This window comes from Citroniella saccharovorans, from assembly GCF_035481615.1.
Classification (GTDB): Bacteria; Bacillota; Clostridia; order Tissierellales; family Peptoniphilaceae; genus Citroniella; species Citroniella saccharovorans.
On sequence record NZ_JAYKOT010000003.1, the window covers coordinates 1 to 57671 of the forward strand.

The 57671-nt window shown below is 31.3% G+C and carries 61 protein-coding genes (1 of these 61 running past the window's edge); 56 read left to right on the forward strand and 5 right to left on the reverse strand.

Features of this window, described 5'->3' with window-relative positions; all coding sequences use genetic code 11:
* Positions 1-9: 9 nt before the first annotated feature.
* The 35 genes from VLK81_RS02495 (at position 10) to VLK81_RS02665 (ending at position 26946) form a co-directional block, all read left to right on the forward strand.
* Entirely contained in the window at positions 10-555 is a 546-nt protein-coding gene (locus VLK81_RS02495) for a hypothetical protein (RefSeq protein WP_324618915.1), read from the forward strand.
* Complete coding sequence (locus VLK81_RS02500) at positions 545-958, forward strand: hypothetical protein (RefSeq protein WP_324618916.1); 414 nt, start codon at positions 545-547, stop codon at positions 956-958. Before VLK81_RS02495 ends, VLK81_RS02500 begins: the two co-directional genes overlap by 11 nt.
* Before the next feature lie 391 nt (positions 959-1349).
* Positions 1350-1649, forward strand: coding sequence for an HNH endonuclease (locus VLK81_RS02505; RefSeq protein WP_324618917.1), 300 nt, complete (start codon positions 1350-1352; stop codon positions 1647-1649).
* A gap of 93 nt (positions 1650-1742) precedes the next feature.
* Positions 1743-2084 (forward strand): hypothetical protein, encoded by a 342-nt coding sequence (locus tag VLK81_RS02510; protein WP_324618918.1) that lies wholly within the window; start codon positions 1743-1745, stop codon positions 2082-2084.
* Complete coding sequence (locus VLK81_RS02515) at positions 2084-2233, forward strand: hypothetical protein (RefSeq protein ID WP_324618982.1); 150 nt, start codon at positions 2084-2086, stop codon at positions 2231-2233. The genes VLK81_RS02510 and VLK81_RS02515 overlap by 1 nt, the downstream gene beginning before the upstream one ends.
* A 38-nt stretch (positions 2234-2271) precedes the next feature.
* Positions 2272-3735, forward strand: a complete 1464-nt coding sequence (locus VLK81_RS02520; RefSeq protein ID WP_324620437.1) for a terminase large subunit — start codon at positions 2272-2274, stop codon at positions 3733-3735.
* A gap of 10 nt (positions 3736-3745) precedes the next feature.
* The gene (locus tag VLK81_RS02525; protein ID WP_324618920.1) at positions 3746-3919 is read left to right on the forward strand and encodes a hypothetical protein; all 174 of its coding nucleotides are present in this window, start codon (positions 3746-3748) and stop codon (positions 3917-3919) included.
* Positions 3920-3926: 7 nt separating this feature from the next.
* Positions 3927-5108 (forward strand): phage portal protein, encoded by a 1182-nt coding sequence (locus tag VLK81_RS02530; RefSeq protein WP_324618921.1) that lies wholly within the window; start codon positions 3927-3929, stop codon positions 5106-5108.
* Positions 5108-6145, forward strand: coding sequence for an HK97 family phage prohead protease (locus VLK81_RS02535; RefSeq protein WP_324618922.1), 1038 nt, complete (start codon positions 5108-5110; stop codon positions 6143-6145). The genes VLK81_RS02530 and VLK81_RS02535 overlap by 1 nt, the downstream gene beginning before the upstream one ends.
* 1 nt (position 6146) lies before the next feature.
* Positions 6147-7262 carry a phage major capsid protein gene (locus VLK81_RS02540; RefSeq protein WP_324618924.1) on the forward strand — a complete coding sequence of 372 codons (1116 nt, stop codon included), beginning with the start codon at positions 6147-6149 and terminating at the stop codon, positions 7260-7262.
* Positions 7262-7459, forward strand: coding sequence for a hypothetical protein (locus VLK81_RS02545; protein ID WP_324618926.1), 198 nt, complete (start codon positions 7262-7264; stop codon positions 7457-7459). The genes VLK81_RS02540 and VLK81_RS02545 overlap by 1 nt, the downstream gene beginning before the upstream one ends.
* Before the next feature lie 32 nt (positions 7460-7491).
* Complete coding sequence (locus VLK81_RS02550) at positions 7492-7755, forward strand: head-tail connector protein (RefSeq protein ID WP_324618927.1); 264 nt, start codon at positions 7492-7494, stop codon at positions 7753-7755.
* Positions 7745-8056 carry a phage head closure protein gene (locus VLK81_RS02555; protein WP_324618928.1) on the forward strand — a complete coding sequence of 104 codons (312 nt, stop codon included), beginning with the start codon at positions 7745-7747 and terminating at the stop codon, positions 8054-8056. The genes VLK81_RS02550 and VLK81_RS02555 overlap by 11 nt, the downstream gene beginning before the upstream one ends.
* Complete coding sequence (locus VLK81_RS02560) at positions 8049-8492, forward strand: hypothetical protein (protein ID WP_324618929.1); 444 nt, start codon at positions 8049-8051, stop codon at positions 8490-8492. Before VLK81_RS02555 ends, VLK81_RS02560 begins: the two co-directional genes overlap by 8 nt.
* A complete protein-coding gene (gp17, locus tag VLK81_RS02565) occupies positions 8492-8854 on the forward strand; it encodes a tail completion protein gp17 (protein WP_324618931.1) in 363 nt (120 codons plus the stop codon). Before VLK81_RS02560 ends, gp17 begins: the two co-directional genes overlap by 1 nt.
* Before the next feature lie 3 nt (positions 8855-8857).
* Positions 8858-9457 (forward strand): hypothetical protein, encoded by a 600-nt coding sequence (locus tag VLK81_RS02570; RefSeq protein ID WP_324618933.1) that lies wholly within the window; start codon positions 8858-8860, stop codon positions 9455-9457.
* Between the two features lies 1 nt (position 9458).
* Complete coding sequence (locus VLK81_RS02575; RefSeq protein WP_324618935.1) at positions 9459-9773, forward strand: hypothetical protein; 315 nt, start codon at positions 9459-9461, stop codon at positions 9771-9773.
* Between the two features lie 35 nt (positions 9774-9808).
* Positions 9809-10054: a hypothetical protein gene (locus VLK81_RS02580; RefSeq protein ID WP_324618937.1), complete on the forward strand. Its 246-nt coding sequence runs from the start codon at positions 9809-9811 to the stop codon at positions 10052-10054.
* A gap of 14 nt (positions 10055-10068) precedes the next feature.
* Positions 10069-12063: a phage tail tape measure protein gene (locus VLK81_RS02585; protein ID WP_324618939.1), complete on the forward strand. Its 1995-nt coding sequence runs from the start codon at positions 10069-10071 to the stop codon at positions 12061-12063.
* Positions 12060-12743 carry a hypothetical protein gene (locus VLK81_RS02590; RefSeq protein WP_324618940.1) on the forward strand — a complete coding sequence of 228 codons (684 nt, stop codon included), beginning with the start codon at positions 12060-12062 and terminating at the stop codon, positions 12741-12743. The genes VLK81_RS02585 and VLK81_RS02590 overlap by 4 nt, the downstream gene beginning before the upstream one ends.
* Positions 12740-14839 carry a phage tail spike protein gene (locus tag VLK81_RS02595; protein WP_324618941.1) on the forward strand — a complete coding sequence of 700 codons (2100 nt, stop codon included), beginning with the start codon at positions 12740-12742 and terminating at the stop codon, positions 14837-14839. The genes VLK81_RS02590 and VLK81_RS02595 overlap by 4 nt, the downstream gene beginning before the upstream one ends.
* 12 nt (positions 14840-14851) lie before the next feature.
* A complete protein-coding gene (locus VLK81_RS02600; RefSeq protein ID WP_324618943.1) occupies positions 14852-15217 on the forward strand; it encodes a hypothetical protein in 366 nt (121 codons plus the stop codon).
* On the forward strand, positions 15201-15332 hold the full coding sequence (locus VLK81_RS02605) for a hypothetical protein (protein ID WP_324618944.1): 132 nt from the start codon (positions 15201-15203) through the stop codon (positions 15330-15332). The genes VLK81_RS02600 and VLK81_RS02605 overlap by 17 nt, the downstream gene beginning before the upstream one ends.
* A 3-nt stretch (positions 15333-15335) precedes the next feature.
* Positions 15336-16793 carry a hypothetical protein gene (locus tag VLK81_RS02610; RefSeq protein ID WP_324618945.1) on the forward strand — a complete coding sequence of 486 codons (1458 nt, stop codon included), beginning with the start codon at positions 15336-15338 and terminating at the stop codon, positions 16791-16793.
* A 3-nt stretch (positions 16794-16796) separates the two neighbouring features.
* Positions 16797-17195 (forward strand): hypothetical protein, encoded by a 399-nt coding sequence (locus tag VLK81_RS02615; RefSeq protein WP_324618946.1) that lies wholly within the window; start codon positions 16797-16799, stop codon positions 17193-17195.
* A 24-nt stretch (positions 17196-17219) separates the two neighbouring features.
* Positions 17220-17501, forward strand: a complete 282-nt coding sequence (locus VLK81_RS02620; RefSeq protein WP_324618947.1) for a hypothetical protein — start codon at positions 17220-17222, stop codon at positions 17499-17501.
* Between the two features lie 16 nt (positions 17502-17517).
* The gene (locus VLK81_RS02625) at positions 17518-18783 is read left to right on the forward strand and encodes a glucosaminidase domain-containing protein (RefSeq protein ID WP_324618984.1); all 1266 of its coding nucleotides are present in this window, start codon (positions 17518-17520) and stop codon (positions 18781-18783) included.
* A complete protein-coding gene (locus VLK81_RS02630) occupies positions 18783-19013 on the forward strand; it encodes a hypothetical protein (RefSeq protein ID WP_324618986.1) in 231 nt (76 codons plus the stop codon). The genes VLK81_RS02625 and VLK81_RS02630 overlap by 1 nt, the downstream gene beginning before the upstream one ends.
* Before the next feature lie 382 nt (positions 19014-19395).
* Positions 19396-19575, forward strand: coding sequence for a hypothetical protein (locus tag VLK81_RS02635; protein WP_324618987.1), 180 nt, complete (start codon positions 19396-19398; stop codon positions 19573-19575).
* Positions 19572-20255 carry a hypothetical protein gene (locus VLK81_RS02640; protein ID WP_324618989.1) on the forward strand — a complete coding sequence of 228 codons (684 nt, stop codon included), beginning with the start codon at positions 19572-19574 and terminating at the stop codon, positions 20253-20255. Before VLK81_RS02635 ends, VLK81_RS02640 begins: the two co-directional genes overlap by 4 nt.
* 11 nt (positions 20256-20266) lie before the next feature.
* The gene (locus VLK81_RS02645) at positions 20267-21682 is read left to right on the forward strand and encodes an alanine/glycine:cation symporter family protein (RefSeq protein ID WP_324618991.1); all 1416 of its coding nucleotides are present in this window, start codon (positions 20267-20269) and stop codon (positions 21680-21682) included.
* 237 nt (positions 21683-21919) lie between these two features.
* Positions 21920-22834, forward strand: coding sequence for an ABC transporter ATP-binding protein (locus VLK81_RS02650; protein ID WP_324618993.1), 915 nt, complete (start codon positions 21920-21922; stop codon positions 22832-22834).
* 341 nt (positions 22835-23175) lie between these two features.
* Complete coding sequence (locus tag VLK81_RS02655) at positions 23176-23478, forward strand: hypothetical protein (protein WP_324618995.1); 303 nt, start codon at positions 23176-23178, stop codon at positions 23476-23478.
* A gap of 40 nt (positions 23479-23518) precedes the next feature.
* Positions 23519-25981 carry an ABC transporter permease subunit gene (locus VLK81_RS02660; RefSeq protein ID WP_324618997.1) on the forward strand — a complete coding sequence of 821 codons (2463 nt, stop codon included), beginning with the start codon at positions 23519-23521 and terminating at the stop codon, positions 25979-25981.
* Positions 25982-26349: 368 nt separating this feature from the next.
* Complete coding sequence (locus tag VLK81_RS02665; protein WP_324618999.1) at positions 26350-26946, forward strand: ABC transporter ATP-binding protein; 597 nt, start codon at positions 26350-26352, stop codon at positions 26944-26946.
* 101 nt (positions 26947-27047) lie between these two features.
* On the opposite strand, the gene VLK81_RS02670 is transcribed toward VLK81_RS02665, so the two are convergent.
* On the reverse strand, positions 27048-28220 hold the full coding sequence (locus VLK81_RS02670) for an O-antigen ligase family protein (protein ID WP_324619001.1): 1173 nt from the start codon (positions 28218-28220) through the stop codon (positions 27048-27050).
* 499 nt (positions 28221-28719) lie between these two features.
* On the opposite strand from VLK81_RS02670, the gene VLK81_RS02675 reads away from it, so the two are divergent.
* The 4 genes from VLK81_RS02675 to VLK81_RS02690 all read left to right on the forward strand — a co-directional run bounded on the left by VLK81_RS02675 (position 28720) and on the right by VLK81_RS02690 (position 33129).
* On the forward strand, positions 28720-29655 hold the full coding sequence (locus VLK81_RS02675; protein WP_324619003.1) for a hypothetical protein: 936 nt from the start codon (positions 28720-28722) through the stop codon (positions 29653-29655).
* Positions 29648-30679 (forward strand): hypothetical protein, encoded by a 1032-nt coding sequence (locus VLK81_RS02680; protein ID WP_324619005.1) that lies wholly within the window; start codon positions 29648-29650, stop codon positions 30677-30679. Before VLK81_RS02675 ends, VLK81_RS02680 begins: the two co-directional genes overlap by 8 nt.
* Before the next feature lie 427 nt (positions 30680-31106).
* Positions 31107-32045 carry a hypothetical protein gene (locus tag VLK81_RS02685; RefSeq protein WP_324619008.1) on the forward strand — a complete coding sequence of 313 codons (939 nt, stop codon included), beginning with the start codon at positions 31107-31109 and terminating at the stop codon, positions 32043-32045.
* A complete protein-coding gene (locus tag VLK81_RS02690; RefSeq protein ID WP_324619010.1) occupies positions 32038-33129 on the forward strand; it encodes a hypothetical protein in 1092 nt (363 codons plus the stop codon). The genes VLK81_RS02685 and VLK81_RS02690 overlap by 8 nt, the downstream gene beginning before the upstream one ends.
* A gap of 101 nt (positions 33130-33230) precedes the next feature.
* Here VLK81_RS02690 and VLK81_RS02695 read toward each other — a convergent pair whose 3' ends face one another.
* Positions 33231-34268, reverse strand: a complete 1038-nt coding sequence (locus VLK81_RS02695; protein WP_324619011.1) for a ribonucleotide-diphosphate reductase subunit beta — start codon at positions 34266-34268, stop codon at positions 33231-33233.
* A gap of 11 nt (positions 34269-34279) precedes the next feature.
* Positions 34280-36805, reverse strand: a complete 2526-nt coding sequence (locus VLK81_RS02700) for a ribonucleoside-diphosphate reductase subunit alpha (protein ID WP_324619013.1) — start codon at positions 36803-36805, stop codon at positions 34280-34282.
* Positions 36806-37002: 197 nt separating this feature from the next.
* Here VLK81_RS02700 and VLK81_RS02705 point away from each other — a divergent pair, with 197 nt between their 5' ends.
* The 10 genes from VLK81_RS02705 (at position 37003) to VLK81_RS02750 (ending at position 47310) form a co-directional block, all read left to right on the forward strand.
* The gene (locus VLK81_RS02705; RefSeq protein ID WP_324619015.1) at positions 37003-37308 is read left to right on the forward strand and encodes a hypothetical protein; all 306 of its coding nucleotides are present in this window, start codon (positions 37003-37005) and stop codon (positions 37306-37308) included.
* Between the two features lie 234 nt (positions 37309-37542).
* A complete protein-coding gene (locus tag VLK81_RS02710) occupies positions 37543-38391 on the forward strand; it encodes a uroporphyrinogen decarboxylase family protein (protein WP_324619017.1) in 849 nt (282 codons plus the stop codon).
* A 23-nt stretch (positions 38392-38414) separates the two neighbouring features.
* The gene (locus VLK81_RS02715; protein WP_324619018.1) at positions 38415-39065 is read left to right on the forward strand and encodes a corrinoid protein; all 651 of its coding nucleotides are present in this window, start codon (positions 38415-38417) and stop codon (positions 39063-39065) included.
* Positions 39055-40074 carry a uroporphyrinogen decarboxylase family protein gene (locus tag VLK81_RS02720; RefSeq protein ID WP_324619020.1) on the forward strand — a complete coding sequence of 340 codons (1020 nt, stop codon included), beginning with the start codon at positions 39055-39057 and terminating at the stop codon, positions 40072-40074. The genes VLK81_RS02715 and VLK81_RS02720 overlap by 11 nt, the downstream gene beginning before the upstream one ends.
* Positions 40067-41635: an ASKHA domain-containing protein gene (locus VLK81_RS02725; RefSeq protein WP_324619021.1), complete on the forward strand. Its 1569-nt coding sequence runs from the start codon at positions 40067-40069 to the stop codon at positions 41633-41635. The genes VLK81_RS02720 and VLK81_RS02725 overlap by 8 nt, the downstream gene beginning before the upstream one ends.
* Positions 41628-42695: a uroporphyrinogen decarboxylase family protein gene (locus VLK81_RS02730; RefSeq protein WP_324619023.1), complete on the forward strand. Its 1068-nt coding sequence runs from the start codon at positions 41628-41630 to the stop codon at positions 42693-42695. The genes VLK81_RS02725 and VLK81_RS02730 overlap by 8 nt, the downstream gene beginning before the upstream one ends.
* A 14-nt stretch (positions 42696-42709) precedes the next feature.
* Positions 42710-44068 carry a Na+/H+ antiporter NhaC family protein gene (locus tag VLK81_RS02735; RefSeq protein ID WP_324619025.1) on the forward strand — a complete coding sequence of 453 codons (1359 nt, stop codon included), beginning with the start codon at positions 42710-42712 and terminating at the stop codon, positions 44066-44068.
* 518 nt (positions 44069-44586) lie between these two features.
* Positions 44587-45495: a class C sortase gene (locus tag VLK81_RS02740; RefSeq protein WP_324619026.1), complete on the forward strand. Its 909-nt coding sequence runs from the start codon at positions 44587-44589 to the stop codon at positions 45493-45495.
* A 2-nt stretch (positions 45496-45497) separates the two neighbouring features.
* Positions 45498-46382: a class C sortase gene (locus VLK81_RS02745; protein ID WP_324619027.1), complete on the forward strand. Its 885-nt coding sequence runs from the start codon at positions 45498-45500 to the stop codon at positions 46380-46382.
* Positions 46366-47310, forward strand: coding sequence for a class C sortase (locus tag VLK81_RS02750; RefSeq protein ID WP_324619029.1), 945 nt, complete (start codon positions 46366-46368; stop codon positions 47308-47310). The genes VLK81_RS02745 and VLK81_RS02750 overlap by 17 nt, the downstream gene beginning before the upstream one ends.
* Before the next feature lie 140 nt (positions 47311-47450).
* Here the strand turns inward: VLK81_RS02750 and VLK81_RS02755 are convergent, their stop codons facing one another.
* Both VLK81_RS02755 and VLK81_RS02760 read right to left on the reverse strand, forming a co-directional pair.
* The gene (locus VLK81_RS02755) at positions 47451-48413 is read right to left on the reverse strand and encodes a TraX family protein (protein WP_324619031.1); all 963 of its coding nucleotides are present in this window, start codon (positions 48411-48413) and stop codon (positions 47451-47453) included.
* Positions 48414-48577: 164 nt separating this feature from the next.
* Positions 48578-49612 (reverse strand): LiaF domain-containing protein, encoded by a 1035-nt coding sequence (locus VLK81_RS02760; protein ID WP_324619033.1) that lies wholly within the window; start codon positions 49610-49612, stop codon positions 48578-48580.
* Between the two features lie 245 nt (positions 49613-49857).
* On the opposite strand from VLK81_RS02760, the gene nadE reads away from it, so the two are divergent.
* The 7 genes from nadE to VLK81_RS02795 form a co-directional block, all read left to right on the forward strand.
* The gene (gene nadE, locus VLK81_RS02765; protein ID WP_324619034.1) at positions 49858-50646 is read left to right on the forward strand and encodes an NAD(+) synthase; all 789 of its coding nucleotides are present in this window, start codon (positions 49858-49860) and stop codon (positions 50644-50646) included.
* A gap of 4 nt (positions 50647-50650) precedes the next feature.
* Positions 50651-51706, forward strand: a complete 1056-nt coding sequence (locus VLK81_RS02770) for a M42 family metallopeptidase (RefSeq protein WP_324619036.1) — start codon at positions 50651-50653, stop codon at positions 51704-51706.
* Positions 51699-53240, forward strand: coding sequence for a cell wall-binding repeat-containing protein (locus tag VLK81_RS02775; protein WP_324619038.1), 1542 nt, complete (start codon positions 51699-51701; stop codon positions 53238-53240). The genes VLK81_RS02770 and VLK81_RS02775 overlap by 8 nt, the downstream gene beginning before the upstream one ends.
* 96 nt (positions 53241-53336) lie before the next feature.
* Positions 53337-54092, forward strand: coding sequence for a TSUP family transporter (locus VLK81_RS02780; protein WP_324619040.1), 756 nt, complete (start codon positions 53337-53339; stop codon positions 54090-54092).
* 10 nt (positions 54093-54102) lie between these two features.
* A complete protein-coding gene (locus VLK81_RS02785; protein WP_324619042.1) occupies positions 54103-56646 on the forward strand; it encodes a cell wall-binding repeat-containing protein in 2544 nt (847 codons plus the stop codon).
* A 194-nt stretch (positions 56647-56840) separates the two neighbouring features.
* Complete coding sequence (locus tag VLK81_RS02790) at positions 56841-57257, forward strand: ATP cone domain-containing protein (protein ID WP_324619044.1); 417 nt, start codon at positions 56841-56843, stop codon at positions 57255-57257.
* 9 nt (positions 57258-57266) lie between these two features.
* Positions 57267-57671 carry the 5' portion of an NAD(P)-dependent oxidoreductase gene (locus VLK81_RS02795; RefSeq protein WP_324619045.1) on the forward strand. Its footprint extends 528 nt past the window's final position, so only the first 405 of its 933 coding nucleotides appear in the window; its start codon is at positions 57267-57269; the stop codon falls past the right edge of the window.

Sequence of the window (57671 nt, forward strand, 5' to 3'; positions counted from 1 at the left end):
TGAAGATTTATGATAAAGCAAGACGGGAAAAATTACTACGCTTTTGGAGAAACTATGAAGCTGTGTGGTATTTCGGAGTCTAGGTTAAACCATATTGTTAAAGTTTATATTCCTAAGGGGTCTTTGAAAGTCCCAGGGCTTGATCACTTAAAAAGGCATTATTTTTCAGAAGATATGGTTCAAGAGGTTAGTAGGATTTCTAAGCTTATTGATTACAACAAAGTAGCTGATAAAAAGATAGAAATAATCAAAAAGAAAAAGGATTATAATCTTGGTGATTATAGGGACTATAGTATTGAGGGTTGTTTGAATCTCATTGAAGCTGTGACTCTTCTTGCAAAGGAAGATTATATTAGGTCTTATGGCGAGCTTATGTACGGAAATCTAAATCCTAGACTAAAGGAGTTTTTTGAAAGGACTGTAAAAGACTGTGAGGACTTTTTTAGACATGGATTCATTACCGAGTTCGTTGGAAATATCGGTGACGAGATTATAGAGGACCTACAAGCTAAGGCTTACGCAAGGTATGGAAGGGGGTTTAAGGTTGGATATTAAGGATGAGTTAAAGATGATTTTTTATCTGGATAGTCTAATCGATTCAGAGCTTAGGCAATTAGAGGAGCTTAAAAGCCTTAAAACGACGATTAAATCTTTCGATTACTCTTTGGATAAGGTAAAGACGTCTCCATCAAATAAATGCTTCACAGGAACTGTAGACAGGATCGTGGACTTGGAGTCTAAGATTAATTCTGATATTGATGAGCTTGTGGCAAGAAAGGAGAGGGCGATTATTCTTTTTAGTCATCTTGATGGGGATAAAAGGCTTCTTATGTCTATGAGGTACTTAAATAAAAAGAGTTGGCAGGATGTGGCTGACAGTCTTTTTTGTAGCTTGAGAACTGTTCACTATTTGCACGGAGTTGCTTTAAATGAGCTTAGGGCTATTCTGAAAAGTTAGTTTTATTTTAAAAGTTTGCACACTTTTGCACACTTTTTATGAAATTTTGCACACTTTTGCACTAGTCTCTGTGGTATACTATATGTGTGAAAAGTTGATTTTATGAAACTTTCCTAACTGTAATTTCATAAATTTACCTCTTTTCGTTAAAAGGCTCTCTTTTTTGAGGGTCTTTTTGTTTTGATAGGAGTTTTAACCGACAAGGAATTTCGCTACCTCAGGAAAAAGCCTCCTTTCATAGCGGCTAGTAAGCGAGTAGGCTCGGGAGTGGCTAGACCGGCAGCTTAAAAATTAGAAGATTTAGCCATACTTAATAGGATTTTTCATTATTTTATCAGTGATTAGGGAATATATACTCGTTCATTTTATGGCAGGGGTGGGAGCTTAGAGTATGGCAAGAAAGTTTGCAAAGAAGTTTTATAATTCAAAGAGGTGGCAGGCTTGTAGAGAAAGTTACATAGGGAAGCGTAGACTTGTGGATGGTGGTATGTGTGAGCATTGCAGGTCTAGGCTTGGATATATAGTCGACCATATAGAAGAGCTGACTGAAGATAATATAACTAATCCATGGATAAGTTTAAATCATGATAATTTGCAATACTTATGTTTGGAGTGTCACAACAAAAAGACGTTTGGTAAAGGTGGGCTGTGTTGTATGTTCGACGAGGAAGGGCAGCCTGTAGAAAGATAGCCCCCATAGATTGAGATACCAACAAGTGTTCTAGGACCGAAGGGGCAACTTTATTTATCATGAGTGAAAAAACTTCCATAAGGGGTGAGAATTTTGACAGACTTAGAAAGAGATAAATTACTTAAGAAAAACATAAACAAATATAAAAGAATTTTCAAAAACATAGATGAAGATAAAAAGACTTTCATAGAAAAGTTGTACGTTGAAGCTGCTTTCATGGAGCAAACACTTTTTGAACTTCAAGAAAGAATAAAAGAAGAAGGAGCTGTGAAGACTTTCACCAATGGAAATGGATTTGAAGTCGTGCAAGAACACCCAGCAAGCAAAACGTACAACACCATGATACGAAACTATAATGGAATAATTAAAACTCTAATTGAACATATACCAGAAGACGCAGAGGAAGACGAGTTTACAAAATGGCTCGATAAATAATGACACCTTTTGAAGAATACCACACTAAAATTTATGACGGAACAATCGTATCATGTGACAAGATGAAGAAAGTCGCTGAAATTCTTTTAGAAAGATTTATAAGTCCGGAGAATATCACTTTGACTTTGAACTTGCAAATAAACCAATAGACTTTATAGAAAACTTCTGCTATGTACCTGCTGGGGATATAGGACAAAAGCTAAAACTAGAATTATTTCAAAAAGCACGAATACAAGCAATCTTTGGATTTGTAGATGATGAAGGTTATAGACAAATCAATGAAGTTAATATCATAGAAGGGCGTAAGAACGGAAAGACAACAGAGTGTGCAGCAATAGAACTCTACATGCTCATGGGAGACGGAGAAGGTGGAGCTGAAATCTATAATATAGCCACCAAACTTGACCAAGCGAAGAAAGGTTTCAACGCTGCTGTAAACATGAGACTTCAAAGTAAACTCTTGAAGAAGCACACAAAGAAGAGAGCTGCGGACATATACTTTCCAGCAACAATGTCTTTTATAAAAGCAATGGCTAGTAACACATCAAGCCTTGACTCACTAGACGCACACTGTGTAATAGTAGATGAGCTTGCAGCAATAAAGAATAGGGATCTATATGACTTGATGAAACAGTCAATGGGTTCAAGAAATCAACCTTTACTATTCACCATTTCAACAAATGGATTTGTGAGAGACTCTGTGTTTGACGCACAGTATGATTACGCTGCAAGATGGCTAAAAGGAGAAATAAACGATCAACACTTCTTGCCTTATATCTACGAACTAGACACATACGAAGAATGGGACAACCCTGACATGTGGATTAAAGCAAATCCAGGACTTGGAACAATAAAGAAAATTGACTACTTGGAACAAATGGTACAAAAGGCAAAAGATGACCAAGCTTTTAAACCAACAGTAATGGTTAAAGATTTCAACATGAAACAAACTGATGAGTCCTCGTGGTTGAGATACGAAGAACTTAACAACGAACAAGTATCTTCAATAAAATACGACTACTGTATTGGAGGATTTGACGCAGCAGACACAACAGACTTGAATTTTGCTGTGGCTTTATGTCAAAGACCAGGAGATGAACAAATACAAGTTAGAAGCATGGCTTGGATACCAGAGAAAGTTATCGAAGAACAACAAAAGTCAGGGAATAGAGTTGAAAGAGATAAAGTACCATACGACTTGTGGAAGAAACAAGGATACTTAAGAACTTGTCCAGGTGGCAAATGTGACAAAAGAATTTTCTTAAATTGGTTCAAAGAACTTAGAGATGAAGAAGGACTGTATGTAATGTTCATAGGATATGACCCGTGGCATATAGACGATACACTACTAAGAGAATTTGAAACAGAGTTTGGTAAAAACTGTATGATACCAGTACGACAAGGAGCAATAACACTTTCTCAACCTATGAAAGACTTGAAAGCTGAACTCATAGAAAAGAATATAGTTTATCAAAACAACCCAATTTTAAAATGGTGCTTGATGAATACTTCAATAAAAACCGATGTTAACGGAAATATTCAACCAGTAAAGAAACTAGACCATACACAAAGAATAGATGGAACAATAGCACTATTGTGTGGATATAAAGTTTTACAAGACAACAAAGATAGATACATCAATATGAATTAGGAGGTATCGCATGGAAATATATATAAAATTCGCTGATGGTACAGAGAGAATAATAAAAATAGACTGTGACAAAAAAGATATCATTTATGATCAAGAAGATAATGGAATTACAAAGATATACGTAAAGGATGAATTGGTCCATATATTTAATCTAAATGAGATTTGTCACATGCAATTTAAGTAGGTGAAATATGGGACTTTTTTCAAATCTTTTTAAAAAAGAAAAACAAGAAGTACTTTTAAATGAATACTTTGAAACTTTGAACGCATATACACCAGCCTTTACAACTTTTGAAGGTGGACTATATGAAATGGAACTTACAAGAGCCGCAGTCCACAGCTTTGCGACTCATGTAAGTAAGCTCAAGCCAGAAGTAAAAGGTTCAGGGAATAAAACCTTAGAAAAGAAACTACAGTACAAACCTAATCCTTACCAGGATACAACAAAGTACTTATATAGGCTTGCAACAATCTTTCAAGTACAGAACAATGCTTTCATCTTGCCACTTCATGATGATTATGGACAAGTTACAGGTTTCTTCCCTCTACTCCCTCAAAGTTGTAGGTTGACAGAATACAAAGGGAAGCTTTATTTGGTGTACGAATTTGGAGTTGGCAAAAAAGGAGCAATTGAATTTGAAAAAGCGGGACTACTGAACCAGTTTCAATATAAGGATGACTTCTTTGGAGAAAACAATGCGGCACTTCAACCAACACTTGAAGTAATAGACACCAATAACCAAGGAATTATTGAAGGTGTGAAATCAAGTGCTAACATAAGATTTTTAGCGAAACTTGCACACACTTTAAAAGAAAAAGATATCGAGGACGAAAGAAAGAGATTTACAGAGAACAATCTTAGCTCTTCAAACACTGGTGGAGTTTTACTCTTTGACCAAAAGTACGAAGACATAAAGCAGATTGAAAGCAAACCTTATATCGTGGATCCAGATCAAATGCAACAAATAAAAGAAAGTGTCTTCACTTACTTTGGAACGAATGAAGCGATCTTACAAAATAAATTTAATTCTAGTGAATGGAATGCTTATTATGAAGGCAAGATTGAACCCTTTGCAATCCAACTTAGCTTGGTACATTCTAATATGGTTTTTTCAGATAGAGAAATAGCTTTTGGTAATAATATAATCTTCACGGCTAATCGACTTCAATATCTTAGTAATGATGAAAAGTTGTCTACAGTGACACAACTTTTCGATAGAGGTTTCATAACACAAAATCAAGGACTTGAAGTCTTTAACATGGCGGGCATAGGGGACGAAGGAGATAAAAGATACATCAGAAGAGAATACGCTGAAACTTCAAAACTTGACGCAGACACCGTTCAGTATGAAGAGCAGGAGGACAAAGAATAATGCTAAAAGTAATTTGGGGACCACCTTGCAGTGGAAAGACAACTCACTGTCAAGAACAACTTAAAGATAAAGATGTTGTCTTTGATTATGATCAAATAAAAAGAGCATTGATCTATGGGAAAGACTATGAAATTATAGACTGGATACAAAACCTTGTAATCAAAATGAGGGGAACTTTTCTAAGAACATATAGCGAAGATGAAGATATAGAAAATGCTTACCTTATAGTCTCCTATCCAAGTGATGACTTGAAGAAATTCATAGAAGAAGATATTGGGATAGAAGACGTAGAATATGAAAAGATGAAAACCTCAAAAGATGAGTGTTTGAAAAACTTAGAAAAAGATAGCACAAGACCAGATAAAGATAGAGAAAAGAAACTCATAGAAAAGTGGTTTGAAGACCATAAAGAAAAGAAGGAAGATAAAAAGATGGACAATTTCAAAAAAGATAGACAATATAGAGCAGTCCTTGAGAAATTAGAAACTACACAAAAAGAAAAAAGGATAGATACTGACTACTATGTAGAAGGTTATGCGACAAGGTTTGAGCCTTACTTACTCTATGAAGATGAAGACGGCAAAGTCTTTGAAGAATTTGATAGAGAGTGTTTCAAAGACACAGATATGTCTGACGTGATTATGCAATTTGACCATGCTGGAAAAGTCTTTGCAAGACAATCAAACGGAACTTTGATAGTAGAACCAAATGACGAAGGACTTTTCATTGCAGCAGACTTAAGTAAGTCAAGTGCAGCAAAAGAACTTTATGAAGAAATAGAGTCAGGACTTATAACTAAAATGTCCTGGGGTTTTAGAGTAGGAGACTACGACTATGACAAAAAGACTAGGACTATTAAACATAAGTCCGTGAAAAAAATATTTGATGTTTCTGCTGTTAGCAGACCTGCTAACGAAAGCACTAACATAAATGCTAGAGATCTTGTTCACGGAGTGATTGACAAGACCCTGAAGGAGAGTCAGGAGCGCAAAAGATTAGAATTAAAAATTTTACTAGAACTAGAAGGAGAAAGATAATATGAACTTAAAAGAAATTGAACTAAGACTAAAAGAAATAAAAGAAGAATTAAGAAATGAAAACGCAGACGTTGAAGCTTTAAAGAAAGAAACAGACGAGCTAATCGAAAAGAGAAATAATCTTTTAGAAAACGAAGAAACAAGAAAAGCTTTACTTGACAATATCGCCAACCAAAACTTTGGTGTAACAGTAAGAAGCTTTGAAGAAGATGAAGAAACAAGAAAAGTTTATGAAACAGAAGAATATAGAAGTGCTTTTTTAAAAAATCTATTAGGTTTACCATTGGAGGAAGCAGAAGAAAGAGCCTTCGTACACACAACTGAAAACACTGGACAAGTAATACCAAAAGAGCTACAAAACAAAATCTATTCATTGATGGAAGAAAGTCACCCAATCCTAAAAGACGTTAATGTTTTACAAACAGGGACAGTGATTTCAATCGTAAAGCACGTTTCAATCAACGCAGGGGACGCTAAGAATGTAAAAGAAGGGGAAGCTAACGAAGACGAAAAAAACACTTTTGTTAATGTGGCACTCACTGGAGAAGATATCTCTAAACATGTAGACTTCTCTTACAGGCTTGGTAAGCTATCAATCCCAGCTTTTGAAGAATATCTTGTAAAAGAGATAGGGGATAGAATAGGTTCACAATGGGCAAAGAATATAGTAGCTCAAATCAAAAAGGACTTACACACTGATAATAAACTTAAAGCGAAAGTTAGTGGAAGTCTTGAACTTGGAGACGTACTAAAAGCTTTAGCAGAATTAAAATCAGTAGGCAGAACTTATATCTACTCAACTAATAAAGCTTTCTATGGTGCAATCGCAAATATGAAAGACGCAGATAGAAAAATATCATTTATACCAGATTATCAAAACGCAATCGTTGGACAACTTTTAGGAATAGGCATCAAGCAAGAAGACGCACTTGCAGAAGATGAAATTCTAATCCTTGACCCAGGCCAATACACTGAAAATGTCGTTCAACCTCTACTAATCGAAAGAGATAAGAACATCAAAACTCACGTACACACAATAGCAGGTATTGTAATTTCAGGTGGTACTATGACAAACGATAAAGCAGGAGCTTTAATCACAATAGGAAGTGCCGCATAATGTTAGAAGTCATACAAGCCTTTGTAGACAAGTACAATCCTGAAAAGATTTACAGGATAGGAGAAAAAATCAAAATTGAGGATAAAGAAAGAGTCCAAGATATGATCGAAAGAAAACTTGTCAAAGAAATAAAAGAAGTAGAAGAAGTTAAAAAAGTTAAAGAAATTAAGGAAGCAAAAACCAAAGGGGCAGAGTAATCTCTGTCCTTTAACTTTAAGGTGGAGATAAAATGCTGGATAAAATAAAACTTGACTTGAGAATTAGTCATGACCTCATAGATGAAGATATAGAAGATAATATCGAAGCTTGCAAACTTGATTTGAAAAGAGTAGGTATTGTCAAAATAGATGACGAAGACCCTTTGATAATCAAAGCTATCAAGCTGTGGTGTAGATATCAGTATAACTTCGAAAATGAGGGAGACAGATACAACAAAGCTTACTCAATGTTAAGAGACGCTTTGAGTTTATGTGGTGACTACAATGTACAGTGAAGTAATAGAATTAATTAAAAAAGAATACGACACTGACGAAACAGCGGAACTAATCGAGATTGAGACCAGTAGAGAAGTCCTAGCAAAGATGATGAGCATAGGTCAAAAAGAATTTTATCAGGCTATGGAACACGGGCTACAACCTGAAATAAAATTTGAGATATCAGACTACCTAGACTATCAAAATGAAAAAGAATTGATACACGGAAGTACAAGATATCAAGTCTTGAGAACCTACAGGAAAGGTTTAAGAAGTTTAGAAATAACATGCTACGGAGGTGTTAATATTGGGAATGCCTAATGTTAAGATGAAAATCAAGGCAAGAAAAGGAAAGGTTGAAGTTACTTATGAAAGTAAAGTAGACCAAGCCCAATACCTTATCACAGAACTTTCAAGAGCAGCACTTCGAGACACAGCGAAGTATCTTAGAAAAATTGTAGTCATGGACTTAAAGAAACTTCACGGAATGAAAAGACATAGAAGACCTTACAATACTCAATATTGGGTAAGGAATAAAGAAGCAGATTTACAGATAGGTTTCAAGCATGGGGCTTGGTACTCTGTGGGTCAGGAACTTGGAGACATGGGAATGAGAAAAGTCGGCTCACTTAGAAATACGACTTATGACAACATAGACCAGATACAGCAAATTCAAGCACAATATTTAAGTGCTTTGAATGGGGAGCCTTCAGATCCAGGAGACGCTGAATACAAATCGCCACCAGGTGAAGAATAATGAGACACTTAAAAACACAACTAACAACACAATTAAAAAATGTATATCCTAAGGTGTACTATGAAAACGCACCAGATGACGCAGTCTTTCCATATGTAGTCTATAGTCTAGGTTCTAGCTACAACAATAGAGCTAACTGCATTTATACACTTGACTTAGACGTGTGGGATAAAAGTACATCAAGTAAAAGAGTAGATGATATTACAAAGGATCTAATAAATAAATTAGACCTGACAGGATATATCGACGAAGAAATTCAGTACTCACTTTATTTTGATAGGACTGTGGACACAGGTAGCGAAGACAAGACACTAAAAAGAAAAACAGTAATCTTTGAATTAAGATACACAGAGAGGAGTTAATTTATGGGAGTATGTAATATAGTAAACGGAATTACAGCAAATACGGCTCAGCACTTTCTACTAGACGCAGGTGCTTTTTATAAGAATTATGACTTTGAAAAAGACACAGTAGAAACTGCAAAAAATAAGCTGATAGGAGCAACTAAAGGCGGAGGAACTTTCAAAGCCGTACCAACTTTTAGAACAATAGAAGTCGACGGAGCTAGAGGAAAAGTAAAAGGTTCTGAAATCCTTGAAGATTGGGAAGTAGAACTTGAAGCGAATGTTATTGAAGTTACAGCAGAAAACCTTGCAATGTCTTTAGCAATATCAGTTACAGGAAACGTTAAAGAAGGAGTATATACAAAAATTGAAGGTAGAAACTGTATAAAGCTTTCAGACTATATAGAAAATATAACTTGGGTAGGAACCTTATCGGGATCAAATGACCCTGTAATAATACAAGTATTTAATGCTTTGAACAGCAAAGGTATAGAACTGAAACTTGAAGATAAATCAGAAGGTGTAATCCCTTTAGCTTTCACAGGCTACAATGACGGACAAGATACATCAAAACCACCTTTTGTAATTTACTTCCCAACAATACCAGAAGAGAGAGCATAGCATGAAAGAATTTAGAGAGCTGAAAGGAAATGATATCTTTAAAGTATCTAGAATTCTTTCAAAAATGGATATCAAAATTGAAATCACAGAAGGTATGACCCAGGAGCAAGCAGGAGCTGAACTTGTCCTGAAAATCTTCAGTAATTTACACCTGGCACAAAAAGAAGTAAACGAATTTTTAGGAAGTCTTACAGGTGTGACTGGAAAAGAAATAGGAGAACTTCCTTTAAGTGAATATCTAGACTATATCGAACAATTCAAAAATATAAAAGGAATAAAAGATTTTTTAGAGCGAGCGAGCAAGTTGACGAAGTAGAAGTCACTGACTTGCTCCTTTTTAGATATGGAGATATGAGGTATCCTCTTGACTTAGATTTTAAAACTTTCATAAAACTTGTAAACAAGGCTTTACAAGAAAAACAAGAAGATATTTTAATTCAAAGATGGATACCTTACCAATCGGAAATTAGCTTTACGGACTTCAAAGATAAATTAATTAAAGTAAAGCATACTACAAAGGACACAAGAACAGGTAAAGAAATTTTAGATCAAGTAGAAAATATTTTAAAAAATTTACACGGAGGTGATGACTTATAGAAATATTTAAACTCATGGGGTCAATTTTCATTGACTCTGACAAAGCAGATAAATCTTTACAAAAGACGGATTCTAAAGTCGTAGCCTTAGGTAAGAAGTTTCTTTCAGGAGCAGGAACTGTAGCAAAATGGGGAGCTGCTATCGGTGGAGCTGCAATTGCAGGTGGGGCGGCTCTTTTTGGTATGGCTAACAAATCGGCAGCAGTTGCAGATAGAGTAGACAAGCTTTCACAAAAAATAGGGATAAGTCGTAAAGGCTTTCAAGAATGGGATTTCATTTTATCCCAATCAGGAACAAGTATAGAAAAAATGCAAGTCGGAATGAAGACCATGGTTCAACGTATGGACGAGTCGGTGCAAGGCACAGGCAAAGGTGCTGAAGCTTTTAAACAACTTGGAGTATCGGCCACAGACTTGAACGGCAATCTTAAAAGTCAAGAACAAGTATTCGAAGAAGTCGTAACGAAAATGCAAGAACTTCCTGAAGGTGCTGAAAAATCACAACTTGCCTTTGATATGTTTGGTAAAGCTGGACTCGAACTTATGCCACTTTTAAACTCTACAGGTGGCTCTGTGGAAGAACTGAAACAAAAAGCTGAAGAACTTGGTTTAGTAATGAGTGATGAAGCAATAAACGCAGGAGTAGTCTTTACGGACTCTATGGACCAAGTAAAAAGATCTTTAGGTACGGTTGTGGCAAAAGTAGGAATTGAAGTAATGCCAATTATTCAAAGCTTTTTGGACTGGGTAATAGCTAATATGCCAATGATACAATCTGTAATAAGCACAGCTTTTGAAGTAATAGGTAATTTAGTTACAGCAGCTGTAGATATCTTTCAAAATTATCTTTTGCCAGCATTTCAAGCTATTTTTGACTGGGTACAGACCAATTGGCCAGCAATACAAGAAACAGTAGGAAGTGTAATATCAGAGATTGTTGAGATAGTTAGTGCAGGAGTTGAACTAATTCAAGCTGCATGGACACAGTTTGGTGGAGTCATTATGCCAATAATCAATAATATTTGGGATGGCATAAAAGGCATAGTTGATGCGGCCATGAACATAATTAAAGGCGTGATTGATGTAGCTATGGGCCTCATCTCAGGCGATTGGTCAAGAGTTTGGGACGGCATAAAAGGTATTCTAAGCGGCGTATGGGATGCCATAAAAACCATTGTCCAGACAGCCATTGATCATGTAAAGAATGTAATAAACGCTGCATGGGAAGTAATAAAGAGCATAACATCAACTGTATGGAACGGTATAAAATCGGCTATTGATGGAGTGTGGAGTGGTATAAAGTCAGGGATAAGCAGTGCCATAAATGCGGTAAAAAGTACAATCGACAGCATATGGAATGCAATCAAAACAACAACTACTAATACTTGGAACGGCATAAAATCGGCTATTGATGGAGTGTGGAATGGAATTAAGACAGGTGTCTCAACTGCTGTAAACGGAGTCAAGACTACAGTGACAGATGTTTTTAACTCAATAAAATCTACAGCAACTACTATATGGGATGGAGTAAAAAGCGCTATAGAAACCCCTATTAATGCTGCTAAGAAAGTAGTTAGCGATGCTATTAACGCTATAAAGGATAAGTTTAACTTTAAATTTCAGTGGCCACACTTACCAATGCCGCATTTTACTTTTTCTGGTTCAATGAACCCATTAAAGTGGGCGACTCAAGGAGTACCAAGAATTGGAGTAGAATGGTATGCGAAAGGTGGTATTTTTGATAAACCAACGCTTTTTAACACACCGTACGGACTTAAAGGTGTAGGAGAAGCAGGACCTGAAGCAGTAATGCCTATAGAGAAGTTACCTGAAATATTAGGATTTGAAAAGTTTGACAGTATGATAGAAATTTTAGAAGTAATCGCTAAAAAGAATACGAACGTATATTTAGATAGAGATACTTTGATAGGTGCTATCTTAGATGAAATAGATAGAAAACTTGCAGACAAGCAAGACTCAAATAACTTTGCTTACGGGGGCGGACTATGATAAAAATTGAATTTAATAATAAGACTAACAGAGAGTTTGCCCTCGTAGTGCAGAATTTGACTAGAAGAAAAAGAGCAGAAGAAAGAATAGAAAGACACACAGTTGAAGGTAGGTCAGGTCAGATTATAGATAGACTTGGCACCTTTGAAAGCTATGAAAGAGAAGTGACCTTCGCAAACTTTGAGAAAGACAAAGTAAGAGATATAAATAAGTGGCTATCAGGAAACGGAATTTTAAGAACCTCTGTAGATCCTGATGGCTTTTTTTATGCTGATGTAATCGACGTAATGGAAAGAAATCCTCTAGGTTGCTGTAGAAATTCAATGAAAGTCACCTTCTTAGTTGAACCTTTCTTTTATCTTGAAAGAGGAAGGCATCCAATAAAGACGGATAAAAGTATAAGTATATATAACCTTGGGACTATATATTCAGAACCTGTAATAAAAGTGCATGGGAGTGGAAACGGAAAGCTTTCTATAAACAATAAAATTATTAACTTAAGCAACATAGAAAATTATGTAACCATAGACAGTAAACTTAAGATTACACACAAGGACAACTTACCAAAAGGAAAAGACATGGAAGGTGAGTATCCTATCTTTGAAGAAGGTAGAAATTATATATCTTTTAGTGGTGGAATTACAAAACTGGAAATTGTCCCATACTGGAGAGAACTATGATAAGACTTTTTAACAAATCGGAAACTGACTTTAATCACATTGAGACAATACTCAACCCATATAAGTGTCATGTAAAAGAAGATGAAAACGGAATTTTTGAGCTAGAGTATGAGTCTAAGTTGGATAAAAGACTAGAAAATGGAAAGATAATTAAAGCTCCAACACCTAGAGGGGAACAACTTTTCAGAATTTACAACTCACACCATGACTTGAGAAAGACTACAGCAAAAGGAAGACATATCTTCTATGACCTACTGGGAAATTTTATAGAAGATTCAAGACCAACTGCGACAAATGGTGCGGGAGCCTTGAACTCAATTCTTGGAGGAACTCTATATCCTCATAGATTTAAAAGCACCTCAAAAGTAGGTACAATATCAACTGCTTACTACGTGAGAAAAAACCCAATTCAAGCTATGCTTGGGGCTGACAACTGCCTGATAGCAAACTGGGGAGGATATATAAGAAGAGACAACTTCCTGATAGAGCATATAGTCGAAGGTAGAGATAACGGCTACGATATCAGGTATGGAAAGAATTTACAAGGTATAAGCGAAAGCATAGACGACAGTAAAGTTATCACAAAAATAATGCCGACGTGGGTGGAAGATAATATCGTCCATATGATACAAGAAAAGTATATAGAAAGCCCTCTTATAGACTCATATGCTTATCCAAAGGTAGCTGAAATCAGGATTGAAGTACCCGAAAGTGTAGAAGATAAAGAAAAGTACGTAAGAGAAGAAGCTAAAAAGTATTTTACAGAGCATAATATTGATAAACCAATAGTAAATTATGAGGTCAACTTTATAAGTCTTAGAAATACAAGTGACTACAAGAAGTACGTATGGCTTGAGGAACTTGACCTTTACGACGTAGTACACGTGATAGTACCAAAACTTGATATTAACTTGAAATCTAATGTAATTTCTTATAAGTACGACTGCTTGAAAGAAAGATTTGAAAGCATAGAGATTGGTAACTTTACAAACTCTATGGCAAAAAACACTGGGACACTAATCAAAGAGATAGACTCAAAGATAGAAGTAAAAGCTAGTGAACTTGAACAAAAACAAAAAGAAGCTACGGACAAACTAAGTGGAGTATCAGGAGGAAACATAGTCACAAGAACTACTGCGGACGGAAAGCCTTTTGAAATTCTTGTAATGGATACAGCCGACATGTCCACAGCTAAAGAAGTTGTAAGGATTAACAAAAATGGGATTGGTTTCAGTCACAATGGAATATTAGGACCTTATAGTGTAGGAATTACAATAGACGGTCACATAGTAGCTGACTTTATAGATACAGGAACTTTAAGTGCTGACCTACTCAAAGCAGGTGTCTTATCGGATAAACAAGGGAAATTTATTTTAAGCATGGACAAGGGATCTTTTAACTTGGCTAATAAAATCATATACGATCCACGGACAAATAATTTAAAAATCTCACTTGTAGACGACTTGAAGAAAGATACAGAAAGCAAATTTGAAGCACAAGCAAAAGAGATTGACCTAAAAGTTGGAAAAGACGGTGTAATCTCCGCTATAAATTTAAGTCCTGAAAATGCAAGGATCCAGGGGAAAAATATAATCCTTGACGGACAAACTCGAGTTAATGGAGATTTTCAGGTTAGTGGTAGTGCTGTCTTTGGGACTATTAGCGGTAGGGATGTGAGGTTTGAGCACTTAAGTGCAAATTCGATAACTACTGGAACTTTAACGACTAACTCTAGTGGGACACACACGGGAACTGTTAGTAACTCCTCATCTTATCTGTCAGGAAATTATAGGCAGGCTTCGATTAACGGATCTGCTACTAGTCTTAATGCGAACTCAAGTGCTTTTAGTTTTGACTATGGATCAAATACTTTTGAGGCCCAGGGAAGAATAGCCGCAAATCCGAATGGCAATAGGCACTCGCTGGAACAAAATGGTCTAACTCTTATGAATGGGTCGGGCTGGTTCAAAGCTAGTTATAGTAATGGTTTTGCCATTGGCTGTAGCGGTCTTTTAAATCTTCAAGGATCTCCAATACAAGCCGGAGGATATCCGCTCATAAGGGCAAGTGATGGCACGTGGAAGTGGAAGGAGTAGAAAGGATAAGTTATGAAAATTGATTATGTAGATGTATTACCAAAAATTGATATTGAACGTGGTGGAGTATATATAGGTGGAACAATTCAATTTCAGTCTAACCGCCCTCCATATGATTTTATGAGATGTGAAATTAATTTAAACGCTGAAGAAATGACAGCTGTAATGACCAAAAAGGTCGATAAGTTTAAGATGGCTGAAGATAAGCTCAAAGACCTTATAGAGCTTGATTTGGTAAAAGTTGATAGCTTTGATATGGAAAGGTTTAATAGGGAATTAGAAGCGAAAAATAAGGAAATTGAGAGCTTACAGGGACAGGTTCTTGAACTTACCTTACTTTTATCGAATACTGGAGGGGAAAATGGAAGTACTAATTAATATGCTTTGCGAGGCTGTGATTAAGAAAAAGATCAGGCTTGAGATGATAGGAAATAATTTTGGCATGAGGGATAAAGTGGAAGAAAAGTTAAAAGAAATAGAAAAGGCGGAGTAGCTTATGGATTTAGGGATAAAATCGATTACTTTAAGGTTTGATGATAATCAGCTGGGATACTTACAGCCAGTCCAAGGAGATACTAGGTCTAGGGGCTTTCTTGTTGAGATGGTCTCTACTGATGGAGAAGTTTTAGAAGCAAGTAGTGTGTATGAGTGCAGGCTTTACGGAGTGAACTCAAATTATCCTGACAAAACTTTCTACACAGTAGCCACAGTCGAAGATGGAAGATACAAGGTTTACTTGTCTACTGATATGGTTTCTAAGGCTGGTACTTTGAAGCTTCAAATTGCTTTATATAAGGGGTCTGAAGAATTAATTCAATCAGAAGTAAAAGAAGTTGAAGTGACCGAGTCTATGGCCAATGGCGGAAGTATCGGCAAAGACCTAGTAGTTGACTTCACAAAGCTTGAAAAAGCACTTGAAAGGGTAGACGCACAAGAAAAAGCATACAAAGATAGTCTGCAAAAGCAGGAAGCAATTAGGGTTGATGTGACAAATAAACAAAAGCAGGTATCAACTGACACCACAGCAGTCAAGAAAATCAGGACTGATATGGAGGGAGTAATGGCTGCAGAAGCTAGTAGGGTTAGTGCAGAAAAGGCTAGGCAGTCACAAGAATCTATTAGACTGTCTCGAGAATCGACTAGAATAGATCAAGAATGCGCCAGGCAGTCAAACGAAATAACAAGAGATAGTCAGGAAAAACAAAGAGTTGAAGCAGAAAAGAAAAGAGTAAGTGCTGAAACTCTAAGAGTGAGTGCTGAAAGTACAAGAAGCAGTCAAGAAAATACAAGACAAAACGAAGAAAGTAAAAGAAAATCAGCTGAAAGTACAAGAGTAAGTGCTGAAAATACTAGGGAATCACAAGAAAACGCAAGGCAAAGTCAGGAAACTCAAAGGGTAGAAGTTGAAAAGAAAAGAAAGTCTACTTTTGAGAGCTGGGATAAGACTATGCAAGGTGTGATACCTAATGCAACTTCAAGCACAGCAGGGGTTGTGAAAGTTATTGGAACAGAAAAAGAATCAGCACCATATACTGTGCCTAGTGTAGATAATTTAAATATAACAAAAGAGACTTTGAGTAAATCGATTGAAAATAGGGCTGAAAAAGTGCATAAGCACACAATAGAAGATGTGACTAACCTACAAAATAAGCTTGAGGATACGGCTAGTAAGGAGCATAGGCACAAATGCACAGAGATTGATATAGAAACTCAAAGTAGTGCTGCCGAGCACTATTTCACTATGTATCTTAACGATGTTATAGATTTAATGGTTGATGATATACATGATAATAAAAGTGCTATTGAAAACACGGCTAGTAAAGACCATACCCATGACAGTATAAAGGCTAATTTGAGTGGGGCTACTAAGGACTTAAAATTTGTCATCACAAGTAAGGCAACTTATACTGGCATGACTAAAGGCCCAAGCACTTTATATTTTGTGCAGGAGTAAGTTATGATTAAGTTTAACGATAAGGACACTAAAGAGATTTATATCGGCGACAAGGCTATATCCGAGGTCTACTGTGGGGATAAGTTGGTGTGGCAAGGACTGGACTGGAGTAAGTTTTTCTATGGATTAGAAAGGGTTGATGTTAGTAGACCTGGTTCACGTTTTAAGACTTACTATTATAAAGTCGATATTGATAGTAAATTTAAAGATATCAAGCCAATTACAATCGTTGTAAAACTTAATGCCGACAATACAATGAAAGGCGACCGAATTGAATACACTGGTCAAAGTTCGGTTACTAGTCCAACTTATACAAGTAATTTTGGATATGTAACTTTCACTGCTATCTATAACGGAAAAGAAGTTGCACAAACAAGTGCAATGGGCGAGGGATATGCTTAATTTTATTAAAAAGTAGGTGGTTAGATGTGTGTAGAAGAAAAAAACTGCATGGAGCGTATGAAGAATTTAAGCGAGGATTTATTGGATGTAAAAAGTAGGGTGGAAAAGTTGGAAGAAAATTTTGTGAATTTGAAGTCGGATTTAAGTAAGACGGAGTATAAGGTTGACGTGATTAATATGACAACAAAGGAAACTAAAATGGATGTGAAGAAGATACTTGAAAGACCTGTGCAGTATTGGGATAAGCTTATAATTGCTGGAATTAGTGGAATTGTTGGCTATATTTTAAGTATTATTTTAAAGTAAAGGAGGGATCGATCCTATGGCAAGTTATAAAGAAACCACTATGCTTTTACCTTTAAGCGATACTAGGACTTTCGGTGAGATGGACTGGCAATATATAACTATCCACAACACAGCGAATCGTGTGAGTGCTAGGAGCGAAGCTATGTATGTGCATAGTGGGAAAAGTGAAGTTACTTATCACTTTGCGATTGATGACAGAGAGTGTGTACAAATTCAAAGGCTTAATATGTCCTGCTGGCATGCTGGAGATGGAAGAGGTGACGGAAATACAAAGTCTGTAGCACTTGAAATTTGCTACTCTCTTGATAAGGGCGATAGTAGGTATCCAGTAGCTGAGGATAATGCAGCACACAAGTCGGCAAAACTTTTACTGTCTAAGGGATTTGGTATTGATAGGCTTAGAAATCACCAAATCTGGTCCGGTAAGTACTGTCCTCATAGGATGCTAGACAATAATGGCTGGGAGCCTTTTAAGAGAAAGGTTGCAAAGTATATGGAAGAACTAAAGGAATCTAAAAAGACCAGACTTTCTACTCCAGATTTTATTGAAAAGATAAAAGATGGTGCCATAAAAGGCTGGGAGACTCATGGAATCCTACCAAGTCTTACTATTGCTCAAGCTATCCTAGAGTCTGACAGTGGAAATTCGGAGCTTGCAGTAAGAGCAAATGCAATTTTTGGGATAAAGGCTAGTACTGATCCAAGCTGGACTAGGATTTATAAGAAAAAAACTTCTGAGTGGATTAACGGAAAGTATGTGGAAGTCTTAGCTGGATTTAAGTCTTACAAGTCCTGGGATGAGTCAATAAGGGATAGGCTTTTATATCTTACTACCAGGTGTATAAATGGGGCCTATATCTACAAAAATTTAATTGGAGAAAAGGACTACAAGAGGGCATGTCAAAAAATTTATGATGATGGATATGCAACGGATCCAAAATACCCAGGAAAATTAATTAATATTATAGAAAAATATAAGCTTTATGAGTATGATAAAGTAGACATAAAAGGGAGTGATAGTATGTTTAAAGGTTTTAGGATAGTAGGATATTTTAATGATGGTGACTTGGCTAATGCTTTAGCCTTAGTGAATAGTTTAGGTGCTAGTGCCATTTTAGTCAAGACTGATGACTTTAAAAGCTATACTGGGGCTGATGAGCTCATCCAAGTAGGTGGATATGATATAAAAGGTGCTACTAAAAAAATTATTGGCATAGATAGAGCAGATACTCTTTCTAAGGTAGGTAAATATGTAGAAAGTATAAAAGGGGGCACTAAATAATGGCAGGAGAGATTATAACTACCGCACTTATTACAGGTTTTGTGGAGGTCTTAAAGCCTTTTGTAAAAGACAAAAGATTTTACCCTATACTTAGTCTTATGCTGGGTATAGTCTTCAGCCTTGCTATTAATGGTATAAGTTTTAAATCATTTTTTACTGGGGTTGTATATGGCTTATCTGCTAGTGGTCTGTATAGCGTAAGTAAAAAAAGTTCGGAGTTTATAAAATAAAAAGTAGATTTTTATTGGAATAAAATTTTAGAGGGTGGCTTATTGCTACCCTCTTTTTTTTGATCTAATATCATTCACCTTATAATTTTTTTTATTTTATGCCGTCAGAAAAACGGCAGAAATAAATCAGATTTGTGTTTATTTTGATTGATTTTTCATTTTATGATAATTTTACTAAAAGCCTTAAAGTCTTGTTTCTATGAGGGTTTATGAAGTTTAGAGAGATTATTTAAAATACAACCACAAATATGGTATAATAAAGCATAGGGGGTTTGAGATGCTAACTTTTACAGATGATGCACTATTATTTATTAAAAAAAATAGTATAAATGAAATCACTATTAAAAAAGAAGCTCTAAGCTCTTGATCAAATGTTAGCTACGTGCCAAAGGTTTTGGCAGCAAGACCACGAGATACTAAAGGATATAAAAATTTTTTTAAACATGGCTTAACTATCTTTGTTTCAGATGATTATTTATATGATTTAGATTACTTGGTTGAACTAGTTAATTTACCTAGTGTAAGTTTTTTAAAACTAAGCATAAAAAAGGAGGAAAAATGAATAAGAATAAGGAAATTTTCAAAATTGCTATTTTGGCAGCTTTAGCATCTTTAATTAACTTAAGTATTGGAAATGGTTCCGACCAAAGAGTTTCTCTTGGAATTGTGGTTATGATAATCATGCTACATAGGGATTTTTCTATTCCAATTATTAAGACATCTATTGTAACTGGTGTTTTTGTTTTTTTAACCAGATTAATTGTGTTTTCAACAGGAGGGCTTTTAAGTACAGACATTGTATTATCTTATGCAATTGAGATTATATTCTATCTAGCTTATGCATTTGCATATCAGTTGTTAGTTAGAAAAACAGAGTCTTTTTATAAATCTCCTCTAATACTACTATTAATATTATCGGACTTTTTCGCAAACACTGTTGAATATTTTGTTAGATTTTATATCTATAGTAGAGAGATTAGCCATCAAAGCTTTTGGTTTTTATTTGTAGCGGCTCTATTAAGATCCTTTATAATAGTTGTAGTATATGAATCAATTAAGGATACTTCTATTGAAACTGAAGATGCAAATACAGGTCTTCAAATTAGACTTTCACAAAATATAGTAAGCTCTTTAAGTAGATTAATGGAAGATAGCTCAATTGAAAAAAATACAAAATTAGTAAAAGAAGTTGAAGAACTTAAAAAAGATGCAGAAGTTCTACTTAAATCATTTAAGGGTTAAGAGGTGTTTTAATGATAGATAATATATTTAAATTTTTAAATTCAGTAAATGGGGTTCTTTGGAATTATATTTTACTTGTAGGTCTTATTGGACTTGGCCTATATCTAACTATAATTTTAAAATTTCCTCAATTTACAAGAGTATTTCCTCAGCTAAAGGCTATGCTAAAAGATATAAAATCAGGCAAAACTGTTGAAAAAGGAAAGATGACTCCTTTTCAAGCCCTAGCAACAGCGGTAGCTGCTCAAGTAGGAACTGGAAATATTGTTGGAGTTGCAACAGCGATAGCAGAAGGTGGTCCTGGTGCTGCATTTTGGATGATGCTTTCGGCTTTTTTAGGAATGTCAACTATTTTTTCTGAGGCTGTTCTTTCACAGAAATATAGGGAAGTTAAAAATGGAGAACTAGTAGGTGGACCTGCATACTATATAAAAAATGGCTTAAAGTCAAAATTTTTCTCAAAGGTTTTTGCAGTTTTATGCATTTTAGCACTTGGAATCGTAGGACTTATGGTTCAATCAAACTCAGTTGTTACTTCTCTTTCAGCATCATTTGGTTTTGATCAAACGATAATTACAATTGGTTTAATAGCTGTTGTTGGTATGATATTAACTGGCGGTATGGATAGAATTGCAGCATTTTCAGAAAAAGTTGTTCCTTTTATGGCTGGACTTTATATCCTAGGATCCCTAATAATCATTATAATTTTTAGAAATAGTTTTGTAGAAGCTATTAGGATGATATTTGTTGGAGCATTTACTCCAAAAGCTATTGGGGGCGGGATTCTTGGTATTACAGTTCAAGAAACTATAAAGTTTGGACTTTCAAGAGGACTATTTTCAAATGAAGCAGGCATGGGATCAACTCCTCACTCTCATGCGGTTGCCCACACAAATCACCCTTGTGAACAAGGTTTTACTGCAATGATAGGAGTATTTATATCAACTTTTATGATTTGCCTATCAACTGTTTTAATTAACCTAGTTTCAGGTTCATATAATGCTTCTATACCAGCACAAGTTATGGCAAAAGATGCAACAATTATGACTCAGTCAGCTTTTTTCAATGCTTTTGGAAAATTTGGAGAAGGGTTTTTATCTATTGCCTTATCTTGCTTTTCTCTAACAACAATTGTTGGTTGGTATTTCTTTGCCGAATCTAACGTAAAACTTTTATCGGGAGATAAAAATATGGTAATAGGTTCTTTTAGGTTCGTAGCATTGGCATTTTTATTTGTTGGAACTCTAATTGATCCAGAAAGAGTTTGGTTATTAGCAGATGTCTTTATGGGACTTATGGCCCTTCCAAATATTATTTCTTTATTCTTACTATCCAAAGAGACCAAGACCATGCTTAAAGAATATGATAGTATGAAAAAAGAAAATAATATCCACTATGAATATAAGTATGAAAATATAAATAATTAATAGAAACTGCGGCTTTTCGTCGCAGTTTTTTATTTGAAAAAAATTATTATCTCTATAAGCTAATTATTAATATATATTTTATAAGTAGAAAAATATGCAAAGTAAAACTGAAATATCTATTTAATATAATCACTTATATTGACTAAATTTTATAAAAAGCATATAATAGAATTATACAACTAATATATAGAACTAAGAATTATTAAAAGTTAATTATAAAAAAATTGGAGGGAAAATATGAGCATACTAAAAGTGGAAGATTTATGGAAAAACTTTGGGAAAAAAGAAGTTTTAAAGGGGATTAATCTAGAGATTGAAAGTCCTGGTATTTATGCACTTATTGGACCAAATGGAGCAGGTAAAACTACTTTATTTAATATTATTTCTAATCTTTTAAAACCAAGCAAGGGAAAAATAGAAGTTGTAGGAAAGAAAAATACAGATACAAGTATATTTTATGAAGTATCATTTTTGAAAGATAATAGGGTTCTATATAGTTATTTAAGCGGAATGGATCACTTAAACTTTATTAGAAGAGTTCAAAAACTTCCAAAAGAGAGAATTGATGAGGTTATAAATTTAATGAGCTTAGAAAGTTTCATTAACAAACCTACAGGATCTTACTCACTAGGTATGAAACAGCAGCTACTTATAGCCATGGCCATTATGAACAAACCAAAACTTATGATCCTTGATGAACCATTAAATGGTCTAGATCCAACAGCTGTTATTAAAGTTAGACTTTTACTTAAAGAAATGGCAAAAAATGGAAGTTCTATACTTATTTCATCCCACACCTTAAGTCAAATCGACCTTCTAACAAATAATATATTCTTCTTGAAAGATGGAGTTTTATTAGAAGAAAAGTTAGATATTGATAATCAAAATATTTACAAGGTAAAACTTGAAGGAGACTATGAAGAAAAGTTAAATAGATTCAAGGAAAGTGGCTTTGATAGTAAGATAAGTGACGGCGTTCTTACAGTAAATTTAAAAGATCAAAAACTTGAAAAATTAATAGCTAGTTTACAGGAAATGGGCCTTGACTATAGCGAATTAACTAAAATAAAGCTTGGAAGTGAAGAAAGATATATAAGAATGTTCCCAGAAGAAGTTGAAAAGGTTAAAAAAATAAATCTTAAGCAAGTTTAAAAATATATTTGATATTAAATAAGATACTTATCTTAATATTTAGAATAGTAAATAAATTATAGAAAAATTAACTGACCTCGTAGTTTTGATAAATTTAGATAAAAGAGGTCAGTTTTTTATTTATCCAAATAGAAGAGTTATTTTTAAATTGGATTTAAAGAATCATAAAAACTTATAGGATATAGAAATAATAGAATAAGTAAAATTTCCTACAAGATAAGAAAAGTAAATCTAAGTATAACAAAGAACTATAATAATAATTTACTATAAAAAAAACATTTGACAAAATATAAATACAATGATAAAATACTAATTAATATAACAAGAAAGGATTGAGTAATATGAAAAAGAAAATATTTATAGTATTTAGCTTACTATTTATTTTGATTTCAGTATTACCAAAAGAAAACGTATTTGCAAAAGATTTAGATGGTTTAAAAATTGAGGAAGAATTACGAGGCCCTGTTAGTGAATGGATTCCTTATGAAGTTAAATCAAAGTATAACGAGGGAAAAAGGATTTGGAGAAGAGTTTATTCTGATGGACACTGGTATGAGGGCTACCTTGACTATGATGGAGTATATATTGACAGGGATAGTAATGTAACATACTACTATAGAGGTGCTTTATTCTTAGCTGACTAATTTTATGGGCTAGATAAGCTAGCCCTTTTGGAGAAATAATATGATTAAATTTGAATTTACTAAGGTATGGAAGAAAAAGTATATATTACTTCTAATTATTCTTGCTTTTTTGCTAGCTGGTCAGTCTTTATCAGTTATAAAATCAAAAGGAGGTATTTTTCATTTAAATGAAAAGCAAATGTATGATAGAGAATTTTATTTAAATACCTTAACTCAGAGGCTTTCAGATACTATAAATCTTTCAGATGAGGATTTTAAAAACTTAAGTACACTTGCAGTCGAAAAAGATATAAATATGATGATGCTAAAGAGTGAATTATACTCTGACTCGATGGATGAAAGTGATATTTATAAATTAAGAGATATTACCATAGAATATGGCAAAGAAATGGAAAATATAATTAAAGACTACAAGTTAAGTATTCCAAAAGACATGCAAAAAGCTATAGAGTGGAATAACTTTGAGGATGAGCTTATGAAGAAATATAATACAGCTCTATTTACTGGTCCATCAAGTATGCATGCTTTATCTCCATTTAGAATTCTTATAGGGTCGAGCAAAACCATATTTGGCGTTATTCCAATTATCTTTTTTATGATTTTGACTATCATGATGGTGTCTAAAGAAAAACTAGATGGCAGTCTATTATTATCTAAAACAATGCCAGTTAGTAGAGAAAAAGTTATTTTTTCAAAGTTATTTGTAATTCTTTTCCTGGCTTTATTATATTCAATTTTGGCTATTATATTTAGTTTAGTCCTTTCAAGTCTTTCTGGGTATTATTGGTTAAATGGTCATTTAGATATATATAGAGTATTTAAAGCTTCAGATGCAAAGAGATATTATTTGGCATTTGAGTTACTTATTAGAATTGTTATAGGATTTCTGATAATGATTTTGTTTTTCTCTTCTATAGCCCTTCTTATATCTAATAGAATTAAAAATTATTTTACATCAATAGTAATTTTAAGTTCTCTTTTACTTATAATATCAGTTTTAACTAGAACCTTTGAAAGCTTTAGATTATTTATAAATCCAATTTATAGTTTATCTTTTAAAGATAATATATTAGGATTTGTAAATTTTTCAAGAGGTGAAAATTTTAATCAGCAAAGCTATGTATATTCTAAGGACATAATCTATTATTTAAATTATTTTCTACTATCTATTATTATCACCCTAGTTTCTACTTTAAATCTACAGGGCTCAAAAGCTACTTATAAAGAAAAAAACTATGATAGTAAATCTATTTTTAAATTTGAATATGTAAAACTAATAAGAAATACTGCTGCATCATCAATTTTTATTTCTATTGTTTGTGTATTTTCAGTATTATTTTTCATCTCTTTTGCAGAGGATTTAAAACTTAAAGATTCTTATGAGAATAGTAACTCCTCTGCTGATTATTTTGCTTCAAAATTAGAAAATGCAAAAGATAATGCTAGATTAAATCAAGTTGATTTGGATGACGAGACTAAAACTTTTGTTAAAGATATTAGAAAATATGAAAAACTATACAAGGATGCACTCAATGCTAATAAATATATCTCTGAAAAAAATGGAAAAGATTATTATAAACTAAAAATGACAGAGTTTTTAGATGATGAATTTGCTGGGGGTGAAGTTATAAAAGATAAACACGTTACCCCTTTTAGCATCAATGAATCAGTAGCACTATACAACTACCTATCAGATAATAATATTAAACCATATTTACTTTCAGATAACTTCTTCTTGTCATCTTTTGAGACTTTGGTTAAAGATTATTATAATTACTTAGAAGATAATATAAATTCTCATTCAGCAAGCTATATTCCAAGAAGAATAGAAAGAACATATCCAGTAGATTTAATAGTAATAGTTTTAATAAGTCTACTGTCTTTAGGAGCATATTCATTTGATAAAGAAAATGGAAACCAAATAGAATTACTTTATACTCAGCCAGCTACTAGAAAAAAATACCACATAAATAAAACATTAGCATCATTTCTAGTGGGACTTTTAGGGCTAGGAATAATATTTTTACTAATATTTATATTAGGATTTATAACAGAGGGAATGGGAGATATAGATTTTCCAGTGGTAGAATATTTAAGAGATGCGAATTTAGAAACAATAGCTATAGGAGAGCCATATTTCAAGATAATTCCAATATGGAAATATAATCTTAGATTAATAATTAGTTATATTTTTCAAATAGCATTTTTAGCAAGCCTAGGAAGTTTAATCTCAATTTTTGTAAAAGAAAAAATAAAAGTAGTAGGTCTTAGTTTAGGAATAACTGGACTAATTATTTACCTACAAAATCTAATAAAATCTCCAATCAAAATCATTAGTCCATTTACACACATGAATGCAAGCAAGATAGCAAATGGAAGTATGATAGTAAAATCTGGCTTAAAGACTAATAATATTTTCATTAGTCTAATTGTTTTATCTGCATGGACAGTACTTTTATTAGTAGTGGGGATTAAAATAGCAGAGAAAAGAGAAGTTAAATAAAGATAAATTTAATTTGATGAGCTAAGTATATTTTTTATATGCTTAGCTCAGAGTGTAGACAAAATCCAAAAACGCTTATCCGACTGCAGAAACCCCAAAATTCTAAATTTCATAATCCTGTAAATCGCAAACTCGCTAACGCTCAAACAGTGCGATTTACGGGCGGATTATTTCAATTTGAATTTCTTACAATTTCTTTCGTATGGAAAGCTACTTTTTGGATTTTGCCACTTTGTCAACAACCTGGAGTTGAGTATATTTATATATGCTTAGCTTTTTTTAGAGTAAATAAATTTTTGATTGATATCTTTTTATATTATATAATAAATAAAAGATTAGTTTATCCTAGATAAAAAGGAGGTAAGAAGTTGACAATTAGGCTTGAGAATATTCGTAAAATATATAAAAATACGGGAATTACTGCTATTGAAAATTTTTCTCACGACTTTAAAGATGATAGATTTATTGTTTTTGCAGGAAGAAGTGGAACGGGCAAGACTACCCTTTTAAATATTATTTCACTCATAGATTTGGATTATGAGGGAGATTATTTTCTTGGAAGGAGAAAAATCTCGTCCTATAGTAGAAAAGAAATTGAAATTTTAAGATCAAAATATTTTTCAGTAATATTTCAAGAGTATGAACTTCTTGAAAATGAATCTGTTTTAGAAAATGTTGCCATTAGTCTAGAGAAAAAGTTATTTTCTAAAAAAGATAATGAGTATAAAGTATATGAGATGCTTAAAAAACTTGAAATTGAAGAACTAATGAGTAAAAAGGCGAAGTTTTTGTCTGGCGGTCAAAGGCAAAGAGTAGCAATTGCTAGAGGGCTTATTAAAAATCCAAGATTTATTATAGCCGATGAGCCAACTTCCTCTGTAGATGATATATCAAAAAAGATAATTTTAAAAACTTTAAAAGAATATGTGCTGGAGGACGAAAAAGAGAAAAATTTTTCTAGCTAGTCATGACAGAGATTTAATAGATTATTTTGATGAAAAAAAACTTATAGACTTAGGCTAAAAGGAAAGTATCTTTAAGGTACTTTCCTTTTTTATAAAAAAATTTAACTTAATGGGAAAAGCGGATTTAAACCATCAAATGCTGCATCTTTCTTGGATAGACTACATAGATAGCAAATTGGGAAAAACAATAGATAAAAACACTGGTGGTTTAGGATAGTTACATCTAATAGTCCGTGGGATAAAGTCATTATTATTAGACCAATAGACATATTATAATATTTATTAGAATCTCTTATAATTAATTTTAAGAAAATATCTTTTACAAGTGGATAAAGTATATATAATCCTAGAAGTCCAAAATTAATAAGCATATCTAGGAAAAGATTATGTGCATGAATAATAGTAAATTTTCCTACATTAGGAGAAATTACAAACATTGAAAAAGGACCAGCCCCTACTAAAAAGTGAGTCTTTAAAAAATTCTCAGCTCTTGCCCATATTTTTTTTCTAACCATTAGATCTTCTTCAAAACTATCAAGTCTAGTATATTCAAATTTTCCTGTAACTTGCAAATAAAATATACTCACGAAAAAAACAATTATGAGTAGGCTCAGAACTTTCTTGTCCTTGCTCTTTAAAAGAATATAAATAGAGCCAACAAAAGATCCAAAAAGAGCCCCCCTACTTCCAGAGTGAATGAGAGCAAAAAATGCAAATATAACATATGTTAGGTAAATGAGATTTTTATATCCTTTTTTATATACAATATGGCTTAGTCCATAAATAAGCATAAATCCAGCGATCATCCCATAATAATTAGCATTTAAAAATATAGAAGCAGTTCTACTTTCGGTTATAAACTTTATTAAAGATACTTTGCCTTCAAGATTTAAATAATTGTTGATTAGGATTAGAAAAGATCTAGAAAACCAAAAAATACTTACACAGAACATTGCCCTTAGGGAAGTTTTGAAAGTTCTTGTATTTATATTGTTGTAAATAAATATAAAATCAACAAGTACAATATAAAATGAAATACTTGCTAAAATTCCAAGTATATTTGTAAATATAAGGCTCATAACTAAGGAATATATGACAAATAATCTGATATTTTTATAGTATTTAAAGGATTTAACGCTTTTAAAATAATCACTATTTATAAGTATGTAGTAAAAGTCAAAAACCAAGATAAAGGCTGCAAAATAAAATGGTAGTAGAATGGAGATAGAAGTTACAACTATTAATTTTTCATTTGTAGTCATCTGATCGTACATTTTATCCACCTAAATCCTTCTATAATATTATTCTATTATAACCTATTTTCCTTTAAACTTCACTATTATTACAAAAATGTAATCTTTAAGGGCTGATTTTTTTTGCTTAATAAGATACAATTTATAGTATAAAAAATATGGAGGATAAAATGGAATTTTTAGAAAAGAATTGGCCCTATATATTTATAGTTTTAGGTAGTCTACTTTTAATATATGCTTTTGTAGATATTTATATTAAAAAGAGAAAAAAATAGAATCTTAGGATTAAAATAAAGAAAAATTTATATATTTATTTTGAATACTTTTATTTATGTATTTTTTAAAAAATTTCAATCTTTACCTTTACTAAAATATATAAGTTTTCTCAGAAAAAAATTTTTATAAAAGACGCTAAATATATTAAAAAAAATAAATGATTTATTGTTTAAGAATAAATTTATTGGGTATATAGATAATAAGTACATTAAAGTACAAAGATATTAACTTGGAGGTGGAACTTATGAAACAGTTTATTTTTAAAGATATTAGGCTTAAACTTCTCTATATACTTCTTTTATCAATCACCTTTATTTCAATGACAGTTATAAAAGATAGATTTACCAATCAAACTGAGATTAAAAGAGGTGTTACTTATAGTGATAGATACCTTACAACTAATGGTGAGCCTCTTGATCTCAAAAAATTTGATCCGAATAAGTTTGACAGGGCTTCTATTTTGACTTTTTATAAAGGTGAATCTTATGCTTCAATTTATGATAGGGCAACAACACTAACTCATAGATTAATCTCATTTGAAGTTGAACAAAAAGAGCTATTTAGCGATAAATCCATCATGGAAAAAGAGCCTTTAGCTATCCAGCTAAAGGCTGATCCTAAATATAGGGATAAATTTGAAGTAATTTCAAAAGTAAAGGATAGTAAGGAGGAGGATATTTCATACTACGTAAACCTTACTTCTCAGGATTCTTTTGGAGATGAAGTTTACCTATCTAGCTACAGTTTTGGAGAAGGTCAGGTTGAAGAATTAATTAAACTTCTTGTAGATAATGGTTATAAGTTAGAGAATTTAGAGCCAGCCTTTTTTGAATATTTAAAAATGATTAAGACAGATTCTCAGTCTAGAATATATATTCTTATCACTATTTCTGTATTTTTTGTATATTTAAGTGCTTTAAGAGAGTATGTAAAATTAAATAGAAAAAAATATTATATCTATAAGTTAAATTTAGCTCAAGAGTCAGTCTTTTTAAGAAATGAAAGAGATAAGTTAGTATTTTTTGCTATAATATCTGTACTATTTTTTACATTTTTAAAACTTACGGCTTCTACTAGCCTATCTAGCTTAGAGGCAGCTACAATTCTCTTTATAATATATATAGCTACAATATCTTTCCTATATATTAATTTTGTATTGGAGGGGAAGAAGAATGAATAATTTAGTGAAAGGCATAAAAGATTTTTTTAAGGCTGATAGTGTTTTTAAAACAATTTTATTAGTAGCTACATTTGTTATTTTTGCTCTTCCTATAGATGCTTATATTAATCATAAAGAAATAGGTCTTGACTATAAGGAAAATGAAAATGTAAAGAGATTTCAAGTTTTAAAAAGTTTAAAGACAAAAGATTTAAATAGTGATGAATTAGTTAAGAATTATAGTAACTTATTTGATAAAGATGTTATAAGTGCATTTAAATTTAACGATGAATATTATGTTTTTGGAGATAGAGATATTTTAAGTGAGTATTTTAATGCTGACGAAGAAATTAATATAAATGTTAGAAGGAAGGACATAAGTAAATATACTTTTAATAATAAGGAATATGATACTAGTCTTATAAAAAGAACATTTTCTAATAATAATTTTTTGGATGCTGAAAAAAGTGAAATTTATATAGTTTTACCAGATAAAGATCCTAGGGAAATGATGGAATTTTTATCTTTCTTATCAGTAGGCAAAAGCGAGAAGCTTTTTAATATGATTAGTAGCACAATGATAAATTCTAATAATGAGGATAAAATTAGTGAATTTAAAAAAATTGTATATGATCTTGATTGTAATCTTTGGGAGCTCGAAGAAAATAACTCAGATAGTATCTTTTACCGCAAGGTTATGCTTAGACTATTAATTCTCATTATACTATTTATAATACTTAGCCTATCATATAATTTTGAAGGTAGGATCCTACTTTATGTAAGAGAGGCGTCCATTAAAAATATAGAAGGACTTAGTTTATCTAGTCTTTTACTTAGATTTTCATCCTATATTTTGACCTTATCATTAATATCCCTAATAATATTTTATATACTCCTTATAAAGCTTTTATATAAAGAGACTATTTTATTTACTTTTCTTTTTGCCCTACTTATTTCAGCTTTCTTAATAGGAGTGGTCTACTTTATGCTAAAAAGAAAAAATTTAACTGATAATCTAAGATTGGATTTTAAAGAGGGAATGTAGCTAGTGTAAAAGATATAGAACTAAAGCCGCTAAAATCATTTATTAAAGAAATGACTTTTAGTGGCTTTAATTTATATTAGCTTTTGTTAGATTACATATATTTTTAATAAGTGCAATAAAAATGTGTATTTCTAAAAACTTTTACATATTTATTAAAAAAAACAATAAATATGTTTATTATCACGATAAATGGGTATATTAATAATAAGTGTTAAGCAAACACTTAAATAAAATACCTAGGAGGGTTAATATGAAAAAATAGAAAAATAATCTTATTGTAAAACTTAAATAAAAATATGTAATAAGAGTTATGGATAAATTAAACGAAGGACCAAAGACTACAGTTTTTGGTGGTATTGGATATAATAATGTTCTATATAAATTTAATAAATAAATTTAATAAGTAATTTTAAAAGGAGAAGGTATAGTGAAAACTATATTTAAAAATATTAGGCTTAAACTTTTATTCGCTTTTCTGCTTGTAGCTGTCATTTTATCCTCATCTATTATTAAAGCAAGATATATGTCGAATACTCAAATTAAAAAGGGAATAACATATAATAGTTTATATTTTACTAGTAAAGCTAAGCCCTTAGAAGTTAAAAAATTTGACCCAGGTAAATTTGACTCTGTATCATTTTTGACTTTTTATAAGGATAAAAGTTACGCGGGCTATTATGATGGAGGAAGAAGATTATATAATGAGCTTTTATTTTGGGAAAATGGTCAAAGAATAATTTTTAGTGATAAAAGTGTTTTTGAGGGAAGATTAGAAGCTGTCGAGTTAAGAAAAGATCCAAAGTTAGAAAAAGAATTTGAAATAATAGGAAGGGTAAAGGATAATAGGGAAAGTGATATTTCTTATTATGTGAATTTAACTGGACTGGATACTTTCGGAGAAGAAATATATATAGTTAACTACAATTTAGAAGATAAAAATGTATTAGAATTTAAAGAATTTCTTAAAGAAAATGGATATGAAGAAAATACTTTAAGCCCAGATAATTTTGAATTTCTTAGCTATATAAAAGAAGATTTTCAGTCTATTATTTATTTAATTATAAGCATATCTACTATATTTTTATTTTTTAGCTCTGTAAGGTCATATATAAAACTAAATAAGAAAAAATATTATCTATATAAGATAAGTAATAGGGGAGGAAATATCTTTTTAGCAAATGAGTTAAATAATATAATATTTTTCTTTATATGCTCTTTAATATTCTTTATTTTCTTTATATTATCTAAAATTTCACCACTAAATTTTTTAGAGATTGGAATAATAATTTTGGCTATTTTTATTTTTAGTTTTCTTTCTCTTTATATAAATTTTAGCTTGGAGGTTAGAAAAAAGAAAAATGAATAATTTTATAAATGGAATTAAGGATTCTTTTAAGCTAAATAATATATTTAAAGTTTTACAAATATCGGTTGCTATCTTTCTATTTGTATATCCTATTAGCTCCTTTTTATATAATCAAAAAATAGGAATTGAGTGGGGAGAAAATCCAAATCTTCAAAGGTTTTCAATTGTCAAAAATCTAAAACTAGAACACCTAGATCATGCGGATGAAAATACTAGCTCTTTAGATATATTAAATAATAAGATTGATGAGTATGATAGCTTTCTCTCTACTGGGGGATTTGTAAGTTTTAGCAATAACAATGGTATATTTTATATCTTTGGAGATAGAGATTTACTAAGTGATTATTTTAATGTAGATGAAGATATAAATATAAATGTATTAAATAAAGATATAAAAGATTATTCTTTTAAAGGTAAAAGCTATAAAACTAGTTTAATAAAGAAAAACTTCGTAACTGGATATATTATGGATCCAGAGATGGATGATATTTTTATAGTATTACCAGATATTAATGCAGCTAAGGCAATTGACACTCAGGATTTTCCTAAGTCTGATCTTGGAATTAAGGGAAATATATTTGAAGAAATTCTTAAAAATACTATGATTGACATAGATGAAGATGAGAAAATAGAAGAATTTAAAAATTATATAAGAGAGGATACTGACTATAGTATAAAAGAAATAAAACACGAAGAAAAAAATGGTTTAGATTTTTACTTAAAAAGCATATTAGTTCTTGTACTTGTTTTATCTGCCACTAGCTTTATTGGTCTATCTTATAATTTTGAAGGGAAAATTTTTCTCTATGCAAGAGAGGCATCTATTAAAAACATTGAAGGCTTTAGTATAAAAGGCATAATGAATAGATTTATGGGATATATTGTTGGCTTGTTATTAATTTCCCTATTCATTTCCTATATATTATTTTTAAGATTTATGGATTACAATTTGCCTCTTATTATACTTTTGACTTTCATTTTTTTGACTCTTATTTTCATAGGATTGACACTTATAGTTTACTTTATGCTTAGAAGAGAAAATCTATCTGAAAATTTAAGACTAGACTATAAAGAGGGAATTTAACTTTAAATAAATTTATAGAAAATAAAATATTATTTTAAATTAAAAAAAGAGTCCAAAATCACTTTTAAAGATTTCGGACTCTAATATTTTTTTCTTATATTTTATAAATCATCTTCAATTACGCTAGATTTAGCATAAGCAGAAACCTTTGCTTCAAAGAAGTCTGTCTTTACTCCATTTGGATCAGAATATTTTGACACCCAAGACATTTCATCTGGTTCATTTTCATATCCTTCATATATAATCCCAAGTCCAAGTGCTTGACTTCTAAGATTTCCCAAATATTTTAAGTAGGCTGTAACATTATCCATAGTAAGCCCTTTTATATTTTCTCCTATAGCGTATTTAGCCCATTTTATTTCTTCTTCAACGCCTTCTTCAATCATCTTTTTATAAATTTTATTTTTTTCTTCTGTAAATAAGTGTTTTCTTTCTTTTTTTAGTTCCAATATAATAGACCTAAAAAGCCAAAGGTGAGTATTTTCATCCCTATTTATATACCTAATTTCTTGAACAACTCCAGGCATTTTGTTTATTCTTCCGAGTGCATAGAAAAACATAAAACCAGAATAAAAGTAAATTCCCTCAAGTATATAGTTAGCTATTAGGGTTTTCATTAGATTTTCTTCTGTTCTTTCATTAAAAAAGTCGTTGTATTTATCTCCTATGAATCTATTTCTACTTAGAAGAACTTCATCATCCTTCCACTGATATAATATTTCATCCCTCTCTTGAGGTTCGCATATTGTATCTAATATATAGCCGTAGCTTTGAGAGTGAATAGCTTCTTGGTAGGTTTGAATATTTAGACATAGATTGATTTCATTTGCAGTTATAAATTCACCAAGATTTGGAAGATTTGCTGTTTGAAGTGAATCTAAAAAGATTAGGAAGGAAAGAATTTTATCAAAAGCTCTTTTTTCTTCCTTTTCTAAATTTCTATAGTCTTTTATATCACTAGTTAAGTTAATTTCTTCAGGTATCCAAAAATTATTCATAGCTTGCCTATACCAGTCGGAAGTGAATGTATATTTAATATTGTTAAAATCATTTAAATTTGTTGTATTTCCGCCGATAATTTGCCTTTTAGTAAGAACTGTGTCTCCATTTTCATTGAATAAATCTTTTCTTTTTAACATTTTTCCTCCTATTAACTTGAGCAGCTGTCACATTCTGGGACTTCAAGTGACTTGCTTCTTACATAATATATAGATTTTATACCCTTTTCATAAGCTCTTATATAAAGATTTAAAATAGTTTTCATAGTAAAATCAGTAGTTATATATAAATTTAGAGACTGAGCCTGGTCAATGTGCCTTTGTCTAATTGAAGCAGAATCAACAACATAATTTTGGTCAACCTCATGAGCATTTTCATATAGCCAAAAAGTTTTTGGATTTAAGTTCGGACTAACTCTAGGAAGTAGGGCTCCCTTTTTCTCTTCTATAAAGAACCTACTCATAACTGGGTCGATGCCAGCAGTAGTGCCGGCTATAATAGAAGTAGATCCAGTTGGGGCAATTGCCATTATATAACCATTTCTTAATCCATTTTTTTCTATTTCTTTTTCAAGTTCCTTCCACCTTGAGCTAGTATAATTCCTCTTTTTAAAATAAGCACCAGTTTCATAATCAGATCCTTTAAAATAAGCATAAGAACCTTTTTCTTTTGCTATATAATTGGATTCTTTAAGGGCGTAGTAGTTTATATCTTCATATACTTTATCTGCAAAAGCTAAATGCTCCTCACTTTGAAATTTAATACCATTATTTATTAGCATGTGGTGGTAGCCGCTTGTTCCAAGCCCTATTGACCTATATTTTTGGTTGGTAATCTTAGCATAACTTACTGGATAAAAGTTTAAGTCTATAACATTATCCAAGGCCCTTACGCTTGTTCTTACAACAAATTCAAGTTCATTTTTATCATTTACATCAATATTTCCAAGCACAAGAGATGCTAGGTTACAGACAACAAAATCTCCTGGAATTGATTTTTTAGAAACTACTATGTTTCCATCTTCTTCAGTAATTTCCTCTCCAATTGTTTTTATAGGACTCGTATTTTGCATAATTTCTGTGCATAAATTAGAGGAGTAAATTATTCCCTTGTGAGAATTTGGATTTAGATTATTAACTGTATCCCTATTAAATACAAAAGGAGTTCCAGTTTCAACAAGTGACTTTATAAAGAGTCTAACTATATCTTTTACGCTTAAAACCCTTCTGGAAATATTTGGATTATTAACAACTTCTAAGTATTTTTTTTCAAACTCCTCTCCATAATAATCTTCAAGGCAAAATCCCATCTTGCTTTCAATTTCATGTGGATCAAAAAGCGGCCAATCAGCGTCCAAATTTTCCTCGCAAAGTTTCCAAAAAATATTTGGAACGCAAATTCCAGGGAAAATGTCGTGCGACTTCATCCTATCGTCACCATTATTAGTTCTTAATTGTAAAAACTCTGGTATATCCTTGTGCCATATATCAAGGTAGCAGGCACATGCACCCTGTCTTACACCTAGCTGGTCAACTGCAACTGCAGTATCATTTGCAAGTTTTATCCACCTGGTTACTCCGCCTGCAACTCCCTTATATCCTCTAATATCAGAGCCCATAGACCTAACTTTTCCAAAATATAGGCCCATTCCGCCTCCATGTTTTGAAACTTGGGCGAAATTATCAATGGATCTATAAATTCCTGTTAGGGAGTCGGGAACAGTATCTATAAAGCAGCTTGAAAGCTGATGGAAAGGTCTACGTGCATTTGATAGAGTAGGAGTTGCCATAGTAACCTTTAGTTTAGAAAGAATATCGTAAAAATCTTTAGCATATTTTAGCTTTTCTTTTTCTTTCATGGCAAGGTGCATAGCAATCCCCATAAAAAGCTCTCCCGGTCTTTCTAAAAGTTCACCATCTGAATTTTTTAAAAGATATCTTTTCATTAATAAGTCAAGACCTGGGAAGTTAAATAATTTATCTCTCTTAAAATCTATATATTGGTAAAGTTTATTAATCTCATCTTCATTATAATTTTCAAGTATATAGGAACCATATAGACCTTTTTCTGTAAGGAATTTTAGTTTTTTGTAAAAAGATACTAGCTCATACTTATTTTCTTTTTCTCTAACTAGTAGGTCTATTTTTTTGCTTAAAAATCTAGCAGAAATATATTCCCAGCTTGGCTCTTCCTTGCTTGTTAATTCACTTGAAGTTTTTATAAGAATATCTAAAAGCTCTATATCACTTTTATTTTCGTTGGCATAGGGAGAAAACTTATTGTATAGATACATTAAGTTATAAGAATCTTCCTTAAATTCATTTTGTATTTCTCTAATTAAATCTAAGATTTCTTCATTTTTAATATAGATAGAAAAATCTTCAATGGTTTTTCTCATAATAAAATGTGATTGTCTATAGAGAATGTAGCTTCTAACTACCTTGTATTCATTATGCTCAATTAGTGAAATCTCAACAAGGTCTTGAATTTCTTCTACACTTACAGTGTGGGATTTGGGAAAAGACCTGATAGCTTTTTCCTTTACATCTTTTGCTATTTGTGCAATTTTCTTTTCATCTCTAGGTTTAGCCACGGAATCATAGGCTTTAGAAATTGCAATTTCAATTTTTTTTATATCAAAATCGGCTAGAGAACCGTTTCTTTTCTTTATTTGCATTATACCTCCAATAGTATATAAATTAATAAATGTAATTAAACTATACCCTATATAGTATAAAATTTATATCAATAAAACACTATTTTAAAACTCTTTTTTTCTATTATTATTTTTTTACATAATTGTAACTGGAATTTAAAGTTATTTTTTTATAATTGGGTATATATATAAATATAGACACTAAGGAGGTTTATATTATGGATAATATTAAAGATAAAATAAATGAACTTAAAAAAGATGCAGACAAAAAAGTGAAAGAAATAAAAAAAGAAGCCGATAAGAAAGCTAAAGCAATGGAAAAAAAGGCTGAAAGGAAGGCAAAAGACATAGAAAAGAAAGCTAGTAAAAAAGCTAAAGATGCTAAAAAAGAAGCTGATAATAAAAAGAAAGATTTAAAGAAAATGACTGAAGATAAGTTTGATGATATAAAAAGAGACTCATCAGATCTTCTAAGAGGAATAAAAAAGAAAGCAGAAGATACTATTAAAGATTTAAAAAAATAAAATTAAGTCTTCAAAATGATTTTATTCGACCCTTGGTAATAAATTTTATTTACCAAGGGTCTTTTTTGTGAAATTTCTAATTTAAAATATTCAAAAAAACGTACTCATAAGAATATCTTATTGATTATAAAGTCTCATAAGAAATATTTATAACTAAACAGCAAAATAAATGATATAATAAAGATAGATAATATGTTAATTAGTTTTAAAATCTATTTTTATTAGACTCAACACATGAAAGGAATAAATAACTTGATTAAAGATTATATATGCCCAGACGTTAAAAATGAAATTTCTGAAGATAATTTGAGGGAAAATTATGATTTTAAAAAAGGAGAAGATATATATAGATATATTAAATCTTTAAATAATCCTTCTATTAATTTTCTTCCGCTAGGTCACAATATTCTTGCAGAAGCTTTAGGAGGCAATGTTTCTTTTCCATCCAATTCTACTACAAGAACTGGAAAAGCAATTTGCAAGAGCTTAGACGAATGCTTGGAGCTTCAAAATTTAGAGAAAAAAGAATTTAGCCAAATGACAAGTGAGATATTAAAAGCGATAGAACTTTTAAAAAAAGATAATATTAAGCTAGCTATAGAGTTATCTGGACCTGTTGGAACCTTGGATGGACTTGTTAGCTTGTCAAATGTTTTTAAGGCTTTTAGAAAAGATAGGGAAAAAATAGATATTTTATTTGAAAAAATAAGTGATTATACTTTAAATTTTACAGATTTATTGTCTAATATGGGAGTAGATATAATTAGTTTTGCAGATCCATCAATTGGAGTTAAGATTGTTGGAGAAAAAGTGCTTACTGATCTTATAAATTCTTATTACCTATCACTTATTAAAAAAATGTCTGAAATCACTTATGGAAAAAGCTTAATCCATACCTGTCCAAAACTTTATTTAAGCTTTAAAGCTCTTGGATTAATAAAAGAGGATACAATTTTTTTTGAAGATGAGATAAAGTATAAGGATGCACTTTTATCACTAGATAAAAAATCTTTAACAGGAGCAAGATGCATCAACAATTTAGAACAAAATGTAAAGAGTATAAAGATTTTTAGTTTAATATAGTAAATTTTAGAAAGGGGTTAGTCATGGAAAAACAAGAATATATGGAAAAATTTTCTGATTATGTTGTAGATATGGAAGAAGAGGAAATCGAAAAATTAGCGATTGATTATATAGAGGAAGGTTATGATGCATTTGATGCAATTATGGAAGGATTAATTCCTGGTATGGATAGGGTTTCAGTCCTATTTGAAGAAGAGGAATATTTCGTAACCGACCTACTACTTTGCTCAGACAGTATGTATGCGGCTTTAAATGTTTTAAAGCCACACATAAAAGAAGAAAAACTCACTAAAAAAACAAAGGGAGTTATTGGCGTTATTCAAGGAGATACACACGATATAGGCAAAAACCTTGTTAAGATAATGATGGAAGCTGGCGGATTTGAAATGGTAGATCTTGGAAGAGATGTGCCTGTTGAAGAGTTTGTAAATGCAGTTGTTAATGATGAAGATATAGAATTTGTTTGCCTATCTACACTTATGACTACAACTATGCCTGGAATGAAAGCAGTTATTGAAGGTTTAGAGGAAAAAGGGGTTAGAGATAGGGTTAAAGTTATGATTGGAGGAGGACCTATTTCTAGAAAATTTGCAGAACAAATAGGAGCCGACCTTTATACTGTAAATGCTGTTGAAGCTGTAAAAGGAATAAAGGAGTTACTAAGTGGAAAGTAAGAAAGAAAGGCTACTTAAGAGCCTAGATAATATAAAAACTGATAGACCTCCTTGCATCTGCCCTGGAGGTATGATGAATATGATCACTAAGGACTTAATGGAAAAAATTGGAACATATCTTCCAGAAGCTCATAAAAATAGGCACGATATGGTTAAGCTTATAGAGGCTGTTGTTGAAGAGTCTTGTTTTGAAAATTATGGAGTCCCTTTTTGTATGACTCTTGAAGCTGAAGCCTATGGAAGCGATGTAGATTATGGTTCTGATATTTTTGAACCTCACGTTGTTGGATTTTTAATTGATGAAATTGAAGATTTTAAAAATTTAAAAGAAATGGATTTTTCTAATAGGGTTGAAGAAGTTCTTTCTGCTATTGAAATTTTAAAAAGTGAAGGAAATAAGGACATTCCTATTATTGGGAATGTTACTGGACCAATTAGTTTAGCTACTACAATATTAGATCCTGTAAAGTTTTATAAAGCTCTTGTAAAGAAAAATAAACTTGCTCATGAATATTTAGATTTTCTAACAGCTGACCTTGTAAAACTTGCTAATAAGATGGCTGATAGGGGAGCTGATTTGATAGCAATCGCTGATCCTAGTGGTACGGGTGAGATTTTAGGTCCAAAGAGATTTGAAGAATTTACAGTCTATTATATTAATAAAATTGTTGATAGCTTGGCAAAAAGAAATATTAAAACAATAGTGCATATTTGCGGCAATATGACAGGAGTTTACAAGGAAGTAAATAAGATTAGGTCAAATACTTTAAGTTTTGATTCTATGGTTTCTATGACAGAGGCTAAGAAAAATTTAAAAGATAGGGTTCTTATGGGAAATGTTTCAACTTATGCATTAGAATTTATGGAAAGTAGCAAGATTAAAGACTTAACTCTTTCCGCTAAGAGAAATGGCTCATCTATTATTTCACCAGCTTGTGGTCTAGGTATGAAAACCCCTATCGAAAATATTAAGGCAATGCTTGAAGCATTAGAGGAAGAGAATGCATAAAGTTATAGTTAATGACAAGGAATTTTTTTGTCAAGATGGGGAAAATCTTTTAAAGTTTTTATTAAAAAATGGAATCTATATAGAAAATCCGTGCAATGGCAAGGGAACTTGTAAAAAGTGTGGAGTTTATATAGAGGAGATTTCAAATAATCAAAATAATGACTCTGATCATATTTTTAAGCTCAGCTGCGAATATGAAATTAAGGGAGATATTGTAGTAACAATAGCCGAAAAAACTGAAGGATTAAATATATTAACGGAAGGAAACCTACCAGATTTTGAAAAAAATTTTAGAGATGGATATGGGGTTTCAGTAGATATTGGAACTACTACTATTGCTCTTGATTTAGTTAATTTAAAAAATGGAAATTTTTCAAGCATAGGTTCGGTGAATCCTCAGAAAGCTTATGGACTAGACGTATTAACAAGAATATCTTATGAAATTGAAAATGAAGATGGAAAGGATAATCTTCATAAAAAAATTATCGATGAGATTAATAGGCTTACTAAAATTCTTACAGATAAATGGGGAATTAAACAAGAAGACATTGTTGAATTTGACATATCAGCTAATACAACTATGACCCACTATCTTTTAGGACTTGAGGCAAAAAGCCTAGGAGTATTCCCTTATAAAACAAAATTCGATGGAACATATTCTATAAGGGCAAGAGAGCTTGGGCTTTTATCAAATGAAAATGCCAAACTATATACAGCAGCTCACGTATCTAGTTTTATCGGAGGAGATATTACATCAGGCTTATATATTTCTGGCCTTTACAAGTCTAATAAAAACGCCTTATTTTTAGATATTGGTACAAATGGGGAAATGATTCTAATAAAGGATGGAAAGATGTATGGAGCCTCGGCTGCTGCAGGCCCAGCTCTTGAGGGAATGAATATTTCTTCAGGCATGAGGGGAGAAAATGGAGCCATAGAAGATCTTAGAATTAGTGAAGATGGATTATATTTAAAAGTTATTGGTGATAAAGAACCGCTTGGTATTTGCGGCAGTGGCATCCTATCTTCTATTAGTGAACTTGTAAGATGCGGATTTGTGAAAGATTCAGGAGCTTTTATAAAGTTAAATGACATAGATGAGGGTGACTATAGAAGAAAATATTTAAGGCTAGATGGAAATAAAAGAGAGTTTGTCTTGGATGAGGAAAAAAATATTTTCATTTCCCAAAAGGATATAAGGGCAGTTCAACTTGCTAAGGGTGCAATTCTTTCTGCTTTTCTATCTCTTTTAAAAGAAAGTGACACAAAACTTGATGATATAGATGAGGTGTTGATAGCTGGTCAGTTTGGGTCATATCTATCTAGACAGGCGCTTGTTGGTGCTGGGATTCTGCCAAAGCTTCTTGAAGATAGGATCAATTATATAGGAAATTCTTCAAAAATAGGGGCATATATTATGCTTATGGAAAATGGGGCAAGAGAAAAAATTGAGAAAATTGCTAGTGATGTTAAACATATTGAGTTATCATTAGACGAAAATTATGAAAAATTATTTAGTAAATGTTTGTTATTTAAGGAGGTTGATGTAGAAAATGTTTAAGGATAAGCTAACACCAAAAGAAAGAATGACTCTCTTTTCTCAGGGAAAAGAAATAGATAGGTTGCCTTTAGTTCCTGATGGTGGAGTTACAATGGCTTACTATTTTGGAAAAACAACCTATGAATATTACCATTCAGCAAAGGTTATGGCTGAGACAGAAATAGGACTTTTTAACAAGTTAAGGCATGATTCTTTATGTATATCAACAACACTTAGAGGAATGGCTGAAGCCATGGGAACAAAAATAAGGTATCCAGAGGATAATATATCTTTACTTGAAAAGCCTGTCGTTGAGTGCGAAGAAGATATAGACAAACTTACTATTATAGATCCATTTAAAGATGGAAAACTCCCTCTACTTTTAGAAGCCTTACAAATCATTAGAGATAGGGTTGGAGATGAAGCAGATATTGGAGCATCAATGACAGCTCCATTTAGTGCATGTGCATCCGTTGTTGGAACTGAAAGATTACTTAAGTGGATGAGAAAAAAACCTGATGCTGTACACAAGGTTATGGATATTGTAACTAGGAACAATGAAGAATATATAAAAGCTTTGGGAAAACTTGGCTTTACAACTGGATTTTGCGATCCTGTATCTTCAACATCCCTACTAAAACTTGAACAATTTAGGGAATTTTCACTTCCATATTTTAAGAGAAATATAGAAGCTTGCCATAAATACTTAAATTCAAAACCAACTGTTCATATTTGCGGTAAATCTCATGAACTTTGGGAAGATTTAGTTCAGTGTGGAATAGGCAATTTTTCTATAGATAATATAGAAGACTTAGAAGTTGCCAAAAATGAAATTGGGGACAGAGTGACTATAACTGGAAATGTCCCACCTGTTGATGTTATGTACTTAGGAAAAAGAGAAGATATTTTTAAAAGTGTTAAAGAGTGTATTAGGAAGGCTCATGATTCAAAGTGCGGATATATAGTTTGCACTGGCTGCCAAATTCCTAAAGGAACACCTTTTGAAAATATTGAATCTTTTATGGAAGCTGGTAGAGAGTACGGCTCCTATCCTATTGACATAGAAAAATTAAACAAATAAATGGAGGTAAAGAAATGGAAAAGAAAAAACCAAGTGGACTAGCCCTCATACCTTTTTTAGTTTTTGTGGCTTTCTACTTAATTAGTGGTATTGTTCTTCAAATGAACGGAGTAGAAATGGCATTTTATCAAATACCATCTCCAATCTCAATTACTTTAGGTATTGTAGTAGCCTTTGTAATGTTTAAGGGTACTATTGACGAAAAAGTAAATTCTTTTGTAAGTGGCTGTGGTGATGAAAATATTATCATCATGTGTATTATTTATTTACTAGCAGGAGCCTTTGCTGCTGTATGTAAAAAAATTGGTGCTGTTGATTCAGTTGTTAATTTATTTTTAACTTATATACCAGTTAAATTTATTACTGCTGGAGTATTTATTATTTCTGTTTTTCTATCAACTGCATCTGGCTCATCTGTAGGAACAATTTTAGCACTTGGACCTATAGCTTTTGAATTATCAGTAAAAGGAGATCTTAATTCAGCTTTAATGCTTGGAGCTTTGGTAGGTGGAGCTATGGCTGGTGACAACCTTTCACTTATTTCAGACACTACAATAGCTGCAACTAGAACACAAAATGTTCAAAATAAAGATAAATTCCTTATGAACTTTAAAATAGCAATCCCTGCAATCTTACTTATTTTTATAACTTATCTTATAGCAGCTAGACCAACATCAGATGTGCCACTTGATATTGGAACTTATAATTTTCTTAAAATTATTCCATATTTATTTGTAATCATTGCATCATTATCTGGAGTTAATGTTTTTGTTGTACTAATGAGTGGAACAATTATTGCAAGTATAATAGGAGGATTTTATGGAGCATTTGATGGATTAATTAGTTTAGCTCAAACAATTTATGAAGGTTTTACTTCAATGACAGAAATCTTCCTACTTTCTATGCTAACTGGTGGACTTGCTCATATGGTAAGACAAGCTGGTGGAATTGATTGGTTAATTCTAAAGATTAAGAAGATGATTAAGGGATCAAGATCAGTTGAACTTGCAGTAGCAAGCCTTGTTTCTTTAATTAACTTATCAGTTGCAAATAACACTGTTTCAATAATTATAGCTGGACCAATTGCAAAAGACCTTTCAAATGAATATAAGGTTGACCCAAGAAAAATGGCATCATTACTAGATATATTCTCTTGTATAATCCAAGGAATAATCCCTTATGGAGCTCAGCTACTTATAGCTTCAGGCTTCTCAGATGGAAAAGTATCTCCTGTAGAGATAGTTCCATTTGCTTGGTACTGCTTTGCCCTAGCTATATTTGCACTTCTTTCAACTTTCCTTAAGTTTTCAAATGCAAAAAATGAATGGGATTTTGAAAATGATAGACCTATGGAATTAGCTAGTAACAAATAAAAATATAAATACTCTCAAAAATTATAAAACTACTGGAAAAATTAAAATTTTTCTAGTAGTTTTTTACTTTAAAATGCCTTTTTACTTTTATCTTGATTGCTTATAATAGAAGTAAATATAATTTGGCCTTTTAAGTTTATTTTTATATTTTCTATAATAAGAAATAAAAAATTCTTATTTCATATTGTAGTTAAAATATAAAACTTAAAATAATTTGTGGAATATTTTACAAAAATGATATATAATAAACAGTAAATAAATTTAAAGCTGTACAATTTGATTGAAAAGTATGAATATAAAATTTAAATACAGAAAAAATAAGATTTTATATTTCATTTTTAGAGACTAAATTTTAATACATATTTCCTATATATTAAACTTTATATTTATTAAATTAATTTTTAGCTAAGATATATAGAATGATTTTTTTAACTGCTAATTTTATCATATTATATGGTATAATTTTTATAGTGATTCCCATAATCATTGTCTATATTTTCTAATTGAAAGGAAAAATTATGAGTAAAAAAATTAAGAAAAAAAAGAAAAAATCTAATATTCTTTTTATTATAATATTTTTTATAGGACTTGGAGTTTTATCCTACCCAATGATTTCAAGATACTATTATAGGATTGAAGCTAACAATCAGGTTCAAGACTTTAAAAACGAGGTTAGCAAACTAGATAAGGAAGAAATTGCAAGAAGGATGAAACTTGCAAGAATTTACAATGATACATTTGTTAACCACCTTGAAAAAGACCCATATACTGATAAAGAAAAATCAGATGCTGGGGCGGAATACGCAAGAATGCTTGAATTGCACGAAAAAATTGGTCATATTCAAGTTCCCAAGATAGATATAGATATTCCTATATATGCCGGTACAAGCGAAGAAGTTTTACAAAAGGGAGCAGGCCACCTTGAAGGAACAAGTTTACCTATTGGGGGAAACTCTTCTCACACAGTTATTACAGCTCACTCTGGACTTCCAAAAGCTAGGCTTTTTACAGATTTAAATCAGCTTGAAATTGGAGATAAGTTTTACATTCACAATATTGAAGGCGTTATGGCATATCAAGTAGACCAGATAAAAACCGTCGAACCTTCAAACTTCAGTGACCTACTTATTGTAAAAGGGCACGACTATGCAACTCTTTTAACCTGTACACCTATTATGATAAATACTCATAGGCTTCTAGTAAGAGGTCATAGAGTTGAGTATGTTGCAGCAGTTGATGAAAAATTAATTGCCGACAATATCGCATCTTTCCAATACAAGTATATGTTCTATGCTTCACTTATTGTAATTGTTATATTGCTTATGATAATTATCCATCTAAAGAGAAAGAAAAAGAGAATAGAAAGAACTTTAAGAAATAATGCAGCGAAAAAAATAGTGGATAAGAGTAAGGAAAGCGAAAATTAGTCATGAAAAAAAAGGCAAAAAAAAATTTTGGTAAGGGAAGAAAGATTTTCTTTGGACTACTTTTCTTGCTTGGATTTTTGATTATGATTTATCCAATAATTAGTAACCAATATTATAGAATAGTTCAGGAGGGTGAAACTTTAAAGTTTATTAAAGCACAATCTAAGCTTGATGATGCTGAAATAAAAGAGAGGCTTGAGCTTGCAAAGGCTTACAATGAAACACTCGACCCTTCAAGACTTTCAGACCCCTATACAGATAAGGAAAAAAAGGGGATTGCAGCTTATGCAAAGATGCTTGAATTAAAAGAGATGATTGGCTATATTGATATACCTAAGATAGATCAAAAAATTCCAGTATATGCCGGAACCTTCGAGGAAGTTTTACAAAAGGGGGCTGGCCATCTTCAAGGAACGAGTTTACCTATTGGAGGAAAATCTACCCATTCAGTAATAACAGCCCACAGAGGTTTACCTAAGGCAAAATTTTTTAGAGACCTTGATAAGCTTGAAAATGGAGATATATTTTTCTTCCATAATATAGCTGGAACCCTAGCTTATGAGGTAGATCAAAAATTAACTGTTGAACCTTCGAATTTTGATCCTGTTTTGGTAAAAGAAAATGAAGACTATATGACTCTTCTTACATGTACTCCCTATATGATCAATTCACATAGACTTCTCGTAAGAGGCCATAGGACAGAATATGTTGGTCCAATTGATGAAGATAAGATTATAAAGGGACAAAAAGATTCTATTTATGGAAGATTTTTACCATATTTACTTGTATTGTTAGGAGTTTTATTTGCTATTACAATATATGAGTTAGTGGATTATGTACGTTTTAAAAAGAAAGTGGGGATAAAGGAAGATGAACAAAAGGATTAGAAAAATTATTGGCTATATTCTAATAATCCTTGGTATAGCCTTACCCTTATTTGCATTTACAAAATTAACAGTAAACTCTTTTATGTCTAGATCAAGATACGTGAGTTACAAGGATGAATTTCAAAAAATCGATCCAGACTCACTTAAAAAAAGAGAAGAAGAAATTATAGAATATAATAAAAAAATTAAAAATCAAAGCGAAAAAGCAGTTGTCGATCCTTTTGAAGCAAATGATTATAGGGCTAACTATGAACTTAAAACAATTGGACAAGATGAAATTTTTGCCTATATGATTATTCCCAAGATAGATGTTATAAAGCCAATCTACTTAGATGCAAGTTATGACCATCTTGATAAGGGCTTTGCACAAATTGAGGGAACAGGACTACCAGTTGGAGGAAGGGGAACAAGATGCGTAATTGCTGGTCATAGAGGCTGGTATGGAGATACATTTCTTCTACATGCAGATGAGCTCGAAAGTGGAGATGAGATTTTCATTGATAGAGGAAGTGAAGTTTTAACATACTATGTAACTGACAAAGAAATTATAGATGCAAATGACTGGAAAAGTTTGGAGCCAAAAGAAGATGAGGATATGCTAACCCTACTAACTTGCCACCCACCAATTCCACCATTTCCAGATAGACTTTTAGTAAATGCCGTTAGAAGAAGTGACGAGATAAAGGAAGACTTTATAGAAGAAAGTTCAGAAAAAACAGATGAAAATCCGAGCGGAAAAATAACGGTTAAGAAAATTGATTTAGACAAACTTATTAGTTCAACCAAGGTAAGCAACAAAACACTTATAACTAATATAGTAATTTATACATTTACACTTATAGGTTATATTGCTCTTTTCTTTACCATCTATAAATTTATTAGATTTTTAAAAAAAGAAAAAAGAGGGGCAAAACAGCTGAAAAGATAGAATAATAGATAAAAGCAAAATGGATATATTTTTTAAAATATATCCATTTTTTAGTTGAATTTTTAAAAAATATTATTTGTATTTTCTATCTTATAAATTCTAGTTTTTTATTTAGGATTTAAATGCTAATTTTTTATATTTTATATTATCCCCAATTGATAAAGGAAGGAAAATATAAAAAGTAGGCTTATATGAAGCGGATAAAAGATATAGGTAAATATTCTAAATACCTTATTATTATATCCTTTTTTGCCATTATATAGAAAAGCTACTAAAACGGATACTAGTGAAAAGACAAATAATAAACTTATCTCCTCTCCCATAGGTATTGGGTAGTAGTAGGTGAAATAAAGCCAGCAGGTAAGGGTGATAAGTTGAAGAAACTTAATTTTTTTAAACACATATAGTAAAAAGATTAGTAAAACGCCCTTGTAGCCGTAATCTGAATTTTTTGTAAATACAAATATAGTAAGTCCTGCCATAATTGCTAAAAGCACAATTTCAATTAATTTTTTACCATCAAATTTTTTAAATCTCAAAATAATAGAGTCTAAAATGTAGGAAACAAAAGCTCCTGTAAATAGCGTGTAAAATACATTTAGTTTTGTAGGATCCAGAATATAGACTCTGTATGGAAGCGAGTACAGACTAATTATAGAAAGGCTGGATGCCAAGAGATAAAATAGGCAAAATTTCTTATTTTTATATTGAAAAAAGTAAAATACTAGTATGTTTGTTGATATAAGTGCAAGAATTTCAAGCGGTTCTAGACTTAAATTAAATTTTAAATTTGAAAAAATTTCAAAGAAGCTAGTAAAATTTTGCATAATGCTATCTCCACCATAGTGCATAAGTACAAATGGAATTTCTGAAATAAAGGCAAAAAGAACAAGTCTTTCTAGATATTTTTCACGAGATTTTGTCTTTTCAAGGCCATTAGATATATTAAATGCAAATATTGGAAAAGCAATTCTACCTATAGATCTTAATAAATAGGTTGTTTTGGATGAAAAAAGTCCTACTCCATAGTATCCAAAAACCATGGCAAAATGGTCTATAAACATTGTTATAAGTGCTATGAGTTTAATTTGAAAATGGGTCATCTTATCCTCCTTTTTTATAATTATATAATAATTTATAAAAATTAAAAAGACCGGCAAAGATATATTTGCCGGTCAAAAAAAATTATAATAAGATTTATGTGTAAAACTCTTATCCAATTAAGTTAAGGATAAAATCTTTTTATTAAAGGACTTTTATACTTATATTATTCTTTATTCTTTTTATATTCTATATGAAATTCTCCAAATAGAACTGAATTATTAACATAGAGCCTATGAGATGGGCTAGGAGATGAAAAACTTGGAATTTTAGTTTCTCCAAAAAGCGTTGAACCATTTACATATACAACCCAAGATTCTGGGATCCTAATTGTAGTCTCTCCAAATAGAACGTTATTAGTAATATAAATATCCCTTTCTTTAGGAGTAACTCTTGAAAGATCAACTTTTAATTCGCCAAATGTGGCTTGAAGGTTTGCTCCAGTAAATTCATCAGAATCTACCACAAGCTTGTCTTCTCCAAAAAGGATACTTTTAGTAAGGTAGTCATTGTTTAAAAATACGAATCCCTTGTTTTTTTTCTTGATTTGGTAAGATTTTTTATTTTTTAGATTTGAATCGTTGATGTTTTTACCTAATTCCTTTGCTTTTTCAGAAAGATCTCCAAGTGCAACATTTAAATCATCTAATATATTATCTGGTATGAGTTTTTTTCTAGAGTCTTCTTGAACTTTAGCTTTTTCTTCTGAATTTGTTTTTTCACTCTCGACATATTCTTTTTCATCTTCAAGATCTAAAATTTCTTTAAATTCATTTTTAGAAAAATCCCAATTTGAGTTATCGATAGCTTTTTCCCATTTCTCTTTGTAAAGCTCGTCCCTTTCTCCTTTGTCAAAGTCGAATTCTTGTCCTTCAAGCTCGTTTGAGTGGCTATCTTTGTCATTATTGAAGAAAAATAATATTCCAAAAGCTATAAGAATAACTGCAAGGATTGGCACTAAAGTATATTTAACTCCTTCTATAAATCCAACTGCAGAAAGTGCTAAACTCATTAGAATAATTAAGATAGATACAAATTTATTTCCCTTTTTCTTTTTTAACCTATCTATTCCCAAAAAAGAAAATGCTATAGGCCAAGCCCCTAAAACGTGATTAATTGCAAACATTGGGTCTCTGTAGTAAGATAAAATCATAAGTATGCCAATAGCTATTATAGGTACTGATAAAAATTTCTTTTTCATTTCATACTCCTTACTAAAATTTAATTTGTTTATAAATACATTATAACATAAACTAAATAAAATTTAAATATATCAATCAATAAATTAATTATAATGATTTAATAATTAACTTTTCTTTATTTTTATATATTTTTATATTCCTAAGTTTAGCTTATAATTGATTATATTAAAAATTGTAATAAAATTGTAATGATTGAATTAATTTATTTAAGTAAATTAAGTGTATAATATAGGTGGAGGATATTATGAAATTAAGTAATGAAAAACTAGAAGAATTAAAGCTTGAAATTATTAATTATATAAGAAGAAAAATTAAAGAAATTGGAGCAGATAGGATAGTTATCGGTCTAAGCGGTGGAAAAGATTCAAGCGTCTGTCTAAAACTTTCTACTCTCGCTCTTACAAGTGAAAAAGTTACAGGTCTTATTATCCCTGATGGAAAAAGAGATGGTATTGAACTTGCAGAAGGAATTGCTAAATCTTTAAATGTAGATTATAAAATTTTGGATATAAATAAAATAACTAGGGAGATAAAAAACTTAGTTGAGAGTGCTGGCTCTAATTATAGTGACCAGTCTAAAATAAATACTCCTTCAAGAGTTAGGATGACACTTTTATATGCCTATGCTCAGTCAAATAATGGGGCTGTTCTAAATACGTCAAATCTATCTGAGGACTGGGTTGGCTATTCGACTATTTATGGGGATGCGGCTGGAGCTTTTTCTCCTCTTGCAAGTTTAACTACGGACGAAGTTGTTCAGCTTGGACTTTATATTGGACTTGATGAAAAATTTGTTAATCCAATTCCTTCAGATGGTCTAACTGGAAAAACTGATGAAGAGGTTTTAGGTTTTAGCTATAAGGAGTTAAATGATTATATAAGAGAAGGGATTGAGCCAGAAGCTAGGATAAAAGAAAAAATTGATAGGTTAAATAGAAATTCTAGATTTAAATTTAAAAAAATAGATATGTTTAATTCAAAACTACCTATTGCTATTGAAGATATAGCTAATATTTACGATTTTGAGGAGTGATTTTATGATAGATAAGATTTGCCTTGTGAAAGACTTAACTGAAACTGAAGGGGCAAGCGGCTTTGAGGAAAATGTTGTTGACATAATAAAAAATTATGGAAAAGATTTTTTATTTGAAAGCGACTCTTTAAAAAATGCCTACCTTGGAGATTTATCTTCTCCACTTATTATGCTTGATTCTCACACAGATGAAGTGGGATTTATTGTTAGATTTATTGATGAAAATGGACTTATTTCTATTTTAAATCTTGGAGCTATTGTGCCCTTTCAAATTGGATCTAATGTCGTAAAGGTTAGGGGAAAAGACGGGAAATATTATGAAGGTGTTATAAGCTCTAAACCTATTCATTTTATGGAAAAAGAAGAACTTAATAGAGCTCCAGAGATTGAGGATATTAAAATTGATATGGGGGGATATTCAAGAGAAGAACTTTTAAAGCTTGGAATTGGGCCGGGCTCTCCTGTTGTCCCTGCTACTAAGTTTTCTTTCAATGAAGAAAAGAAAATCTATAGGTCAAAGGCTTTTGACAATAGACTTGGCTGTGCGGCAAGTATTTTACTTATGGAAAAACTTAAAGAAAATGGACTTGACGAAAAAGTGGTAGCTGCCTTTGCTAGTCAAGAGGAAGTTGGCGGAAGGGGAGCTGAAATTACTGCAAGAAAAGTAAATCCTAAGTATGCTATTGTTTTTGAAGGATCTCCTTCAGATGATTATTTTGTAGAAGCCTACAAGGAGCAGTGCAAGATAAATGGTGGACCTCAAATAAGACATTATGATGGATCTTATATTTCAGATGAACTTTTAATTTCTTTTGCCATAAAAGCAGCTGAAAAATTAAATATAAATATTCAGCATGCTGTAAGAAAGGGATCAGGAACAAATGCAGGCATTATCCATAGAAGTAATTTGGGAGTTAGGTGTTTAGTTGTAGGTATTCCTTCAAGATACATTCATTCATTTGTTGGATATTCCTCTTTAACTGATTTGGAAAATTCAGTTGATTTGGCATTTGAAGTTATTAAACAAATTTTAATTTATGAGGAGGGTGAAAATGTTTAAAAAATTATGCTGTATTTTCTTTTCACTTGCACTTATTTTTGGTTTTGCTAGTGCAAATGAAAGGATAGCTGGTGATAACAGATATAGGACTGCTATTGAGATTTCTAAAAAAACCTATGAGAATTCAGATTATATTCTAATGGTAAATGGCGAAAGATATTTTGATGCTTATGCTGCTTCTGCCCTTGCCTATAATTTAAAAGCTCCAATTCTATTAACTGATGATGGTGGAGTTGGCGAATTTACTAAAGCTGAAATTAAAAGGCTTGGTGCAAAAAATGCTATTTTAATAGGTGGAGAAAATACTTTAGGACCAAAAATAGAAAAAGATTTAAAATCTTTAGGTCTTGAACTTGAAAGGATTTCTGGAGCAGATAGATTTGAAACATCTATTAAAATTCTAGAAAAAATTAGAGAAATTACTGATATTTCGTCTATTATGGTAGCTAGAAGTGAAGCTGATGCCTTAAGCTCAAGTGCATATAGAAGGGGAAATATTCCTCTAGTTTTACTTGATAAATCAAACATAACCGAGGTTAAACACCTTGGACTTTCTATAACCGCTTTAGGCGGAGAGAATATGATAAACAATAATGAGTTAGAATATCTTTCAGCTGAAAGGATTGCAGGTAAGGATAGGTTTGAAACTAGCAAAATCATAGCTAAATTAAACTTGGAAGAAAATGAAGCCAAGGACGTTTTATTAGTAAATGCAAATTCATTTATTGATGCCTTAACTGTTTCTTCCTATGCAATAAAAAATAATATGAATATTTTACTAAGTCCTGGGGATTATATTGAAAAGGAAACTGGTTCTTATATTAAAGAAAATTCTCCAAAGATTATTTTTGTCGGCGGAGAAAGTCAAATTGCTAGCGATACTTTAAAATATACTAAACCAAGACCTAAGGGAAGAGTAATTGATCCAAATAAGCCAATGCTTGCCTTAACTTTTGATGATGGACCAGCTATAGGGTCTACAAGAAGGATTTTGGATGTTTTAAAGAAATACGACCAAAGGGCGACTTTCTTTGTTCTAGGATCTTCTATCGGTGGAGAAAGAGCCAAAACTTTACAAAGGACAAATAAAGAAGGTCACCAAATAGGAAGTCACTCATATAGCCATCCATTTTTCACAAAACTTTCAAAAGCTTCTATCGACTCTGAACTTTCCAAAACTTCAGATAGGATAAATGCAACCATTGGAAAAAGGCCAGTTCTTTTTAGACCACCTTACGGAGATTATAATAGTTTTGTAAGAAGTAATTCTCCTTATCCTCTAATTCTTTGGTCAGTTGACACAAGAGACTGGGAATCTAGAAATGCTGATACAACATACAGAAGGGTAATGGATGGAGCAAAGGATGGAGCTATTATTCTAATGCACGATATTCATGATCCTACAGCAGAAGCTGTAGAAAGAATTGTTCCAGCCTTGGTTAAAAAAGGATTCCAATTAGTTACAGTATCTGAACTTTTTGAGTATAGAGGCGGATCACTTAAGGCTGGAGTAGCTTATTCAAGTGCTAATTAATTTTTAAAATAATATTATTTTCTAATTAAAAAAATTTGTGCTGGGAAATAGAATCAAGTATAATTAGTTCATAATAAGTTTTAAGGAAGTATTTTTATGAATGTTAATCTATATTTGCTCCTTCCACTACTATTTTTGGCAGCTTTTGTAGATGCTGTTAGTGGAGGAGGCGGGGTAATAAGTATCCCATCATACCTTATTACAGGATTTCCCATAATAAATGCACTAGCTGTAAATAAATTTTCTATGGCTATTTCGACAGGGGTAGCCATAAGAAATTTTTATAAAAAAGGAGAAGTGGAAGAAAAGCTTATTAAGAAACTTATTCCATTTTCTTTCATTGGTTCAATTATAGGTTCTATAATTGTTGTAAATCTAAATCCTAATTTTTTAAAACCTTTTGCAATAATTATTCTTATTGTAATTGGAATATACTCTCTTTTTAAAAAGGATATGGGACTAGTTGACAGAAGGGAGGAAATTGGAGAAAAAGCCTTTTTAAAGATGAGTATAATTTCTTTAATTATAGGATTTTATGATGGTTTTTTTGGACCTGGTACAGGCTCTTTTCTAATTTTTGCATTTATCAAAATCTATGGATTTGACTATCTTAGAGCTTCAGCAAATGCAAAAATTTTAAACCTGACTAGCAACTTAGCTGCTCTTATAACTTTTATTGTAAGTGGAAAGGTAATTTTCTCCTACGCAATAATAATAACTTTAGTTATGGTTATAGGGGCATATATTGGATCTAAGTTTGCACTTAAAAGAGGGGCTAGTATAGTAAAGCCTTTCTTTGTAACTATGGCAATTCTTGCATCAGCAAAAATGCTAATAGAATATTTTATATAAGGAGGAAAATATGAAAAGAAATATTAAGAAAATAGTTGCTTTATCATTAGCAGCAACACTTATAACACAGCCAGTGGCAAATTTAAAAAATATTGCTCTAGCAACAGAATCTACTCAAACTAAAGAATATAAAATGCCTGAATCTTCTATGGATGGTATTTTAAAAAAAGCAAATGAGTATAGAAATGAAATTTTAGCAAAGGTTGACTCTAAGGCAAATGACCCTAAATTCAAACCTCTAATTGAAAAACTTAAAGATGAAAAGACTCTAGAGGGTATATTTAGAAAGTCTTATGAACTTGAAGCAAAATTTAATGACGAAGAAAATAATGAAAAAGCTTTTAATAATTTAAAGGCTAAAACAGTAGGCTTAAAGGAATTAATCCACTCATCTGAAGCATATAAAAAAGCTAGTGATGAAGATAAGGGAAAAATGGACAAGGCTTTTGGATTAGCAGTTAGCATAGAAAATGTAATGACTACACTTAAATCCTATACTTCTTCTTTTGAGCTTGAAAAGGTAAATAGAAATATATTTTTAGTTACAAGAAAAGAACTTGAAAAGAGTGATTTAGAAAGTAAGGATGTATTTAAAAATGCCGATAAAAAATTAAAGGATAAATACACTGAACTTAAAAATTTATTTTTATCTGACTATAATAAGGAAAGTAGTTATATATCTGCTAAGGAAGAGTTAAATAAGGCTAAAGAAGCTTTAAATGGTATTTCAGATGAAAATTTAAATATGAAAAATAAACTTATAGAATTAATTGGCCTTATTGGAGAGGTTGATACAAATTTAAAAGCTATAAAGACAGAAGTTCAAAGTGCAATAGATAAAAATGAAACTGAAAGATTTAATGAATTATATCATGTTTTAGTTTTTGAATTTGTTAGTAAAAACTATAAGCTAGCAGATTTTGAAGATGAGTTTAAAAAAATCAATCAAATAGCAGAAAAAGTTATGAAGATGAATTCTTTTAAACAATTACCAGAGGCAAAAAGACAAAAGATTTCTAAACTTGCAGGGGATGCACTAAGACTATATAATGATATAAATGCTGCTGGTTTAAATATAATGGACGTTTATACAGGTTTAAGAAAAGAACTTTTAGATCCAAATAATCCTAAGGATATTTTAGAACTTAAGGAACTTAAAGACTTTATCTTTATTGATAATGAGATTAAACGTGTGACAGAACTTAAAGAGTCTAAGGCTTATAAAGCTTTAAAAGATGATAATGAAAAAGATAAGGCTATTAAAAATAGACTAGAAAATCTTTTAAGAGAACTTAAAGCATATACATTAACTAGCTCATTAAGCGAAGATCAAATAAAAGAACTTGAACTTAAGTATAAAACTCTAGCTATGGATATAATTGGTGAGCTAGATAAAACTAAGCTAAAAGAATTAAAGACTGACCTAGGAAATATTTTAGAAAGTGATCTATATAAAGCTTTCTATAAAGGTTTATCAGACGATGAAAAGAAAACTATAAATGAATATAATGAAAAAATACAAGCAAAAATTAAAGATGCTCTAGAAAACAAATTAGTTACAGAAGAAAAATTAAAAGAAGTTTATGAACTTGTAAAGAAATATGTTGATGTTTTAGGAGAAAGCAAACTATACAGAATTTCTGGAGATGATAGGTATAAAACAAGCGTAGAAATTTCTAAGAAATACTATAAAGCTGAAGAAACTAAATATGTTGTTTTAGTTTCAGGAGAAAAATATCCAGATGCATTAGTTGCTTCTACTTTTGCAGACAGTTTAAAGGCTCCAATTCTACTAACTGCAAAAGATAAGATTCAAAAATCTGTTTTAAAAGAAATTGAAAGACTTGAACCTGAAAAAGTATATGTAATTGGCGGAAAAGATTCTATATCTGATAAGGCTTTAGAAGCATTAAAAGAAATCAAAACTGAAAGAATTGCTGGTGATGACAGGTACGAAACATCTACAAAACTTGCAGAACTTGTAAAAAAAGCAAATAAAGATTCTCAAAATGTAATTTTTGCAAGTGGGGAAAACTTTGCTGACGCCCTAAGCTCATCTTATCTTTCTGTTACCAAAAAAGCACCTATACTTTTAGTTGGAAAGGATATTCTTCCAGAAGTTACAAAAGACTTCTTAAAAGAATATGATAAAGCAAATGAATTTTATGCAGTTGGTGGCGTAAATAGCATATCTAATAAAGTTATTAAAAAGATAGATAAAGATGTAAAAAGACTTTCTGGAGAAGATAGGTTTGAAACATCAGTTAAGGTTGCAATGGAAGCTAACAAGGATGGCAAAAAAGTATTTGTTACAAATGGTATAAAATTTGCAGATAGCTTGTCTTCAGGAGCTGCAGTTGGAATTCAAGAAAGAGCTATTATTTTGGTTGAAAAATCTAGAATTTCTAAAGCAGTTAAGAATTATTTAAAAAATGTTAATGATATTGTAATAGTTGGCGGAGAAGATAGTGTTGAAGAAGATCTATTAAAGGAATATGGAAATAAAAAAATTGTAAAAGAAGATGTGCTTAAATTTATAAAAGATAATAAATAAATTAATTTTTTAGGGCTAGCCTAGCTAGCTCTTTTTTTGTGAAATTTTTTAAGAGAATATTTAAGACTATGAAATAATAATTTTTAAGAAGGTGAGTTAAGTATAGATTTAATTTTTGACTGAATAGGCAGTTTTATAAGCTTTTATCTATTTTGGGTATATATTATATATAGATATTTTTTGGAGGGAATAGTATGAATAAAGATAAAATGAACACACTTGCTGATCAAATAATTGAATGTGTCAAAAATGATAAAGATGATTTTGATGCTTATAAGATAATTGCTGTTCTTGATGATTTAAAAAGACTTGTTTTAGCTAAACTTTATGAAGGCAAGGAAGGCTTATTTGTAATTAAAAGAAGGGGAGGAGTAGAAGCTTTTGATGAAGTTAAGCTAGCAAATAACTTAGCTAAAGCCTCAGATGATGCTAAGACTCCACTTAATGAGTCAGACCTATCTATCTTAGTTAAAGACGTTAAGAAAAAAGCAATTGAAGATCATGGAGATAATTTAATCGAGTCAAAAGATATTATAATTTTTGTATTGGAAACCTTAAAAAATGCTGGACTAAAAGATATGTATGAAGTTTATAAAAGATTTAATGGTTAGGAAAGAAAAATGAAAGTAAGTTTATTAGAACCCTTAAATATTAGTAAGGAAAAAATTATTGAATTTTCAGAAAAACTCGCTGATTTAGATGTAGAATTTGAGTATTTTTCTAAAATTGCTCAAAGTAGTGATGAATTACAGGAAAGAGTATTAGATTCAGACATTGCAATAATTGCCAACCATCCTTTTAGAAAAGAAGCTTTTTCAAATTCAAAGAATTTAAAACTTATTGCAGTTGCATTTACTGGCTTAGATCATGTTGATGTAAATTTTGCCAAGGAAAATGGAGTAGAAGTTGTAAATGCAGGAGGATACGCTAACAACTCTGTTGCCGAACTTTCCATTGGTTTAACTTTAGATTTATTTAGAAAAATAAGCTTTCAAGATAGAACCATAAGAAAGGCAGGAAGGGGA

Coding starts and splice junctions, on each gene's coding strand:
- VLK81_RS02650 (WP_324618993.1), top strand. CDS start 21,920: ATGAGCATACTAAAAGTGGAAGATTTATGGAAAAACTTTGGGAAAAAA.
- VLK81_RS02755 (WP_324619031.1), bottom strand. CDS start 48,413: ATGACCCATTTTCAAATTAAACTCATAGCACTTATAACAATGTTTATA.
- VLK81_RS02790 (WP_324619044.1), top strand. CDS start 56,841: ATGAATAAAGATAAAATGAACACACTTGCTGATCAAATAATTGAATGT.
- VLK81_RS02690 (WP_324619010.1), top strand. CDS start 32,038: ATGAATAATTTTATAAATGGAATTAAGGATTCTTTTAAGCTAAATAAT.
- nadE (WP_324619034.1), top strand. CDS start 49,858: ATGAAATTAAGTAATGAAAAACTAGAAGAATTAAAGCTTGAAATTATT.
- VLK81_RS02505 (WP_324618917.1), top strand. CDS start 1,350: ATGGCAAGAAAGTTTGCAAAGAAGTTTTATAATTCAAAGAGGTGGCAG.
- VLK81_RS02540 (WP_324618924.1), top strand. CDS start 6,147: ATGAACTTAAAAGAAATTGAACTAAGACTAAAAGAAATAAAAGAAGAA.
- VLK81_RS02730 (WP_324619023.1), top strand. CDS start 41,628: ATGTTTAAGGATAAGCTAACACCAAAAGAAAGAATGACTCTCTTTTCT.
- VLK81_RS02750 (WP_324619029.1), top strand. CDS start 46,366: ATGAACAAAAGGATTAGAAAAATTATTGGCTATATTCTAATAATCCTT.
- VLK81_RS02705 (WP_324619015.1), top strand. CDS start 37,003: ATGGATAATATTAAAGATAAAATAAATGAACTTAAAAAAGATGCAGAC.
- VLK81_RS02555 (WP_324618928.1), top strand. CDS start 7,745: ATGTACAGTGAAGTAATAGAATTAATTAAAAAAGAATACGACACTGAC.
- VLK81_RS02545 (WP_324618926.1), top strand. CDS start 7,262: ATGTTAGAAGTCATACAAGCCTTTGTAGACAAGTACAATCCTGAAAAG.
- VLK81_RS02725 (WP_324619021.1), top strand. CDS start 40,067: ATGCATAAAGTTATAGTTAATGACAAGGAATTTTTTTGTCAAGATGGG.
- VLK81_RS02655 (WP_324618995.1), top strand. CDS start 23,176: ATGAAAAAGAAAATATTTATAGTATTTAGCTTACTATTTATTTTGATT.
- gp17 (WP_324618931.1), top strand. CDS start 8,492: ATGAGACACTTAAAAACACAACTAACAACACAATTAAAAAATGTATAT.
- VLK81_RS02645 (WP_324618991.1), top strand. CDS start 20,267: ATGATAGATAATATATTTAAATTTTTAAATTCAGTAAATGGGGTTCTT.
- VLK81_RS02585 (WP_324618939.1), top strand. CDS start 10,069: ATGGGGTCAATTTTCATTGACTCTGACAAAGCAGATAAATCTTTACAA.
- VLK81_RS02600 (WP_324618943.1), top strand. CDS start 14,852: ATGAAAATTGATTATGTAGATGTATTACCAAAAATTGATATTGAACGT.
- VLK81_RS02660 (WP_324618997.1), top strand. CDS start 23,519: ATGATTAAATTTGAATTTACTAAGGTATGGAAGAAAAAGTATATATTA.
- VLK81_RS02535 (WP_324618922.1), top strand. CDS start 5,108: ATGCTAAAAGTAATTTGGGGACCACCTTGCAGTGGAAAGACAACTCAC.
- VLK81_RS02695 (WP_324619011.1), bottom strand. CDS start 34,268: ATGTTAAAAAGAAAAGATTTATTCAATGAAAATGGAGACACAGTTCTT.
- VLK81_RS02575 (WP_324618935.1), top strand. CDS start 9,459: ATGAAAGAATTTAGAGAGCTGAAAGGAAATGATATCTTTAAAGTATCT.
- VLK81_RS02745 (WP_324619027.1), top strand. CDS start 45,498: ATGAAAAAAAAGGCAAAAAAAAATTTTGGTAAGGGAAGAAAGATTTTC.
- VLK81_RS02525 (WP_324618920.1), top strand. CDS start 3,746: ATGGAAATATATATAAAATTCGCTGATGGTACAGAGAGAATAATAAAA.
- VLK81_RS02580 (WP_324618937.1), top strand. CDS start 9,809: ATGAGGTATCCTCTTGACTTAGATTTTAAAACTTTCATAAAACTTGTA.
- VLK81_RS02590 (WP_324618940.1), top strand. CDS start 12,060: ATGATAAAAATTGAATTTAATAATAAGACTAACAGAGAGTTTGCCCTC.
- VLK81_RS02630 (WP_324618986.1), top strand. CDS start 18,783: ATGGCAGGAGAGATTATAACTACCGCACTTATTACAGGTTTTGTGGAG.
- VLK81_RS02605 (WP_324618944.1), top strand. CDS start 15,201: ATGGAAGTACTAATTAATATGCTTTGCGAGGCTGTGATTAAGAAAAAG.
- VLK81_RS02715 (WP_324619018.1), top strand. CDS start 38,415: ATGGAAAAACAAGAATATATGGAAAAATTTTCTGATTATGTTGTAGAT.
- VLK81_RS02710 (WP_324619017.1), top strand. CDS start 37,543: ATGAAAGGAATAAATAACTTGATTAAAGATTATATATGCCCAGACGTT.
- VLK81_RS02770 (WP_324619036.1), top strand. CDS start 50,651: ATGATAGATAAGATTTGCCTTGTGAAAGACTTAACTGAAACTGAAGGG.
- VLK81_RS02595 (WP_324618941.1), top strand. CDS start 12,740: ATGATAAGACTTTTTAACAAATCGGAAACTGACTTTAATCACATTGAG.
- VLK81_RS02550 (WP_324618927.1), top strand. CDS start 7,492: ATGCTGGATAAAATAAAACTTGACTTGAGAATTAGTCATGACCTCATA.
- VLK81_RS02780 (WP_324619040.1), top strand. CDS start 53,337: ATGAATGTTAATCTATATTTGCTCCTTCCACTACTATTTTTGGCAGCT.
- VLK81_RS02515 (WP_324618982.1), top strand. CDS start 2,084: ATGACACCTTTTGAAGAATACCACACTAAAATTTATGACGGAACAATC.
- VLK81_RS02610 (WP_324618945.1), top strand. CDS start 15,336: ATGGATTTAGGGATAAAATCGATTACTTTAAGGTTTGATGATAATCAG.
- VLK81_RS02530 (WP_324618921.1), top strand. CDS start 3,927: ATGGGACTTTTTTCAAATCTTTTTAAAAAAGAAAAACAAGAAGTACTT.
- VLK81_RS02615 (WP_324618946.1), top strand. CDS start 16,797: ATGATTAAGTTTAACGATAAGGACACTAAAGAGATTTATATCGGCGAC.
- VLK81_RS02560 (WP_324618929.1), top strand. CDS start 8,049: ATGCCTAATGTTAAGATGAAAATCAAGGCAAGAAAAGGAAAGGTTGAA.
- VLK81_RS02700 (WP_324619013.1), bottom strand. CDS start 36,805: ATGCAAATAAAGAAAAGAAACGGTTCTCTAGCCGATTTTGATATAAAA.
- VLK81_RS02640 (WP_324618989.1), top strand. CDS start 19,572: ATGAATAAGAATAAGGAAATTTTCAAAATTGCTATTTTGGCAGCTTTA.
- VLK81_RS02735 (WP_324619025.1), top strand. CDS start 42,710: ATGGAAAAGAAAAAACCAAGTGGACTAGCCCTCATACCTTTTTTAGTT.
- VLK81_RS02670 (WP_324619001.1), bottom strand. CDS start 28,220: ATGTACGATCAGATGACTACAAATGAAAAATTAATAGTTGTAACTTCT.
- VLK81_RS02740 (WP_324619026.1), top strand. CDS start 44,587: ATGAGTAAAAAAATTAAGAAAAAAAAGAAAAAATCTAATATTCTTTTT.
- VLK81_RS02570 (WP_324618933.1), top strand. CDS start 8,858: ATGGGAGTATGTAATATAGTAAACGGAATTACAGCAAATACGGCTCAG.
- VLK81_RS02495 (WP_324618915.1), top strand. CDS start 10: ATGATAAAGCAAGACGGGAAAAATTACTACGCTTTTGGAGAAACTATG.
- VLK81_RS02675 (WP_324619003.1), top strand. CDS start 28,720: ATGAAACAGTTTATTTTTAAAGATATTAGGCTTAAACTTCTCTATATA.
- VLK81_RS02620 (WP_324618947.1), top strand. CDS start 17,220: ATGTGTGTAGAAGAAAAAAACTGCATGGAGCGTATGAAGAATTTAAGC.
- VLK81_RS02785 (WP_324619042.1), top strand. CDS start 54,103: ATGAAAAGAAATATTAAGAAAATAGTTGCTTTATCATTAGCAGCAACA.
- VLK81_RS02760 (WP_324619033.1), bottom strand. CDS start 49,612: ATGAAAAAGAAATTTTTATCAGTACCTATAATAGCTATTGGCATACTT.
- VLK81_RS02680 (WP_324619005.1), top strand. CDS start 29,648: ATGAATAATTTAGTGAAAGGCATAAAAGATTTTTTTAAGGCTGATAGT.
- VLK81_RS02775 (WP_324619038.1), top strand. CDS start 51,699: ATGTTTAAAAAATTATGCTGTATTTTCTTTTCACTTGCACTTATTTTT.
- VLK81_RS02625 (WP_324618984.1), top strand. CDS start 17,518: ATGGCAAGTTATAAAGAAACCACTATGCTTTTACCTTTAAGCGATACT.